Below are 56469 nucleotides of genomic sequence, written 5' to 3'. Positions count from 1 at the left end.
AACGTCTTCGCCGAGCCCGTCGTCGAGAAATTCATCCGCAGCGCCTGCCTGGCACCGCGCGGCGAAGGGCACGTCATCGACATTCATGCGCTGGAATGCGACGATGAGGTGATCGCGATCTTCGCCGGCGTTGCCGACGGCCAGCGCTTCTCGATGATGTTCAACACCTACACGATGTCGGAGCACGCCCGCTACAGCCCGGGCCTGATCCTGGTGCGCTACATCATCGACCGCTACGGCGAGCGCGGCTACCGCTCCCTCGACCTCGGCATCGGATCGGACGACTACAAGCGCATGTTCTGCAAGGATGACGAGGACATCTTCGACAGCTTCGTGCCCCTGACCCCGCGCGGCAGGCTCGCGGCCGCGGCAATGTCCTCGATCAGCCACGGCAAGCGCCTGGTGAAGCAGAACCAGATGCTGTTCGACCTGGCCCGACGGCTAAGGCAGGCGTTCGGTTAGCGACGAATTGTCGTAGGGTGGGCAAAGCGAAGCGTGCCCACGTTCTGCGTGCGATCGGAGAGAGATGGTGGGCACGGCCAAGCGCGCCTTTGCCCACTCTACGATTCCGAAGTCGCGGAGACGTCCACCCTCTCCCGCCAAGGAGAGGTAAGATCACTTATGCCGCCACCACGCGCGCAGTTTGACCGGCGTTCGATGGCTGCACGGGCCGGCTCAACATCGTCACCTCGCTGAAGCCGACCGCTTTGAGCTGTTCGCACATGAGCGTGCGCGCATCAGCCTCCATCGACGCGTCGGGGACCACGACAGCGCGGGCATTCGTCGTCAAGAGTTCCGCCGGCAATTCGGAAGCGCCACCGGCGTCGAGCAGCACGTAATCGTAAGCGCGCAGCAACGCATCGATTGCGAGCGTCACCCGCGGCGACTGGAGCAGGCTTTGGTCGAAGCCTGGACGACCGGCCAGGACGAGATGCAGCCGCGAGAATTTGTCGCGCGTAATGATCTGCGCGAACGAGGCCTGCCCCTGCATCAGTTCGGCGAGACCGGGCGACACCGGATCGACCGACACCGCGGCGATCGTCAGCGAGGATGCGGCGAGATCGACCACGACGACGCGCGCCTCGCGTGCCAGATGCCGTGCGAGCGTCAGCGCCGACAGCGTGATCGCCTCGCCCGATGCGGTGCCGAGCACGGTGACCTTCTTCGCAGCTGCACCGGCAGCCCTCAGGCTCTCGGCCAGTTGTCCGATTTCGGCCAATTCGCTGACGTCGGCATCATCAGTCATCTCCGGCTGGAGCGGTGCCGCAACCGTCTCCACCGGATCGACAACAGGCTCGCGACGAACCGGAGCGGGGGCGAGCGTCGCGACGGCGCGCGGCGCGGTCTGGCGCAGCAACTCGCCGGTGACGACAACACCAGAGGACAGCAGCAGCGTCGCGAGCGTCGCGATCAGTACGATCGGAAGCTTCTTCGGATAGGCCGGCGTATTCGAGACAATGCCACGCGAGATGATGCGGCCCTCGGTCGGCGCGGTGTCGATGGTTTCGCGGGTATTGGCCTCGCGATATTTGGCAAGATAGGTCTCGAGCAGGTCGCGCTGCGCCTTGGCCTCGCGCTCGAGCGCCCGCAACTGAACGTCCTGGCCGTTGGTCGAGGTCGCCTGCTTCTTGAGCTGCTCGAGGCTCGTGGTCAGGCCGTCGACCCGGCCGCCGGCGATCCGCGCATCGTTTTCAAGCGAGCGCGAGATTTTTGCCGCCTCGTCGCGGATCTGACCATCGAGATCGCTCAGCTGCGCTTTCAGTTCCTTGATGCGCGGATGATTGCCGAGCAGCGTGGACGACTGCTCGGCAAGCTGGGCGCGCAGCGTTACACGCTGTTCCGACAAGCGCCGCATCAGCTCGGAGTTCACGACCTCGGACGCCTCGATCGGCTTGCCGCTCTGGAGCATCTCGCGGATCAGCCGCGCCTTGGACTCGGCGTCGGCCCTCAGCGCGCGCGCATTGTTGAGCTGGGTGTTGACCTCGCCCATCTGCTGGTTCGACAGCGTGGTGTTGTTGGTACCGACGAACAGTGACGATTTGGATCGAAAGTCCTCGACCTTGGCTTCGGCCTCGGAGACCTTTTTGCGCAGGTTCTCGATCTCGCCCGCCAGCCACTGGCTGGCGTTGCGCGCCTGGTCCTGTCGCGCATTCTGCTGGAGCACGAGATAGCCGTCGGCGATCGAATTGGCGACGCGCGCGGCGAGCTCGGGATCCTGCGACTGGAATTCGACGACGATCACGCGCGACTTGTCGACGGCGTAGGCCTGAAGGCGATCATAATACGCATCGAGCACGCGCTCTTCCGGTGTCATCGAGAACGGGTCGCGGCCGACGCCGACCAGCGCCGCGAGCGATTTCAGCGGCGAGATGCCTTGCAAGACCGGGTCGAATTCCGGCCGTTCGGCCAGCTTGTTCTTCTTGATGATCTCGCGCGCGAGATCGCGCGACAGCACAAGCTGCACCTGGCTGGTGACGGCCTCGGGGTCGAGTGCCTGCCGCTCCTCCGTGCTGCGATCGCTGCTCGGCCGCAGGAAGACGTTCTCGCGGCCGTCGATCAGGATGCGCGATTCGGATTTGTAGCGCGGCGTGATGAGATTGACGATCGCGACGGAGGCGACGAGGGCCAACACCGTCGGCACGATGACCCAGCCGCGCTTGCGCGCGAGCGCGCCGCCGAGCGCATGCAGATCGACGTCACCGGATTCGGCTGGCGCCTGCCTTGCAACGATCGGCGCCGGCTTGGCTTCGACCCGGGGCTTGGTGTTCGAAACGGCTCGCTCGATGACGGCCTTGTCCTTGCCGGCACGCCAGAACGCTAAACGCATCGAACACTCCCGCAGGGCAAGCCACTCGTGTACCTCAATGAGCCCGATTACACTCCATTAAGGTTGCCGCTGGGTTAATCCCGACCTCTGGCATGCAACGCAGAAGCGTTCGTCACCGTTTGTTAACCACGAGAGGTCCTTAATCGCATCGATATTTCGAGAAACTTTGTCCAGTTTCGCGCGCTGGTTTTGATCATGCCTCCCTCTCCTGACCGGCCGCTTCGCATTCTGCACGCCGTACGCGCGCCCGTCGGAGGCATCTTCCGGCACATCCTCGACGTCGCCAACGGTCAGGTCGACCGCGGCCATCACGTCGGGATTCTCGCCGACAGCCTCACCGGTGGCGAGCGCGCGGACAAGGCGCTGGCCGAACTTGCGCCGCGGTTGAAGCTCGGCGTGCATCGGATGGCGATCCGCCGGGAACCCTCGGTGGAGGATTTTCTGGTTTGGTTGCGCATGCGCCGCCTGATTGCCGCGCTCAAGCCCGACGTCTTGCACGGCCACGGCGCCAAGGCCGGCGCTTTCGTTCGCGCGCGGCGCCGCGCTGACGACACCATTCGCATCTACACGCCCCATGGCGGCTCGCTGCACTATCCGCTCAACACCTTGAAGGGGGAATTTTACGCGCGCCTCGAACGCTCGCTGATGGACGCGACGGATCTGTTCCTGTTCGAGAGCGCTTTTGCGCGCGACACCTACCAGCGCATCGTCGGTACGCCCAAGGGCGTGGTGCATTGCGTCTTCAACGGCGTGACGCCGGAAGAGTTCGAACCCGTCGCTATCGCCGATGACGCTACCGACCTCTGCTATGTCGGCGAGTTCAGGCACATCAAGGGCGCGGACCTCCTGGTCGACGCGGTGGCGCGGCTGCGCGAGAGCGGCAGGCAAGTCACGCTGACGCTTGGCGGCGACGGTGAGGAGACCGCGGCGCTGAAGGCGCAGGTCGAGCGGCTCGGCCTGAAGGAGGCGATCCGCTTCATCGGCCACGTCAAGGCGCGTTACGGCTTTTCCAAGGGGCGACTGCTGGTCGTCCCCTCGCGCGGCGATTCCATGCCCTATGTTGTCATCGAGGCCGGTGCGGCCGGCATTCCCATGATCGCAGCGCGCGTCGGCGGCATCCCGGAGATTTTCGGGCCCGACAGTCCGGCGCTGTTCGCCGCCAGCAACGCCGAAGCCATGGCTGAGGCGATCGCGGCCGCGCTGGACGACGCGCAGGCCACCGCGCAGCGCGCATCGATCTTGCGCGAGCGCATCTCGGCGCATTTCTCCCAGCAGGCGATGGTCGAAGGTGTGCTCGCGGGCTACCGCGATGCATTTGCCAATCATTAACCACCCTTAAGCCGGCTTTAGAGAATCTTCCGATTTGTCCGATAATCGACGTGCCAGGGGATTGGAAGCCCGGGGCGCCAAGCCGTGCCGCGAGTTTTTGGAATGGACGTAGACGCCCGTGGAACCGCTCAACGCACGCTCGATGCTCGATGCCGCGACCAGCGCCGCGGCCCGGCCTGCCGGGACTAATTTCGTGGAACGCCGCCGCCGGCTCACGCCGGCTGCGCTCGAGATCGTCAATCAGAAAGTCGCCCGCGCCTATTCGCCGATCGTGATTGCCGGCGTCGTGCGCGCCATCGACTTCGTGCTGCTCATCGTGGTGGGCATCGCCGTCTATGTCGGCTACGTCATGCCGCACAACGGCTTCAGCTGGGTCTATCCGTTAGAGATCGTCGCTGTCGCAGTCGCAGCCGTGGTCTGCTTCCAGGCCGCGGACATCTACCAGGTGCAGCTGTTCCGCGGCCAACTCCGGCAGATGACCCGGATGATCTCGTCCTGGTCGTTCGTCTTCCTGCTGTTCATCGGCGTCTCCTTCTTCGCCAAGTTCGGCAGCGAGGTCTCGCGGCTATGGCTCGCCGCCTTCTATTTCCTTGGCCTCGCCGCGCTGATCGCCCAGCGCCTCATCCTTCGTTCGCTGGTGCGCAGCTGGGCGCGCCAGGGCCGGCTCGATCGCCGCACCATCATCGTCGGCTCCGACAGCAACGGCGAGCAGCTGGTCGAGGCGCTGAAGGCACAGGAGGATTCCGACATCCACGTGCTCGGCGTGTTCGATGACCGCAACGACAGCCGCGCGCTCGATACCTGCGCCGGCGCGCGCAAGCTCGGCAAGGTCGACGACATCGTCGAATTCGCCCGGCGCACCCGCGTCGATCTCGTGTTGTTCGCGCTGCCCATTTCGGCGGAGACGCGCATCCTGGAGATGCTGAGGAAGCTCTGGGTGTTGCCGGTCGACATCCGTCTCTCCGCGCACACCAACAAGCTGCGCTTCCGGCCCCGTTCCTATTCCTATCTCGGCGAGGTGCCGACGCTCGACGTGTTCGAGGCACCAATCACCGATTGGGATCTGGTGATGAAATGGCTGTTCGACCGCGTCGTCGGCAGCCTCGCATTGCTTGCGGCCCTTCCCGTGATGGCGCTGGTGGCGCTGGCGGTGAAGCTCGACAGCCCCGGTCCCGTCCTGTTCCGCCAGAAGCGGTTCGGCTTCAACAATGAGCGCATCGACGTCTATAAATTCCGCTCGATGTATCACCACCAGGCCGACCCGACGGCCTCGAAGGTCGTGACCAAGAACGATCCGCGCGTCACCCGCGTCGGCCGCTTCATCCGCAAAACCAGCCTCGACGAGCTGCCGCAGCTCTTCAACGTGGTGTTTTCGGGCAATCTTTCCCTGGTCGGCCCGCGTCCACACGCGGTGCAGGGCAAGCTTCAGAGCCGGCTGTTCGACGAGGCCGTCGACGGCTATTTTGCCCGCCACCGCGTCAAGCCCGGCATCACCGGCTGGGCTCAGATCAACGGCTGGCGCGGCGAGATCGACAATGAAGAGAAGATCCAGAAGCGCGTCGAGTTCGACCTCTACTACATCGAGAACTGGTCGGTGCTGTTCGACCTCGTCATTCTGCTGAAAACGCCGCTCTCGCTGCTGACCAAGAACGAGAACGCGTATTGAGTTTCCGTCATGCCCCGGCTTGACCGGGGCATCCAGTACGCCGAGGCGCCAGCCGTTTTCCGCAACAGGCGCCGCAGAGTACTGGATCGCCCGGTCAAGCCGGGCGATGACAGCGGTATTTGTGGCGTGAGATTTGCGTGAGCGAGTGATGGCGTATGCGGCAACTGCCGGTGGAATGAACGTAGCCGCACCGGCTGCGCCCGGCGTGCTTGCCCTCCAGCGCGCGCTGGTCTGGCTGGTCGGCGCCTCGGGCGCAATCGTCTTCATCGAGCCGAGCCCTTACGAGATCGCGACGCTGCTCGCCACCGTCGCCTTCTTTGCCACCGGCCTGCGCCTGCGGCTCGTGCTGATGCCGCTGGTGCTGGCCCTGGTGCTGCTCAATGTCGGCTACACCGTCGGCGCGATCCCGCTGCTCGACCAGTCGGAGGTCGCAAGCTGGATCGCGACCTCCTGGTACATGGCCGTCACCGTGGTGTTCTTTGCCATGGTCATTTCCGAGGACACGGCGGCGCGGCTCGACATGCTGCGCCGTGGCCTCGTGGTCGGCGCGATGATCGCCTCGCTCTCGGCTATATCAGGCTATTTCAACCTGGTCCCCGGCGGCCACGATCTGTTGACGCTCTACGAGCGCGCTCGCGGCACGTTCAAGGACCCGAACGTGCTTGGCGCGTTCCTGATCCTGCCGGCGCTGTTTGCACTTCAGAGCGTGGTCTCGGACAAGCTCGCCAAGGCGTTCCGCAACGCCATCGCCTTCGCCATTATGTCGCTGGCGATCCTGCTCGCCTTTTCCCGCGCCGCCTGGGGCGGGCTGATCCTGACCTCGGCCTTCATGCTGGCACTGATGGTGCTGACCAGCCGCAGCAATGCCGAGCGCTCACGCATCATCGTCATGGCGATCGTCGCGGTCGTGCTGGGCCTGGCGCTGATCGCGGTGCTGCTGTCGTTCGATTCCGTCGCCGAGATGTTCAAGCAGCGCGCGAGCTTCGACCAGAGCTATGACGAGGGCCGCTTCGGCCGGTTCGGCCGCCACATCCTCGGTGCGGAGATGGCGCTCGACCTGCCGTTCGGCATCGGCCCCCTGCAATTCCACCGCTACTTCCCCGAAGACACCCACAACTCCTACCTGAACGCCTTCATGTCCGGCGGCTGGCTCTCCGGCGTCTGCTATCCGGCGCTGGTCTTCACCACCGTCATCACTGGCTTGCGCCACATCTTCGTCCGCGTGCCCTGGCAGCGCGCTTACCTCGCGGTGTTCTCCGCCTTCGTCGGCACCGTCGGCGAAAGTTTCGTGATCGACACCGACCACTGGCGCCATTTCTGGATGATGCTGGGCGCGATGTGGGGCATGATCGCGGCCGCACAGGCCTACAAGGTCAGGTCCGGCGAGGATGCTTCTTCAGCTTGAGATCGGGCCGCTGCTCCGGCGGCGTATCAAGCAGGCCCTTCAATGCTGCGGTCGCTGCGACCACGCCCTCGTAGCCCTCATTGGCAAAACGCAGCAGCAGGCGCAGCTCCTCGTCGGTATAGGCGCTGAAGACCTTCTCCATCGCCTGCTGCATCGGCACATAGAGCTGGCCGATCCTCTTCGCGGTCTCGGGCACGACGGCGATGAAAACCTTGCGACGATCGGCCTCGTCACGCTCGCGTCGCACGAACCCTGCCTTCTCGAGCCGATCGACCACGCCGGTGATGGCGCCCGTCGTGAGCCCCGTCACCTCGGCAAGCCTGCCCGCGGTCACGCGCCCCTCGAGATAGAGAATGTCCATGCATTCGAGGTCGGAATTGGCGATTCCGGCCACGTTCGCAACGGCTTGCCCATAGAGCACGCCCTGCGCGGACGACCGTCGCATCGCCTCTTCCAATTCTCCCAGCAACGCCGCGCGCGCCTTTGCCCTTGACAAGGCCCACCTCATATCTTAGCCGATATATATCTTAGCCACTAAGAGATTTAGTGACCTTAATTTCTCCTAGCACCACGGAAACCTCGGGAGCAAGCCAATGCCTCACCGTCCCCGCAAGGCCCTCATCATCGGCGCCGGCATTGCCGGGCCCGTCGCTGCGATCCTGCTGCGCCGCGCCGGCATCGAATCCGCGGTCTACGAAGCCTGGCCCTACTCCAAGGGCATCGGCGGCGGCCTCCAGATCGCGCCGAACGGCATGCATGTCATGGACGAGATCGGGCTTGCCGGCGAGCTGATCAGCCGCGGCTCGATCGCGGAATCCTTCGACTTCTATTCGCAAGACGGCCGACGGCTCGGCTCGATCAACCGCGACATGGCGCGGCGGTTCGGCCAACCCGCCGTGAACGTCTGCCGCGCCTCGCTGAACGAGATGCTGATCGACAAGGCCTGGTGCACGTGCGCTTCGCTCTATTTCGACAAGCGCCTGATCAAGATCGAGGATCGCGGCGACCAGCCCATCATCGCCTATTTCGCCGACGGCACCACCGCGGAGGGCGATTTTCTGATCGGCGCCGACGGCGTGCATTCGATCACGCGGCGCCAGGTTGTGCCTGATGGTCCCAAACCCTTCAACACCGGACTGATCGGCTTCGGTGGCTTCGTCCCTCATTCGGCCCTCGGCGGCAGGGCGATCGGCGGGCGTGTCGAGACCACGTTCGGACAGAGCGGCTTCTTCGGCTACGGCTATTGCAGCCCGGATCCCAAGGACGGCGCAATGTGGTGGAGCACGCAGCCCGCGCACGGCATGGATGCCGCGATGTTTCGCGCGCTCGACGCACAGGCGCTGAAGCAGCATCTGCGCGGCTTCCATCAGGGCTGGCACGATCCGATCCCTGGGATCATCGAGGCGGCCGAGAACATTGTGGTCACCGACACGTTCGACGTCGCAACCTTGCCGACCTGGTCACGCAAGCGATCGCTGCTGATCGGCGACGCCGCCCATGCAACCAGCCCGCATGCCGGACAGGGCGCCTCGCTCGCGCTGGAAGATGCGATGCGGCTCGCCCGGCTGATGCAGGAGGGTCAGGAGTTGACGGCGACCTTCCAGGCCTTCGAAGCCGAACGTCGGCCGCGCGCGGAAAAGATCGTCGCCATCGCCCGGCGCAACGGCAACAACAAACGCGAGTTCAGCGCCGCCGGCGCGTGGCTGAGAAATCAGATGATCAAACTTCTGTTGCCACTGGGCTCGAAGGGCATGGATTTCATGTACGCCTATGACGCGAGGGCAGCGTAGAGACAATTTCAGTGCCGTAGGGTGGGCAAAGCGCAGCGTGCCCACCACCGAGAGATGGTGGGCACGGCGCGATGCGCCTTTGCCCACCCTACGAGAGCCGGGCTAGCTCTCCACCTCAAACCTCAGCCCTGCGTGCTCCTGCAGCCGCCTGATCAGCTTGCGCTGCATCGCCGCGCCCGGTGTCCAGAGGCCGGCCGGAACGTCAGGCGCATCGCGCAGCAGGCAGACCGCGCATTCCGAGATCATCCTGGCCGTCGACGCGTAGCCGGGATCGAGGTCGCCCTTGACCGCCGCGCGAACCTGGCGGCCATCGGGCGCGATCGCGATATAGAGCAGATCGTAATGACCGTTGTCGCGCTCTTCCTTCGACGGTCCCTCGCCGGGCTTGAGCGCTTCGGGCCCGGTCTTTTCGCTGTTGGCGGCCATGACGCGCTTGGCGTTGGCCTGCCCTTCGTCCCCCGGACCCGTCAGCACCATCTCGTCGTAGACAAAGTCCCTGCCGTACGGAAATCCCATCAGCATGTTGGAGCGATGGACGTTGCGTGTGTTCAGCGTCGCCATCGCGAACGGGGCGGACCAGGATTGCAGATCCTCCTCGAAAACAGGCCGGTTGCCACGCGGCTGCTTCGGCCCTTCGAAGCCGGGCGTAAATGCGAAAGGATCCTTGAGGATCGACACCAGGCTGAGATCCTGCGCAACCGCTTCGAAGGTGACCCTTGCGCTCGCGGAGGTGCCGCCGGAGAACTTCCAGCTGAGGTCGCGGACGCGCCCTTTGACGCGCGGCGCCGGCGCACCGAACACGCGCCTTGCTTCCTCCTGCACGAAGAACGCGCCGAGCTCGAACGGCATGGAATCGAAGCCGCAGGAGAACATGATGCGCGCACCGCTCGCTTTGGCGGCCGCCTCGTGCCGGTCGATCATCTGCTTGAGCCAGATCGGCTCGCCGCAGAGATCCATGTAGTCGGTGCCCGAGGCGACGCAGGCGGCAAGCAGATCGGCCCCATAAAGCTGATAGGGACCGACCGTGGTGACGATGAGCTTCGCCTGATCGACCATCGCCCGCAACGACGCCGGATCGGCCACGTCCGCGACGATCAGCGGCGTGTCAGTGGGCGCGCCGATCGTATCGCGAACGGAGGCAAGCTTGTCCCTGCTGCGCCCCGCGAGCGCCCATGTCGGCGCGCCGTCACCCACGTAATGCGCAGCGAGATACTCGGCCACAAGCCGGCCGGTGTATCCGGTCGCACCGTAGACGACGATGTCGAACTTCGCGGACACGGACCTTAAGCTTCCACCTCAAACCTCAGCCCTGCATGCTCCTGCAGCCGCCTGATCAGCTTGTGCTGCATCGCTGCGCCCGGTGTCCAGAAGCCGGATGCGACGTCAGTCGCGTCACGCAGCATGCAGATCGCGCATTCGGAGATCATCTTCGAGGTCGAGCCATAGCCGGGATCTCGGTCGCCGGTCACACCGGCGCGAACCATGCGGCCGTCGGGCGCGATCGCGACATAAAGCAAATTGAAGAGCCCGTTCTCGCGCTCCTCCTTCGATGGCCCCTCGCCCGGCTTCGGCGCGCTCGGGCCGGTCTTCTCGGCGTTCGCCGCCATCACGCGCTTGGCGTTGGCCTCGCCCTTCTCGCCGGGACCGGTCAGGACCATCTCGTCATAGACGAAGTCCTGGCCGTAGGGAAAGCCCATCAGCATGTTGGAGCGATGGACGTTGCGGGTGTTGATCAGCGCCATCATGAACGGCGCGGCCCAGGAGTTCAGATCCTCCTCGATCAGCGGCTTGTTGCCCCTCGGCTGCTTCGGACCGGTGAAGCCAGGCGTCAATGCGAACGGATCGTTCAGGATCGCGACGAGGCTGATGTCCTTGGCGACAGCATCGAAGGTCGCCTTGGCGCTCGCGGCAGTGCCGCCCGAGAGCGTGCCGCGCATGTCGCGCACGCGGCCTTTCACGCGCGGGGCCGGAGCGCCGAACACGCGCTTGGCCTCTTCCTGCACGAAGAACGTACCGAGCTCGAACGGCACGGAGTCGAAGCCGCAGGAGAACACGATGCGCGCGCCGCTCGCCTTCGCAGCCGCCTCGTATTTGTCAATCATCTGCCGCATCCAGATCGGCTCGCCGCAGAGATCGAAATAGTCCGTACCCGTGGCGACGCAGGTCGCCAGCAGCGCCTCGCCGTAGAGCTGATACGGGCCAACCGACGTGATGACAGATCTCGTCTGCTCCGCCATCGCCTTCAGCGAGGCAGCATCGGACGCATCCGCAACGATCAGTGGCGTGTCGGCGGGCGCGCCGATCGCATCGCGCACGGATTTCAGCTTGTCGAGGCTGCGTCCAGCCATCGCCCATTTGAGCTGCTTGTCGTTCTTGTAATGCGCCGCCAAATATTCGGCCACGAGCTGGCCGGTGAAACCGGTCGCGCCGTAGACGACGATGTCGAATTTCGCAGAGCTCATGACTGGCCTTTACTTCTTTGCGTAGCTCACGCCCATGCCGGCGCGGACGTCGCTTTGAATTCCATAGGGCGGGATCGGATAGCGCAGACCGTTTTTGGCCAGCGCCTTCATGCCTTCGATTGCCTTGGCGAGATGATGCGGCTTCAGCGCCATCAGCATCTCCTCATCAGGCACGCCGCCATAGCGCCGTTCGGCATAGCATGGCAAGGACAGGCTGGGCTCGCCTGATTTCAGCGCCCGCCCCCAGGAATCCGCGCACGCAGTCTCCCCGACCACCCCCCATTCGAACTTCTTGTAGCCGGTATATTGCAGCCCGTTGATCAGGATGATCATCTGGCCGGGCGTGGCGTAGACGAGGCAGATGTCGGGCGGATCGAGCCGGCCGCTTGCGAGCGGGCTGACCGCGAGCGCCTGATACTGACCGAACGGGACCACGTCCAGTGCCTCCTGGCGCTTGCGCGCATCCTCCGCGGTGCCATGCCAGACCCCGACATAGTTTTCGCCGGCGAGCCATTTCTCGTCCTGAGGGCTAAGGCCGATCACCGCGCGGCACTGGTTGCCGACGAGATCGTCGCCGGTGATGCCCACGGTCCAGCCGAGCCGCGAGGCCATGCTGACGATCTGGTCGGTGGTGTGGATCGCAGTCGGCCGCCGGATCTTCGGGATCGCTTCCATGTCTTCGGCACGCGCGAACAGCTTCATGCCGATCACCGTGGTCTTCAGCCGCAACAGATTGTTGAGATCGGCGACGAGACCGGCAAGATCGATCCTGTCTGCACTCTGCTGTTGCATTGGAAGCCTCCCGACGGGTCGTTTGCGTTTCTGCGCTCTGTTCTAGTCCTTCGCAGGTCCCGGAAGCAACTCGCTGGTCCGGCCCATGAGGCGGTAGGCCAGAAGGCCGATCCATTCGCGCACCGCCACATCGGTGCGGCCGAGACCGTCCGCGCTGATATTGGTGAAAGAAAACAAATCGTCGGGCCCGCCCATCCGCCAGTCGACGGGATAGGCCTCGACGTCAAATCCGGCCTTGCGGAAAATGCCCATCGAACGCGGCATGTGAAAAGCCGAAGTGACCAGCAGCCAACGCTCGCCTGGCTTCGGCTGCACCAGGCGCTTCGTGAAGATCGCGTTCTCGTAAGTGTTGCGCGAGTTCCGCTCCACGACCAGGCGCTCTTTCGGAATGCCGATGCCCTCGAGGATCGGCACCGAATAGTCGGCCTCTCTGGCGTCGGTCGAGACCAGGTTCGCTGAGCCTCCCGTGAAGACGATACGCGCCTTCGGATAACGGCGTGCGAGCTCGGCCTGCGCCAACAAGCGATCGGCCGCATGCGCGACCACCGGGGTGCGATGCGCCGCCGACAGATCGGTATCGACGGAGCCGCCCAGCACGATGATGCCGTCGGGCGCGCCGCGCGATGGATCCCACGGCGGAAAGCGCGATTCCAGCGGATAGAGCAGGAGATTGCCGAGCGGCGAAAATGCCGCGAGCGCGAGCAGGACCAGCGTGGACACGGCCAGCTTGCGGCCGAACCGGGCAAAGCGCGTTGCCATCAGCACGACCGCGATGATCCCGAGCTCGACCAGAAGATTGAGCGGCAGCACCGCGGCCCCAAGCGTCTTGGAAAGAACGAAGAACAGAAGAAACCTCGCTGAAATGATCGTAGCTGTGCCACGCGGGCTTGACCCGCCCGCTTGTCTTCAGAAATCTTCTTGGAAGAGGATCGATTGCCGGGTCAAGCCCGGCCATTGCAAGTTCTCAAGCGCTTTCGAATGACAACGACTGGACCCCGCAAATGACCCATCACCACCTGCATGCGAGCGCCGAAACCTGCCATTGGGGCTTCTTCGAAGCCAGCCTCAAGCCCGTCCTCACTGTCGCAAGCGGCGACGAGGTCACGGTCGACACCATCAGCGGCGGGCCCGAAGTGATCCCGGACCGCAGCCGGTTTCACGTTCCGCCCGAGATGGCCGAGGTGCATGCGAAATCCGATCGGATGGTGCCAGGTCACATTCTCACCGGGCCGATCGCCGTCGGCGGTGCCGAACCCGGCGACGTCCTCCAGGTCGATATCCTGGACGTCAAGCTTCGGCAGGATTGGGGCTGGAATCTGATCAAGCCGCTCGCCGGCACCCTGCCCGACGATTTCCACGAGACCCGACTTCTCAACATCCCGCTGGACCGGGCGCGGATGGTCGGCCGTATGCCTTGGGGCCTCGACCTGCCCCTGAAGCCGTTTTTCGGCGTGATGGGCGTTTCGCCGCCCGCCGGCTGGGGCCGCATCTCCTCGCTCGTCCCGCGCGCCATGGGCGGCAACCTCGACAACAAGGAGCTCGGCGCCGGCGCGACGCTCTATCTGCCGGTGTTCGTCCCGGGTGCGATGTTCTCCTGCGGCGACGGCCATGGCGTGCAGGGCGACGGCGAGGTCTGCGTCACCGCGATCGAGACCGCGCTCTCGGGCCGTTTCCGGCTGACACTGCGCAAGGATTTGCGGTTCACCTATCCGCGCGCGGAGACGCCGACCCACTACATCACCATGGCGATGGACCCCGACCTCGACCAATGCGCGGTCCGCGCGCTGCGCGACATGATCGCGCTGCTCGGCGAAACGCGAAACCTCTCGCGCGAGGACGCCTACACGCTGTGCAGCCTCGCGGCCGATCTGCGGGTGACCCAGACCGTCAACGGCTCCAAGGGCATCCATTGCATGATCGAAAAAGCGATCGTGCACGGCTGAGCCCGGCCGCAACCTCCTGCCCTGCCGACACCATGCGCTGCCCGGCAACCCGTGCGGTGCGCTGGCGCTCGTCAATTTTTCTGAGCGATTCCAATACGCTGCGCCACCGATAAAGCCCGGATTTGACTTCCACCCTCGAACCTAAATAGAGTCTTAATCGTTACTTTTATGTACCCGAGTAAGAGGCTAGCGTTCGGGCCATGGCCACCGAAAAAGCCGAGACTGACCGCATTCCCGTAACCTTGGCGCTCTCGACCATCACCTATCTGGAAAAACTGGTGAGACAGGGCACCCACGGCACCAGCGTTCCCGGCGTCGCACGGACATTGATCGAGGAGGGCATCCGTCTCGCCATCAAGGACGGGCTTTTGTCGATCCGCGACAATGGCAGGACGTGAACGCGCGACGAGCGTGAAGCGGACGGATCTCGAGCTGCTGATGGCCGGATGTCGCAACCTGGGACCGTTACAAATGCCTGTGCTCTCTCCGACCTGGACCGTTGAACGAATTGAACTGCTGAAGCAACACTTCGAGGCTGGCCTGTCCTGCCGCGAGATCGCGGCCGACATCGGGGTCAGCCGCAACGCCGTGATCGGCAAGCTGTCGCGCCTCAATCTCACGCGCGGCCGCACGCTCGACGAGCGCAGGCTGCAGGACCGAACGCCCGTCCCGCGCCCGCCCAAAGCGGTGCCTCGCCTGCAATTTGAAATGCTCGCCACGATCTACGGCGAAGCAGACGCGGCAGGGGTGACCGGGCCGATCGACGACGCCAACCGTTGCTCATTGATGGAGCTCGATGCGAATCGCTGCCGCTGGCCGATCTCCACGCCCGGCGCGGCGGATTTCTGCTTCTGCGGCAACGCCGCGCACGAGGGCCAGCCTTATTGCATCGGCCACAGCCGCCTCGCCTACCGTCCGAACTCCCGCGCCCGCGTCATGCGCGGCTGAGGCGAGTCCTACCCTCTCCCCACAACAAAAAACCTCCGGCAGGGCACTACCGGAGGTTTCTGGAGGCTTAGCGTGAAGCTAAGAGCCGTGACTTTCGAAATCGGCTGAGAGCTATATAGCTTAGTAACTCAGGTAAGTAAATAAGATTGGTGACGCTTGAATCGCATAGCTCGTCTTCGCCGTCCGCGCAGGTGATTTCTGATTTTTGAAATCAGCCTTGACCAAGAAAAAAGCCCCGGCGGTCGCCCGCCGAGGCTCTCCGATCGATTGACGCGATCGATGATCAGAAGTTGCGCTGGGCGCGCAGCATCATGGTGAACGAGTCCTGGTCCTTCAGCTCGTACACAGCGGCCGGCTTGGCGGCGCTGGCAATCGCCGGAGCGTTGACGAAACCAGAGTACTTCTGGTCCAGGCGCGACCAGCTCAGGTCAGCCGTGAACGCCAGGTTCTTGACCGGAGTCCACACGGTGTTCACACCGACGACACCGAAGTTGAAGTCGGGGTTACAGGTCGAACCGGCCACGGCGATGGTAGCGAAGTTGGCGCAGATCATGGACTTGCCCGCCGAGCCGTAGCTCAGCGAACCATAACCACCATAGACGGCGCTCGCCCAATTCGGGCTCCAGTTGTGGGTATAACCACCGCGGACGCCCCAGGTCTTCACGGTATCGATGCCGGTACCGGTTCCGAAGACGCCGTCAGCAAGACCGGCAAAGCCGATGCTCTGATACGCCGAGCTGCTGCCGCCGAACATGAAGAAGGCTTGCGGGAACAGGCTCTGGAAGTTGTAGCGGGTCGCACCATCCGTATAGACGGCCTGCAGGTTGATCACGTCACCCGCACCGGTCGGGATGTTCTTGATCGACAACGAACCCTGCACAGCCCAACCCCACTTGTCGCTGGGATGACCGCTGGTTTCCGTCGCGCCGTAATAGGCCGCATGCATGTCATGCGCCGCGACCGAGATCTGAGCCAGACCCCAGGCCTGGTCGACACGGACCGCACCGGTGATGTCGGGTGAACGTGTTCCACCCCAATCGTTGGCGCCATAGACGCCGGTCACGAACTGGGCGGCCGTGCCCGACGAGACGTTCCAGAGATTCGACTGGCCGTTCGACGCCGTCGTCTCTTCCTCCAACGCGATCGAACCGGTGATGCCCTGGCCGAAGTCAGCCGTGTAGGCAACCTGGTTGATGCCGTTGACGTGGTTGGAGCCGCCCGGAAGGGTGTCGGGGCCACCCGCCACATAGCTCTGCCACGGGGCATCGAAGATCGAGACGGTGCGACCGAAGGTGAAGCCGGCAAACTGGATGAACGCGTGGTAGAGGCCGAGCGCAGCCGAGCTGGACGAGATCGCCGACGGGTTGCTGCCGGTGACGTCGGACGAACTATAGGTGAAGACCATGTCGGCATAGGTTCGCACGACGCCGTATTCGGTCGCGGTGCGCGTATCGACGTTGAGGTCCATACGAGCGCGGGCGAGATAGTAGTTGGTCAGACGGTTGTTCGACCCACCGTTCGCAGAGCTGGTGCTCTTGTTGAAATCATAGTCGCCACCACCGCCGAGAACAGCGTCAGCGCGGACGTAACCACCGAACTTGATGCAGGTGTCGGTGCCCGGCATGTAGTAGAAACCCGCACCGTACAGCGAGCAGATCTTCACGTATTCGACTGCCTTGGCCTTGACCGGAAGATCAGCCGCCTGAGCTCCACCGACGGCGATCAGACCCGCCGCAGTGCCGAGCAAAAGGCTCTTCACCACTTTCATTTAAAACCTCCAAGTTGCTCATTTTACGGAGATCGGACCGCATGGCCCCCCACATCCCCGTCTCTTCATCAAATCCGCTCGGCCGCTTCGCGCTTTCGGACGCACCCGCGAAAGACGCGAGGGACGTGAGCGAACCACCTGCAACGGGACGATCGAGAACCCCCCACCGTCACGGATCAATATGCCTGCGCCGTTCCGTTAATCAAAATAGTTTATTAGATCAGCTTTGTTGTTTCACTAACCCTGTGTCTGCGGCGCAACACCGCCCCAGGGCCAAAATGCTGACCGGCTCATATTTGTAGTTTCCGTGACACAATTACCCTGCTCTGCACTTGCGTCAGGGCAGACTTGCGTGGACTATGCGGCCGCGAAGACTGGCGAGAATGAATCAGTTTGCGGGAGTGACGCGGTGTCAGCGACGAGGAAAGAAGGGGCGCGCCTCCGCTCCGCCGGCAATCTCGATATCATCAGGCGATTTACCTGGGAGATATCCTCGATCAACATGTACCTGGAGGAGCTGCGTCAGTTCTGGGCCAGGACGCTCGGCATCAGCGGACCGCAATGGCTGATCCTGATGGCGATTTCCGACCTCGACAAGAACGACGGCGTGCCCATCAACGTGGTCTCCAAGCTGCTTCACGTCGACCCGTCCTTCGTCACCACCCAGTCCAAGCTTCTCGAGAAAAAGGGCCTGCTGCGTCGCCGCCCCTCGCCAACGGATGCCCGCGTGGTGCGGCTGTCGCTGGTCGAGAAAACGCAGAAACACATCGCGAGCCTCAACGAGCAGTACAAGACGATTCGCGAATTCGTCTTCCAGGAATTCGACGAGAACGAGCTGACGGAATTCACCGCCAAACTCGCGACGCTGAAGAGCCGGCTCGAGAAGGCCTGCGTCAGGATCTCCCTGGACCTTTAAGGCTTCTCGGCCTGAAGGCCGCTCAGATCCGCTTCCCGGCGGCCCCGAGCTGGGATTCGAGCCAGTCGAAGATGTATTCGTTGGCAAGGCTCGGATTGTCGGCATGTGCCTGTGCCGCGCCGGTCTCCGCTGCGGTGAACACCTTCAGCACGATGTCCGAGCTACCGAGGCGGGATTTCTGCACGATCTGCTGCGCACGATCGGCCTCGAGCCAGCCGTCCTCGCCCAGCGTGATCAGCACCGGGCATTCGGCGCTTGACGCCATCAGCGGCGCATGCGGCACCGGAACGATGCTGAGGTCCCTCATGGCAAAACGGCTGGCAAAGAACGACCGCTCGTGCAGATCCCACAGACCGCCATCGCAGACGGCCGCGGCAAATCGCGGCTCCTGCAACACCGCGCGCGCGACGAACGACGAGCCCCACCCGTCGGCCACGATCGCAACGCGATCGAAATCGACATCGCTGCGCAGCTCCAAATAATCCATGGCGCTGGTGATCGAGCTCTCGATGTCCCGACGCTGCAGCAGCACGTCCACGTAATCGTCGCGCTCGACGCCGAGCAGATCGAGGGCCAGCATCGCAAATCCGCGCTCGCGCGCATGCGGCGCAAGCTTGACCAGGAATTCCTCCTTGCGATGCCCGGGCTCACCGATGCAAATCACGGTCGGAGCGCGGCCGTTCGCCGCGGGCGCGGGCAGGAAATAGCCCTGCAATGAATGCCCTTCCCCCCAGGGGATTGTCACGACCTCGCCGGCGGGCCCGCGCGCCGCGAGGAAACGGCGGGCGCATTCCTGCATCGCGAGCACCGCGACCCAGCGGCGCTCGTCGGCGGGATCGAGCGGCATCGCGGCTGCACCGTAATAATTCATCGCGCGCAGCCAATTGCGTTGCGCGGTGACCCTGTGGCCTTCGGCGAAGGCCGCCTCGGCACGATGCCTGTTGGCCTGGGCCAGCTTCTTCCACTCGCGATGCCAGGACTGTTCGTCGCCGTGCTTGAGCCGCCGTGCGATCATCAAGCATTCGGCGATGGTGGCGCCACCCTCTTGTGCCGCGGTCAGCAAGCGGGTGAACTCAGCGGAGATATCTTCTCTCTCCGGGCAGAGGATGAAGTCGTCGGAGAGGCATGCGGGTATCATCGGAGCGACGCTCTGTCGTGGCATTACTCCTGATTCACTAAACTATTTTGGTTCCCCGACCAAGCAGCGCTGCGCCGAATGAGACCTATTCAAGATCACCATCGCTTGAACGCGGGAATATCCTTGCATGCGTGACTTTCGGTCTCGCCATGACGTCGTCAGGATGAGCAAGGGGCGCCGGCAAATGTCCGTCTTCTGCTGCTCGGCAAGTTCATCGCGAAAACGCTTCAGATGATCCTCGATCGAGACGTCGGCGACATGGGTGGTTACGCGCAGGCCCTGCGGCAGCTTCTCAACCTCGCAAAGCCGCTTGGTCTCGGCCATCGCAGCTTCCGAGACGTCGCACATCGCGACGTTGCAGCCTTCGGCCACGAGCTGCCGCGCGAGCTCCCGGCCCATGCCCGTGCCGCCACCGGTGATGACGGCGATCTTTCCAGCAAATTCCTTCATGGGACTTTCGGCCCTCCCCTTTGTTTTTCTTCTGTTGACCTTCCAGCGATGCACGGAGCCGGCGCGAACTGTAGCAGCGCCTTGGGCGCGCTGTCACGGATCGCGCGACGCCGCCGGCGGCGCGTGCCGCAGCATGAGCCACACGTCATCGTGGTCTCACCGAAGATGGTTCGTTCGTCGCTCATTGGCACCGCAACCGCGGTCAGTTGATGAAACGGTTGCACCTTATTGAGCCCGGGGCCGCGTCTGCCAGATCGGCACGCCGTCGACTGGTGGGGTTCGCGCGCCGCCGAAGTGCTTATTCCGCAGCTTGAAAATGACCGTTGCCGCGGTCGTGTCTGGTGGTGACGCGTGGCGTCACGAATCAGCGCGTTTCTCCCCTGATTCCTTTGGGTTCCCCGTATTTGTCCGGCTTCGATTAAGGGACAAATTTTTTACAATCCGAATCGTCAAATGGGGCATTGGGGCGAGCAGGCCCAGCCAGCGTGTCGTTTCCGACACAGGCTGTGGCACTCGGCTTGCATCCTCCTCGTGGTCGAAACTGCCGATGAGGTGACTGGAATGTTCATAACCGTCGTTGCCGTGCTCTGCCGGCTTGGCGCTGCTGCCTCGGGCAGCTGTGTCGAGGAAATCGTGACCGACAGCAACATGACGCCCGACATGTCGATGATGGCATGTGCGGTCGGTGCGCAGGCCCCGCTTGCAAAATGGATGGACGAGCATCCGATCTATCGCGCAAATTGGCGCCTTGAGCGCTACAAATGCGTGCCGGGTCACTACGAGATCAAGGGCCGCGCCTAAGGCCCCGCAAAACCGCTGATATCGAGGAGACGCCCGCGGAGCCGCATTGTCCCTCCATGCGGGCACCACCGACGCAAGGTCTCACGCGAGGCCGCGCGCAGCGTGACATCGGTCACGCTCTTTCCTTAAGCCACCGCCCCCAAAATCATCGCACGCGCCCGCCGGCCCTCCGGCGTCGGCATCAGCGCGTAATTGTGCGGCTGGTCACGCCACAGATGCAACTCGACCGGCACACCAGCTGCCCGTGCTCGTACCGCGAGATCGACGCTGTCGGGGTAGAGCAGATCGCGCGTGCCCGAAAAGATCGTCATCGGCGCCAGCGCGCGGAACGCGCCATTGAGCGGGCTGACGAAGGGATGGCCGACATCGAGCTCGCCGGCATAGAGCCGCGCGGCCTCGATCATGCCAGGAATATCCTGGATCGGATCGCGCACGGCGATCTCCGCTTGCTCGGGGCGGCCGAGCGAGGCGTCGGCGGCCGGCGAGATCAGCATCAGCCGGTTCGGCTGGCGATGGCCGCGGTCGCGCAACCATTGGCACGCTGCAAGCGCAAGACCCGCCCCGGCCGAATTGCCCACCACCGTGACCTTTGCCTCCCCCGCATCCTCCAGCAGCATCCGCAACAGCTCGGCGGTTGCAGGCACGACATCCTTCGCAGTGGCGCGCGGCGCCAGCGGATAAATCGGTACGACGCAGACGACGTCCGCCTCGCGTGTCATCTGGCCGACAAAGCGCCAATGCGCCGGCACGATCTCGTTGATGTAGCCGCCGCCATGCAGGAACATGACGAAATTGCAGCCCTCATGTCCCGACGACGGCGCGGTATAATAGACCGGCCATCCGCCCATCTTGGTCAGCATCGCATCGACGCCGCGCCCCAAGCCCGTCGGCTCGAACGATGCAGGCTCCAGCGCGAGCTTCTGCACATGGGCCTGCACGGCCTCCGCGGAGGCGAGCTGCTGCTTGTAGGGAAGCTGCCGCAGCAGCAGGTTGAACAGCCGGCTCTGCAGGCTCGGCGCGGGATCGCGGCCGGCCGGCGGACTGAACCCGCAACCCACCGGGCAAAACTGCAAGGCCGACACGATCCTGGCAACGCTCATGGCCACATCCCATCTGGCTCGTCCGAGGCGGCGACAAAGAGGCTTGCTGACCCGCCGCCCCTCGGCAATATAATGCGAGCATTCACTCGCTTTTCCTACTCGCATTCAGATCACAAGCCCGTGGGCCGCAAGCCGCCGACGAAACCCCGAAAAAGCGCTACGCAGCAGCGATCCCGCGCCACGGTCGATGCGCTGGTCGAGGCGACCGCTCGCATTCTGGTCAAGGACGGTTTCGAGAAGACCAGCACCAACCGCATCGCCGAAATCGCCGGCGTCAGCATCGGCTCGCTCTATCAATATTTCCCGAGCAAGGAGGCGCTCGTCGCCGCCGTGATCGATCGTCACAACGAGGAGATCATGGCGATCGTCCGTGCAGCGCTCATCGAGGTTGCCGATATGCCGATCGAGAAAGCCGTGCGCCGCCTCGTCACCGTTGCGATCGAAGCGCACCGCATCAACCCCAAACTGCATCGCGTGCTCGCCGAGCAGATCCCGCGCGCGGGCAAGCTCGACGTCGAAGCCTTCAACCGCGAGGTCCACACCCTCATGCGCGCCTATCTCGACAACCACCGCAAGGAGATGCGCAGGATCGACCTCGATATCGCGACCTTCATCTGCGTCAGCACCATCGAAGCCGTCGCGCACAACACGGTGCTGAACCAGGCCGAGACGCTGCCGGACCGGATCGTGCGGACGCTGGTGGATGAGACGACGCGGATGGTGGTGGGATATCTGCGGCTCCCGCCTAGCTAGATCAGCCCCGGCGCCGGACGTCATTGAACCGAGGCCGCGATCGATTCGCGGGCGACCGGGACGGCACGCCGCACCCCGTTACCGAACTGTCGCGATTCAAGAACCCGTGCGCATGCCACGCAAGGGATTGAATCCCGCGCGAAAGGTAATTACCTGATAAAATCAGATGATTAAGTCACCAGAATGGAAGGCGATCGCCATCGCGGCGACGGTTGCGGGCATCTCGATGTCGCTTTTGGCCGTCGACGCAGCGCTGGACCTGAACGTCGGTGGGCTGACCAAACGCCTGGAGAGTGCGCAAGCTTCCATCGTGGACACGATGGGGCAATATCAGCTCGCGTTCGCCGTTCCGACCTGGGCTCTTGGCAAGCCTGCTGCGGACCAGCCGTGTCCGCGCGACCGATGCCGATGACCAACCGCTGACGTCGGATTGTTCGGAGCACAGGAGATCGCTTGCCGATCCCGCGATCGCGCAAGCATTTTGGCCCTTCTCTGAAGAAAATGGTCGGAGCGAGAGGATTTGAACCTCCGACCCCTAGTCTCCCAGACTAGTGCGCTAACCGGGCTGCGCCACGCTCCGAACGTCGTTCCATTAGCTAGGATCGGCGCGATGCGCAAGGCGAGCCGCAGCATTTTGGTGTCGTCGCCCAAAGCCCCGGAACTGCCCACAAAGCCGAGGAAAAGCCTGTCAGCCGTCCTTCAGCGCCTGATCCAGCATGTCCCGGCAGGCCACGAGGTCGGCGAGCACCCGACCCAGCCGTTCCCGGTCCAGCGCGCTGGGCCCCGCCGGCGCGGCGGGCGTGCCGCCCTTGCGGAAGGTGGTGAGGATTTCCTCGTCGTCGACCTCGGTGAAGCGGAAGTCGATGCCCTCCTCCTCGTCACCCTGATAGTCGTCATCGTCGGCATCGGTGATGCCCTTGATGGGCGGCTCCTCGTCCGGCTCCATCAGGCTGGCGCCGATGGCGTCCTCGATCGCCCCGAACGAGACTGCGGCTGCGCCGTCGGCCAGGCCCTGCACCGATTTGACACCGTGCTCCTTCAGGATCCGCTGCACCCCGCGAATGGTGTAGCCCTCGCCGTAAAGCAGGCGGCGGATGCCCTTGAGCAGGTCGACATCGTCTGGGCGATAATAGCGGCGGCCGCCGCTGCGCTTCATCGGCTTGATCTGGGAGAAGCGGGTCTCCCAGAACCGCAGCACGTGCTGCGGAATATCGAGTTCCTGCGCTACTTCGCTGATGGTTCGGAACGCATCCGGCGCCTTGTCCAAATGCCAATCCTTATCCGTTGGGCGGTTACGCCTCGGGTTGAGCCTTGCTGGCATCGCCGTTGGTGCGGTGCTGGGCGTTGATCCGCTGCTTCAGGATCGCCGACGGCTTGAACACCATCACCCGCCGCGGCGAGATCGGCACCTCGGTGCCGGTCTTCGGATTACGGCCGATACGCTGGCCCTTCTTGCGGACCATGAAGGAGCCGAACGAGGACAGCTTCACCGTCTCGCCCTTTTCAAGGCAATCGGTGATCTCCTTCAGCACGAGTTCCACGAAGGCAGACGATTCCGTCCGCGATAGGCCCACCTTCTGGTAGACGGCCTCGCAGAGATCCACACGCGTTACGGTTTTGCTTTGATCGGTCATCGCCCTGCCCCACATCACGGCGAACAATTGTTGTCTGAAATTATGAGCTTACGATACGCCGGTCAACACCGCTCATCAATGCAAACGCATCGATATTAGGCGCAGATTCCGGCAAAACTTTATCTGATGTGGCTTTACCAGCGCACCAGCGCGGAGCCCCAGGTGAAGCCGCCGCCCATGGCTTCCAGGAGAACCATGTCGCCGCGCTTGATGCGGCCATCCTTGCGCGCCACCGCCAGCGCCAGCGGTATTGAGGCTGCCGAGGTGTTGCCGTGGCGGTCGACCGTCAAGACCACCTTCTCCGGCGCGATATGGAGCTTGTGGGCGGAAGCATCGATGATTCGCTTGTTGGCCTGGTGCGGCACGAACCAGTCGATGCTGTCGGCATTGAGCCCGGTTGCCTGGAAGGCGTCGACGATCACGTCGGTGATCATGCCGACCGCATGCTTGAAGACCTCGCGGCCCTCCATGCGCAGGTGACCGACCGTCTGGGTCGAGGACGGCCCGCCGTCGACGAACAGCTTGGCCTTGTGCCGGCCGTCGGAGCGCAGATGCGTCGTCACCACGCCACGGTCGGTGGCAGCCTTGCCCGGCTGCTCCTGCGCCTCCAGCACGACCGCGCCGGCGCCGTCGCCGAACAGCACGCAGGTGCCGCGGTCGTTCCAGTCGAGGATGCGCGAGAAGGTCTCGGCGCCGATCACCAGCGCGCGCTTGTAGGCGCCGGTGCGCAGGAAATTGTCGGCGGTCGCCAGCGCAAATACGAAGCCCGAGCACACCGCCTGCAGGTCGAAGGCCGCGCCGTGGTTGATGCCAAGCGCGTGCTGGACGGCGACGGCCGTTGCGGGGAAGGTGTTGTCAGGCGTCGAGGTCGCGAGCACGATCAGCTCGATCGACTGCGCATCCACGCCGGCATCGGCGAGCGCGGCCTGCGCCGCCTTGATCGCAAGATGCGAGGTGAATTCGCCCTCGGCGGCAATGTGCCGTTCGCGAATACCGGTGCGTTGCACGATCCATTCGTCGGACGTGTCGATACGCGCCGCCAACTGGGCGTTGGTCACCACCTGCTCCGGCAAATAAGAGCCGCAGCCGAGCACGACCGAACGAATCTGAGTCACGAAACAGCCTCCTGCGCGGTCTGCACGGAATTGAGTGCACCACCCTCGCGGTTGAGCATCTGATTGATCTTGTTCAGGAGATCGTAGTGAGCCATCTCATAGCCAACATCGATCGCATAGGCAAAGCCTTCGGCGTTGATTCCGCCGTGGCTCTTGACCACCAGTCCGTTGAGACCCAGCAACACGCCGCCATTCGACTTGTTCGGGTCCATCTTGTCGCGCAGGGCCTGGAAGGCATTGCGGGCAAACAGATAGCCGAGCTTGGCCAGCCAGCTCCGCTGAATCTCGTGACGGAGTAAGTCCGCCATCTGGCGCGCGGTTCCTTCGGCGGCCTTGAGCGCGATATTTCCGCTGTAGCCCTCGGTCACGATCACATCGGCCATGCCCTTGCCGATGCCGTCCCCCTCGACGAAGCCGATATATTCGAGTTCCGGCAGGTCCATCGCGCGCAGCATCTCGGCGGCCTCGCGGATCTCCTCGTGCCCCTTGATCTCCTCGGTCCCGATATTGAGCAGGCCGACCGTAGGGCGCTTCTTGTCGAACACCACGCTCACCATGGCTGCGCCCATCACCGCGAGCGCCACCAGATGGCGCGCATCGCCGCCGATGGTGGCGCCGAGATCGAGCACGACAGTCTGGCCGCGCGTGGTCGGCCATATCGCTGAAATGGCCGGGCGGTCGATGCCAGGCAGCGTGCGCAGATGGAACCGGGCCATCGCCATCAACGCGCCGGTGTTGCCGGCCGAGACCGCGACATCGGCCTCCCCCTTCTTCACCGCATCGATGGCGAGCCACATCGAGGAGGTTTTGCGGCCGCGCCGCAGGGCCTGGCTCGGTTTGTCCGAGCCGCTGACGGCAACGTCGGTGTGAATGATCCTCGAGACGGCCTTGAGCTGCGGATGCCGGTCGAGCTCGGGCTCGATCCTGGCGCGGTCCCCGACCAGCAGGAATTCGGTGTCCCGATGCCTCGCGAGGGAAATGGCTGCGCCTGGAATGACCACGGCAGCGCCGTCGTCGCCCCCCATGGCGTCCAGCGCGATGCGAACCTTGCTTGGCATAAAAGTCCCGGAAAACCTGGTCTGGTACGGTCCTGAACGGACGGGCCGCAAAATGGGTTCGCCATGGACATGGCGACCGGCCAAGCGCCACGCCGCACCCGGACCGGGGCGCGACAATAGCGTTTTGTTATCCCGAAACAACCTCTTGCCCCCAGCCTTTTGGACTAAGGGCGATCTGATCTCGGGCGCTCGAATTCACAGAAATATCATAATAATCAAATGGATGATGCGGACTTTCAAACCGGTCCGGCAAGGACCTCACACGACGCAGGACAGCGGTCTTACGGGGAATGCCCAGCTATTTGCGCTTCTTCTTGCCCTGCTTGTTGTCCTGGAGCGCCTTCAGCGCCGCGAACGGATGGTCCTCGGGATCAGGCGCGGCGACCTCTGCCTCAAACACGGCACCCGGCTTGCGGGGGTATGGATCGATCGCCAGGAACAGCGCATCGGTCGCAATCCGGCCGAGGTCGATGATGCCGTTGACGATCGCCTCGGGCGGATCGGCGACATCAGGCGGCCCCTCGTCGTCCTGCCCTTCCTCGATCAGATCCTCCAGCCGCCGCGTCTCGGCCTCCGGGGCAAAGGTCAGATCGACCTCCTCGTCAATCTCGCTCTCGATCGGATCGAGCGTGACAACGCAGTTCTGACCGATCCGGGCGCGCACCCGGCCCGTGACCTGGACCCGGCCGCCGCTCTTCGGCTCGACGTCGAAATCGGCATGGGCCGACAGAACGTCGCGCAGCCCCGCGACATCGGCCATGGCCTGGCGTTCCGCCGCCGAGGCTTCGAGCTCACGGTGAAGCCCCGTATCGGGAATTTGCGCCACTGTTATGGGTGAACGCCAGGGATCGGGCCCGGACCCGGTCATCGATCGGTTCATGACGTCTCATCCTCCCGAAGCGGCGCGCGAAATTTGAAGGAGCCTTGCAACAGGGCGGAATCGCCGGCCTGGCCGAGATCGGCATCAGCCGCCGCCGCGTAGCCGGCGAGCCGCCGCGCCTGATCCAGCCCTGAGCCATTCAAGATATTCTTGCAGACCGCCTGCGCCAGCGCCTCCGTGCCTGCCTCGATCGCCTGGTCGTAAGCCTGGACCCGGCCGTAAAACGCCTCGCCGAAGGCCCGCATTCGCTTCGGAACGGATTGGTCGCCCACGCCCATCTCGCGCAGATTGTCGTCCATATCCTCGCAAAAGCGGTCGAACAGGGCCTGCGACAACTCCGCACCGCCCTGGACGACAGCCCGCAGCCGCCGCAGCAACAGCCAGAGGTGCAGGAGTAACAGGTCGAAACGGCCGTTAACCGTATCAGGCACGCCCAAGTCCCGGTAAAATATGGGTTCTCGCGCCTGCGTCACGATCATGCCATAGATGGCTTCAATGGTGCCGGCCGGGGCGAGCCGGGGTTTCCTGAAGTGATTGAACGGCCAAAGCATTGTGGTTTCCGCAAGCGGGCGCGCGCGAGTTGCATTCAGACGCCCAGCCCGGTACTTCAGCGCCTCGCGCGACGCAAGGGGACGGAATCAGTTCCGCTATGACGATAACGAACCAGACCAGCCTGCGCGCAACCCGGCGGCGCGGCCTTAACGCATGCTGGCGCGGCCTGCGCATGCTCGCGGCCGTGACCCTGGTTGGCGCCGCGCTCGCAGGCTGCACCGGCGAGCAGTTCCAGAAGGGCTACATCCTGCCGCCGGGTGCGCTCGAGCAGATTCCGATCGGCGCGAGCCAGGACCAGGTGCTGATCGTGATGGGCACCCCCTCCACCGTCGCGACCCTGGACGGCGAGGTGTTCTATTATATCTCGCAGCGCTCGGAGCGCCCCGTCGCCTTCATGAATCAGAAGGTGGTCGACCAGCGCGTGATCGCGATCTATTTCGACAAGAACCGGCGCGTGCGCCGGCTTGCGAATTACGGCCTGCAGGACGGCAAGATCTTCGACTCCATCAGCCGGACCACGCCGACCTCGGGCCAGGAGATGAGCTACCTCACGCCGCTGTTCAAGCTGCTCAGCTTCAACTGAGATCGAGCTGATCTGTCTGCCTGCGGCGTCGTGACGCTCTCCGCACGACGCGCAGCGTCGCCCGCGACTTGCCGTTGCGCACCAGGTTCCCTACGCTCCCAGCAAAACAAGAAGCCGGGAGTGGATTCGTGCCCAAGAGACTTCAGAACAGATTGTTGTCCCGTCGTCGCGTGCTTGCGGGGGCCGCGGGCCTCTCGGCCGCAGCGATCCTGCCGCGATCCAGCCTCGCCGACTGGAAGCCGACCGAGAACGTCCGCATCATCGTGCCGGCCGCGGCCGGCGGCTCGACCGACGTAATGGGCCGGCTCCTGGCTGCGCATCTGCAAACCGCCTGGGGCCAATCGGCCGTGGTGGAAAACCGCTCCGGCGGCGGCGGCACGATCGGGACCGCCGAGGCCGTGCGCGCCAAGCCGGATGGTCACACCATCCTGATCGGCAACCCCGGCCCGAACGCGATCGCCTACAGCATCTTCAAAAACCTCACCTACAAGCCGGACCAGCTCCAGCCGGTCTCCAACATGATCCGGATCCCCAACATCGCGTCGGCGCATCCGAAGACCGGCATCAAGTCGGTTTCTGAGCTGATCGCCTATCTGAAGGCCAATCCGGACAAGCTGAGCTACGCCTCATCAGGCGTCGGCCAGAGCCCCCACCTCACCGGCGCCTGGTTCCTCCAGCTCACCGGGCTGAAGATGACGCACATTCCGTTCCGCGGCGCCGGCCCCGCGCTCCAGGCCGCGCTCGCCGGTGACATCCAGGTCCTGTTCGACAATCTCTATCCGAGCCTGCCGCAGGTGCAGAACGGCACGCTCAACGGCCTCTGCGTCACCACGACAGAACGCAGCGAGCTCGCACCAAACTTGCCGACCATGCGCGAGAGCGCGCCGGAGCTTGCGAATTTCGACGTGTCGTCCTGGTTCGCGGTGTTTCTGCCGAAAGGCGTGCCTGCGCCCGTGCTCGAGGCGCTCAATCTCCAGGTCAAGGCGATGCTGGAGCGCGACGACATCAGGAAGAACATCGCCGCCATGGGGGCGCGCGCCGACTACGGCACGCCGCAGCAGTTCGCGGACTTCGTGGAGGCCGAGACGAAGAAATTCGCCGGCATCATCCAGAAGGAAGGATTGCAAATGGACGTGCAGTGACGCTTCGCTGCGCTCGTAATGACGGGATGAGAGATATCGCCGACCGAACAAAAGCGCCACGGGGTTTTGTCTCGTGTGGTTTGCGCCGCTCAGTGCGCCAACACGCCCCCTCCGACAAAAAGTGAAAAACAACCCCATGCACAGTAGAGGCACCTCGCAGCCTGGCACGGTGTCCATGCGATCAAGCTATTGCCGCGTCGAGGAAATGTGCGGCAAGGTTGGCCAACGCGCAGAAATCGCCCAGCAATTGCAGTTCGAGGTCAGGAAATATTCGTATTTTACGAATTTCCATTGACGCGTCGGGCAAAACAGCGTTCCTGCTTCGCACGGGGCGTGCCGATCGCCACACCGGTGAGCGTCCCGTTTATGTGCATCGGGCCATACAGTTCACCATAGGTATTGCATCCAAACACGCGATGGGCCCGGTACAGTTCGGACATGTCGCGATCGCATTGATGCTCGACGCCCAAGCGCCTCTGAACGGACTCGAAACCGATGTAGAGAGAGACCTCCCCGATTTCTTCCTGGATTTGCGCGAAAAGATCGCTGGTCGGATCGATCGGGTCACGCAGCGTGGCCACTGTAAACACGAGGCCTTTGTCAATGGCGGCGGCGAAATGTAGCGTGCCGTCCGCATCGACCCGGCGTATCGAGCGCGCGTAATACGCATCGCCGATCCGTACGAGCACTGGATGGGATGCAAATGCAGTCACATCGAGTACGCCGCCGGCGAGGCCGGCCATGCGAGAATACTCGGCTGCTGCGGGCTCGGCATTCAATTCGCTGACAGTGCGTCGATCTGGATCAGCCTCCGTTACGACCATCTTTTCCGTGCTGGGCTCGCAAGTGTCGCAAGAGAAGATGAGGAACGGCAGCGACGTCCTAAACACAAGGAGCACCGCCGCATCTGTATGGGCGCGGCCCCCGAAGTAGACCCAGCTACGCTCAAATCGCAGGCCATCTGCGGCCGAGCCGCCAACCAACGGGATATGATCAAGCGAGGCATGCACCGCGGCCAATACGACTTCTTCCCGCTGGCACATGCCATCGATGAGCAAGAGCCCGAAACAGCGCTCGCCATCGGCATTGCCGTCTTGTCGGAAGAAGCGATGCCGAATATCTGGGCCAATAGTGCTGTTGTCTTCGATGCGAAAATCCGAGAGCCCCAGGATGGGGTGAGCAGTCACGTCGAAGTCGGCAGCGCTGAAGGCGAGCGCGACGATGCTGTTTTCATCCCATCCGTTCAGCGCAATCTCGCCGGCGGTCGTGCAACCGAAGACTGGCGTGCCAATGAAGCGGGCTGTCATTTCGGCCGCAAACCGTTGCGGGTCGTAACAAGGCGAAACAAACACGAGAACCGCTGCAAGCCCACTGGCCGGGAGAACGCTTGCCAGTTCCGCCGCCGCACCCGCGGGGGTAGACGCTTTCGTCTCGACCGCTACAACACCAGATGGGCATCGATTGAGCATCGGAGTGAGAAGCCTGACTGCTGAAGCGCGATGAATTCCGATTGAATCATCATCGCGCTTTGGTTCTCTGATTGAGCTTGATCCCTTCGAAAGGCGGCTACGAATGCGACCGTTCAGTTTACTCGTGTGGCAAGCAACTCGTGCAGGTTAGCGTCGAGCTGTGCGAGCATCTGCGGATCGGTGCCGAATAGACCCAGGTGCCCGTCGATGCTGGCCAGCGGGCGGAACTCGCTTCCCGGAATGAGCCGCTGCTCGGCCTCGCAATCGGCCGGCGGGAAGAACATGTCGTGACTGATCGGCATCACAAATGTCTTCGCCTTTATACGCCCGAGAGCAGCAGCAAGGTCGCCCTCGGCGTTGCGACTGACGTCGCCGCGCTGCCACTTCCACGCCATGGACAGCAGATTGTTCGGGTCCATCGGCGCGAAGTATCCGGTCATAAAGGTGTCGACAAAGGCCTCCACGGTTTCGAAACCCAGCGCCTTGTGCCTGTTGGCGCGGAAGAAGTCGGTGCTCCAACCCATCACGGTCCAGAGCTTCGCCTGTCGCTTGAGGCCCGCGGCAACGTCGGCCGGCGAGTCGTAGCGTCCTTCGCGGAAGCCCGGATCGGTCGTGATTGCCTCATTCAGTGTCTCTGCGAAGAGGAAGTCGTGCTCGGTATTCTTCGCCGTACCGGCGATCGGCGCCGCGCGCTTGACGAATTCCGGATAGCGCACGGCCCACTCGTAGGTCTGCTGCGCGCCCATCGAGCCGCCGACCACGAGTGCCAGGCTCTTAAGCCCGAAGTTTTCGGTCAACAGCCGATGCTGGGCGCGAACGTCGTCGGCGATGCGGATCTTTGGGAAATTTGGTCCAGCCATCGCCCCACTGGCGTTGTGCGGCGATGTCGACAATCCGCTGCCGATCTGGTTGACCACGATGATGAAGTACTTCGCAGGATCGAGCGCCCGGCCCGCGCCGATATAGGCCTGCTCCATGATCTTGCTCGTGCCCGAATACCAGGTGGGAACGAGAATGGCGTTATCCTTCGCAGCGTTGAGCGCGCCGTGTGTAGCGACGGCGAGTTTGCAGTTGGGAATGGTGCCGCCATCCTCGAGCGGCAGGTCGCCGATGTCGATCATCTCGTAGGGGCCGTGGCCTTCAGGCCCGTAATAGGGATTGTTGCTCATTTGAATTTTCCTTCGGACTGGAGTCAGTTCATCGCGAGACCGGGATAGCCGTTGGCGGCCAGCTCGTCGCATTGTCTGTTGTAGTTGCCGACGCCTCCGATATAGGACAACAGCCGGCGCGGCTTGCCGTCGACGTTGGAGCCCATGTACCAAGAGTCGGTTTTGATCACGAGCGTCGCGGCAGCGGTGTCGTCATGGTGCTTCACCCAATTGTCCTCGAACTCCCGCGTGGCCTCGATGGTTTGCTTGCCTTGCGTTCGCGCGTAGCCGATGCAGTCGGTGATCCAGTCAACTTGCTGCTGCAGACAAGTGGTCATGTTGCAGAGTGCCGCTGAAGGTGCGAGCGGCGCGCCTGTCGTAAACAAGTTCGGATAGCCATGGACCTGGAGGCCCATGGCGGTACGAATCTCCTGCTTCCATTGTTCCTTCAGCGAACGACCGTCGCGGCCGCGGAAGTCGATCCGGCTCAGCGCGCCGGATCCGGCGTCGAAACCGACAGCGAGGATAATGACGTCGACTTCGTGAACCTTACCGTCGGAGGTTTGGATACCCTCCGGTACGATGCACTCGATCGGCGTGGACCGGCAGTCGATTGCTTCGACGTTGTCCTGCAGATAGACCTCGAGATAGCCGTTCTCGAGCGGCACGCGATGCGTGCCGAAGCCATAGTCAGAAGGGATCAGGAGGTTGCACAGTTTCGGGTCGTTGCGCAGGCGCTCACGCATCTTGCCCCGTACGAAGTCGGACACGACGGCGCTGACCGATTCGTCGAAGAACATCTCCGGGAAGGTCGCGAGCCACATCGATAGCGAGCCTTCTTTCCAGAACTTTTCCAGCACTTCCGTGCGCTCTCCGGGCGTCAGCTCCGCCCAGGGACGGTTCTCGAAGTCGTAATGGAAGCCGGCGAAGGTCGAACGGACGCGCTTCTTCAGGTCGTGGAATTGACTGGCCCAAACGTCCCATTCGGCCTGGCTGTATCGCGGATTTTTCATCGGCACCACGTATTGCGGCGTCCGCACGAAGATCTTCATTTCGGCCACGTCTGAGGCGATGGTCTGGATGACCTGGATGCCGGTCGCACCGGTGCCGACCACCGCGACGCGCTTACCTTTGAGATCGACGCCGGCCTTCGGCCATCGTCCCGTATGGTGGATCTCACCTCGGAACGTCGACTGGCCGGGAAAGCGGTCGACGAGCGGGGCCGAGAGCATGCCGCAACAGGCGAGGACGTACTGAGTGTCGATCTTCTCGCCAGCGTCCGTCGTGACCGTCCAGCGGCCGTCCTTCTCGCGATAGTGCGCTGAGGCGATGCGGCTGTTGAATTGAATGTCCTTTTTCAAGTCGAGGTGATCCGCGACGAAGTTCAGCCAGCGTTCGGTCTCCGGCTGCGCGGGAAATCGTTCGCTCGGCTTCCAGGCCCTGTACAGATCTTCGGAGAACCAATATTGGTAGACCTCGACCTGGGAGTCGAAGCGCGCCCCCGGATAGCGATTCCAGTACCAGGTGCCCCCCACCCCCGATGCCGTATCGTAGGCGCGGACGTTCAGTCCCATTTCGCGCAGGCGATACAACTGATAGAGACCGGCGATACCGGCGCCAATGACCAGCGCGTCCAACCGCGTTGTCGGTGCGTCCGCACGCGACGCATGTGTCGGCTCCAACAAGGTGCCCATAACGTTTCCCCTCTTTTGTATCGGCCGCTTGAGCGACCGAATGACCATTCGGCGTGGGGAGGAACGTTAGAAGCGACGTGCAGCCTCGTCTTGAATGAACCGGTGAGTCTGTTGAAGGATCAGGTGAAGGAGCGCTAGCGAGAGCTGTCGTCCCTCAGGGCGGCCGGCGTCCGCCCCAGCCGTGCGCGCATGACGCGTGTCAAATGGGCCTGATCGGCGAAGCCACATTCCGACGCGATCGCCTTCAGCGGCAATCGACCAAGAGCCAGCATCTGCTGCGCTTTTTCGAGCCGGCGATCGACGACGTATTGGTGGGGGCTACTCTGAAACGAGGCGCGAAAGCGTTTCCCGAACGTCCATACGCCCATCGAGGCGACTTCGGCGAGTTCCTCGAGCGAGAGCGCCTGATCGATTCGGGCCTCGATGTAGTCGACGATGCGCTTGCGTGTTGCCGGCGGCAGCTCGCCCCTGCCCGACTTGTCGACAAACTGAACCGATGCAAAGTTGCGAAGCAGATTGACGACAAGCTGCGTGCTCAACGCGTCGACGTATAACGCACCGCCGATGCCCTTGCCGCCGGCTTCGCGAGATATGGCCTCGACGACTTCGGTCACGATCGAGCTTTGCGTGCGCAATATGTCGTGTAGCCGCACCGCAGCGATCGGTCGCTCGAGGACGTCGGCAGCCACGCGGGAAACCACGGCGTCCGAGAGATAAACATGCGAGACCTCAATCTGCTCGGTCCAGTGCCAGTGTGAGGCCTGCGAGCGCGTCAACAGCGAAACATCCCCCGGGTGACACTCAGTCCGGGTCCAGCGCCCCTCGAAACGCCGCTCCATCATAGTGCTGCCGCGCTTGTAAGAGACGATCATGAAATCGGCCATCGCGGGCACTGGGACGTCGAGACCACGATAGCGGTAAGTCCGCAGCTCAACACCCTTCCAGCCTTGACCGGTACTGCAGCGCAGCAGCTCGCCCGGTACCCACCGCGGAAGTTCTTCCGGTCGAATGAGCAGTGCCATGGGATTTTTCCATCGTCGCGGACTGACGGGCACCTGTACGAACTATTGTCAACAGCGGGTTTGTACGTGTCAAGCCGCCCTGAATGGGCGTGGCGCGCGCTCGCTGTATCCTCTGCACCGGGCGAGCCAACTTCAACGGCATGTGCACAAGCAGTTGCGGCAGATCCTTCCGGTTTTGGAAAGCAGCAATAGGCAGGAGACCTGCAGGCTTGAAACGCGACCAGGATATTGAGGTGACGGTGCTGGACTGTACCGCAATTCCCGTAATTCCGGCTTCATCCAGAAGGAGGGATTGCAGATAGACGTGCGGTACTCGGGTGGTCAACGCTGTGCCGCACCTCCGACCTGTTTCCGGTCAGGTCTTAGGCAGGCTCGGCCGACGGCTGCTGCACCAGAGCGGCAATCGCCGAAATCGAGTCCAGGCGCGTCAGGTCGAAACCGATGTCGGAGAAATTGATCCCGTAATCGGTCTCGATGCTCATGATCAGCTCGACCGCGTCGAGGGAATCGAGACGCCCGCTGGTGAACAGCAGATCGTCGTCACTGAGCGGCGACATATCGCCCTTCATGATGAGGCGCTGCGTGATGTAGTGCCGCATCCGCGATCTGACTTCAGGGCGCTCTGTCGTGGTCATGTCGTGACTCCCAGGAGATAGAACAGGAATTCGGCGCGTTGCCAGAGCGAGTGCTCACGGTCCAACGGTGCATCAAAGATGTGGATGAGACAGAAGAAGCCGGAGACCCACAGGCAAGGCAGCAAGCGGCCGCGCAGCCACCCTCTCGGGGCCGGCTGCGGTACGCGGCGCATCTGCGAGAGCCCCACGCTGACAGCCAGGACGAACGTGTAGAACGCGTGGGATTGTTCGCCGACCACGGCGCGCCAAAGCCCCATCTCACCGACGAAGTGAATGTCGCGAATGAAATGGAACAGCAAATTGCCGATGCAGGCCGCAGCAAAGGTGGCGAAGAACATGCGAAGCCGGCGATGGCCGCGGAAACAGCGCACGAAGGTCGGGTAGAAGAAGTGATCGACCAGCAATTCCTTGTAGTAGAAGTAATAGCGGTTCCAGAACTCGGCGAGCGTCGCCGACTGCAGGGGACGATAGGTGTTGCGCAACAGCCGAAAGCCGGCAAGCCGCGCCGTTGCGACGATGACGCCGCCGAACACGGTCATGCTCAGCAGGTCGTCGACAAAAAAGACCACAACGCTTGCCCACCCCACCAGGCGTGGCTGCGGATGACCGGCGAGATATTGCAGCAGATTGTCGTCGAACATCGGAAGCCGCAACTGACCCTGGACGAGTTCGCCGAAGCAGATCTTGCCGATCGCCAGGATCAGGACCCAGGCCGCAAGCTTGACGCCCTTGAGCTGCGTGACCGCGAGCTCCTCCGGCGTCTTGGCCTCGAAACGACGAAGATAGGACAGTCCTTTCCCGAATGGGGTCAGCGTTGCTCCCCAGAAGGGATGAAAGACGCCGAGGTGCTGCCACACCGGAACTCGCTCCTTGGCCGCGTCGACCAGACCGTAGGCGAGGAACCACAGATATGGCTGGAACGTCATCAGGAACGACCAGAGCAGAACACGCGGCGTGCCGGCCGTGAAACTGGCCTGCGTTACGACAACAAGCGCCAGGAAAGCGACCAACAGGCCGAGCGTCGGGCGGCGGAGCACGATGGCTCCCGCCCCCTGCATGGCCAGCAATACGGAGAACAGCGCGAACGTTACGGCCACCATGGCCGCCGACACCAATGGCTGATCGATCCGGTCCGCGACGCCTTCGTCGATTGCGAGCCGGGCGAGAAACGTGCGGTCGACCAGGAAGCCGCTGCGCCAAAGCAGGAGCAAGGTCGCGAGAAAAATCAGGAGGCGCCGGTATCGCCCGGCGTAGGCGCAGGCCAGCGCCAGACCGGCGGCCGAGAAGTCGATGCCGATCTGCCAGAACAGCAGCGCCAGCAGCCCGACCCCGCAGCAAAGCAACACGCGTCCATGCGCTTCCTGCACACCCGCCACAAGCGTCGGGTCACGATCGATTTGAGGGATCAGCCGCCACGACGGCTTCGCGAGCACACCCGTGGCCGCACCATCATAGGGCTGGCTCTCGACGCTCATCGGACAACGCGCGTGGACGCTGCGGGCTGTGGCATCTACGAGGCCCTTGCGACGGCTTCACCAAGCAGTGACGCCACCGAACGCCGGTCTGCCTTGCCATTGGCGTTGACGGGAATGTGTTCCAGCCAGATGAACCTGCCCGGCACCATGTAGGCGGGAAGATGCGCGGCGCAGTGCTGGCGCAGCTCGCTCTCCGGCAGTCTTGCACCCGCATAGGCAGCCAGCAGCCGGCTTGCACCGCCGGCATCCTGAAGCACCACGGCGAGCGCGCGCGTGACGCCCTTGCACGCGACGAGGGCGTGATCGATCTCCTCGAGCTCGACCCGGTAGCCCCGAAGCTTGACCTGATTGTCGGCCCGGCCACGAAAGCGGAGCACACCGGATCCAGCCTCGGCCTCGACGAGATCTCCGCTGCGATAAAGGATCGATCGGTAGCCCTCGATCAAAGGATCCTGACGGAAGCGGCGGGCCGTCTCTTGCGGATTGTTGATGTAGCCAAGCGCAACGCCCGGACCTCCCAGCCACAGCTCGCCCGCGGTGCCCGCGGGAACGGGCTTCATGTCTTCGTCCAGAATCCGGTAGCTGAAATTGGGGTTGAGCTTCCCGAGGGGAGCCAACCCGTCGGAGGTATCGAAGGTGGATTCGACGATCTCGAAACCGCTACAGATGCAGCTGGTTTCCGTGGGGCCGTAGCAATTGATCAGCTTCGCCTTGCCGGCAAACGCGTCATAGAACCGGCGAAGCCGCGCCAGCGGAAATCCCTCGCCGCCGAACATGAACCGGCTGACGCTTGGCAGCCAATCGGGACTCAGCAGGTGCATGGAGTCCAGGAACATGAACAGCGTCGGCACGGCGAAGAAGAACGTGCACTGATGCTTCGTGATCTCCGACACCAGCGCCGCGGGCGGACGTCCCTTCAGCGCGTCGAGCGCAACGATCGCCGCGCCGTTGAGCAATCCGGCGTAGATATCGAAGACCGAATTATCGAAGTAGATCGGATTGACGTTCGTCAGCCGGTCGCCGGGTCCGATGCCAAGATCGTGCTTCGCCCAATCGATCAGGTGCAGCACTCCTTGATGGGGGATGACCACGCCCTTCGGTTCACCGGTCGACCCCGACGTGAACATCACGTAGGCGGGATCAACCCCGGTGATCACAGCGGTTAGCGGCAGGTTCGAATCGTCAAGGCGCGACACAACATCGCGCAGGGCCGCGCGCGCATCGGCATCGCCGATCAATGCGCGGCTGCCAACTCCCTCGCGCACGCTGACGATCAGCGCCGGGCGGCATCGCTCCAGCATCAGTCGGGCGCGCTCCGCGGGAGCGGCCGGATCCAGGAACGCGTACGGCGCTCCGATCTTGATGCAAGCCATGGCGAGCGCATAAGCTTCGACCATCTTCGGCAGCTCGAGACAGACGACGGCGCCCTTGTCCACGCCCTGCGATGTCAGCCATCGCGCCAGCCGGTTTGCGAACTTGTTGAGCTCGGCAAAGGTGAGGCTGTCGCCTTCGCAGATCAGGGCGACGGCCTCCGGCGAGGCCGCGGCAACCGCTTCGAAATGCAGCGCCAGATTATGGGCGACCATCGCTATGCCTCGACCCGCTCATGGTTGGCAGCATCATCAGGCACGATCGACGGCGCCGGCATGATGGCGGCAAAATCGCGCTGGCTCAGTGCAATCACGGCCGCAGGCAATGTCTCCTGGCGGAATTGCCCTCGCAACGCATCGCTGAGCTCCATGCCGAGTTGCTGGAGGAACGCCGCGGCCATCGGGTCGGTCGCCAACGCCCTCCCCGCCCTGATCCAGGGTTCCGTTTGCGGGGCGAGGTCACGGCTCTTGCCGCGCGCAGAAGCAGCCTCGGGATCGACGCGCAGCACCGCATCGTACCGATACCGGGTCAGCTCGTAGCTCGATCCGCGCTTGAGCTGGATCTCGGCTCCCGAAATCTGCGGGATGAATTCGGGGATGCCTTTGAAGTACTCGGGGTGGATCACCAGTTCGCGATCCTGGGCGATCGCCAGCATGATCTTGCGCTCCAGCGATGCCGGGGTGACACCCGACGGGGCTTTTGCGGATTGGACCTCACGGTGAAAGACCGGCAAGAGCTCGAGGTTGCGAACATCACCGACGAAGATGTGGCCACCAGGAGCCACCAGCTTGACGGCCTGCTCCAGGACCCTGTGCAGATATTCGATGCCGGGGAAGTACTGCACGACGGAGTTGATCACCACCGCATCGAACGATTGCGGCGACAAGCCGCTGCTGTCAGTGGCCTCCCGCTCGAGAAATTTGACATGCCGAAGCTCGGCCTTCGACTGCGCGAACGCGCGCAATCGGTGAACAGCGACCGGTGAGAGATCGGTCCCGCAATACACCTCACACCCAGGCGCGAGCCTTTCGACGAGCAACCCAACCCCGCACCCGACCTCCAATATCCGCCTCGCACCGAGAGAGCGAATACGCTCGATCGTGCAATCCAGCCAATCGATCATCTCGGTTTCGGGAATGGGCTTGTTGGTGAAATTGCTGGTCCAGCCCACGAACGACGGCGCGACACTGTCAGGGCCATGGCGGTACACCTGATCGAAAGCCCGACGCCATTGCGTCACCCTGCGATCGGTTTCGGCCTGAAGGTGTTTCGACTTGCCTGCGCTCAGGCGGTCAGGAGCAACGGCCGCGAACGCGACCTTGAAGGGGCGGCCATCGGCGCTCTCCTCGGCGCAGATGACAGCATCCGTCACGTCCGGATGCGCCGTCAGTGCACGCTCAATCTCGTTCATTGGGGGTGCACGCAACCGAACCTCCTCTTGCAGCCAGCCGCCAGGGCAACGAGCGCCGGAACATGTTGAGAGCGCATCGCGCCGTAGACGGGATGAGAGGACCCAAACGTGCGTGCTACGGAAATTCGCTAAAATGCCGCCAAAGCCTCGCAAGATTCTAGAATGCAGCGGGTTAAGCAACCTTAAAGACGAGAGCTCTGGAACCGGCCGCTTAACGGGCGGACGCCTGGCCCCTCGCCCCAAAACAAAACCCCCGCAGCCTGCGCCGCGGGGGTCACCGTCTTCAGGCCAGTTTCGTGGTTCAGTGCGCCAGGATCGCCAGCAGCAGGAGGGCCACGATGTTGGTGATCTTGATCATCGGGTTCACCGCGGGACCCGCGGTGTCCTTGTAGGGATCGCCGACGGTGTCGCCGGTCACGGCCGACTTGTGGGCATCAGAGCCCTTGCCGCCGAAGTGGCCGTCCTCGATGTACTTCTTGGCGTTGTCCCAGGCGCCGCCGCCCGAGGTCATCGAGATCGCCACGAACAGGCCCGTCACGATCACGCCGAGCAGCATGGCGCCGACGGCCGAGAATGCCGCCGACTTGCCGGCGGGGCCGCCGCCCGCGATCGCGTAAATCACGAAGTAGACGACGATCGGCGACAGCACCGGCAGCAGCGAGGGGATGATCATTTCCTTGATCGCCGCGCGCGTCAGCAGGTCGACCGCCTTGCCGTAGTCGGGCTTGTCGGTGCCCTGCATGATGCCGGGCTTCTCGCGGAACTGGCGCCGCACCTCCTCGACGATCGCGCCGGCCGCACGCCCCACAGCGGTCATGCCCATTGCGCCGAACAGATACGGCAGCAGGCCGCCGAACAACAGGCCGACCACGACGTAAGGATTGTTCAGCGAGAAGTCCGGATTGACACCGGCGAAATAGGTGTGGTGCGCGCTGTCTGCAACGAAGAACTTGAGGTCCTGGTTGTAGGCCGCGAACAGGACGAGAGCGCCAAGACCGGCGGAGCCGATCGCGTAGCCCTTCGTCACCGCCTTGGTCGTGTTGCCGACCGCATCGAGCGCATCGGTCGACTTGCGCACCTCCTTCGGCAGGCCCGCCATCTCGGCGATGCCGCCGGCGTTGTCGGTCACCGGACCGAACGCATCGAGCGCGACGATCATGCCGGCCAGTGCCAGCATGGTGGCGGTCGCGATCGCGATGCCGAACAAGCCGGCGAGGCTATAGGTGACCAGGATGCCGGCGATGATGACGATCGCGGGCAGCGCGGTCGCTTCCATCGAGACGGCGAGGCCCTGGATCACGTTGGTGCCGTGACCGGTCACCGAGGCCTGGGCGATCGACTTCACCGGACGATAGTCCGTGCCGGTGTAGTATTCGGTGATCCAGATGATCAGCGCGGTGACGACGAGGCCAACCACGCCGCATTCGAACAGCGCCATGCCGGTGTAGTCGACGCCCTCGAGCTTGCCGAAGCCGATCAAATAATAGATCACCACGGCGATGCCGATCAGCGACAGGATGCCGGTTGCGATCAGGCCCTTGTACAGCGCTCCCATGATCGACTGGCTCGGCCCGAGCTTGACGAAGAACGTGCCGATGATCGAGGTGATGATGCAGATGCCGCCGATGGCGAGCGGCAGCGTCATCATGTTGGCGAGGATCGGCGTCTTGGCGAAGAAGATCGCAGCCAGCACCATGGTGGCGACCGCGGTCACCGCATAGGTCTCGAACAGGTCGGCCGCCATGCCGGCGCAGTCGCCGACATTGTCGCCGACATTGTCGGCGATGGTCGCCGGATTGCGCGGATCATCCTCCGGGATGCCCGCTTCGACCTTGCCGACGAGATCGCCGCCGACGTCGGCACCCTTGGTGAAGATGCCGCCGCCGAGACGGGCGAAGATCGAGATCAGCGAGGCGCCGAAGCCGAGCGCCACCATGGCGTCGACCACGGTGCGGCTGTCGGGCGCGAGCTTCAGCGAATGGGTCAGGAAGCCGAAATACAGGGTCACGCCGAGCAGTGCGAGACCGGCCACCAGAAGTCCGGTGATCGCGCCCGCCTTGAAGGCGAGCTCGAGGCCGCCGGCGAGCGACGTCGTCGCGGCCTGGGCGGTACGCACATTGGCGCGGACCGAGACGTTCATGCCGATGAAGCCGGCGGCTCCCGACAGGATGGCGCCGATGGCAAAACCGATCGCGACATAAAGGCCGAGGAAATAGGCGAGCAGCACGAAGATGACGATGCCGACGATGCCGATCGTGGTGTACTGGCGCCGGAGATAGGCCTGTGCGCCTTCACGCACGGCTCCCGCGATCTCCTGCATGCGCGGCGACCCCGCATCCGCACTCAACACCGAAGACGTCGCCCAAATCGCGTAGACGACGGAAAGCACTCCGCAGAGCACTATCAACCATAATGCTGTCATTTGATTTTTGCCTCAGATCCTTGATGTACGACCCCCGGCGCCTTTTGTTGTCCGTCGTGCGGTGCGGCGCCTTGATTTTGAACAAAGCCGCCCGCAGGCGGCTTTAGTCGGCCACAACCTTGCCAAAATCAAATTGAGGGTGCAACGCCGTATAGGTGCGAAAAAGCCGATCTCGGCAAGTATTTAGACCTAGTCCCGAGCGCCAGGCCGGCAGCTCCGATGCAGCCGGCCGCTACGTTTGGCAGGCTTGGCCTAAGCTGCCGCCCCCACGGGATGCCGGGATGAAGACGCCAATTCCCACGTCTGCCCGTCAGCACTTGTGCGTCGGTTGAAGATTTTGACCTCGTAGACGCTGTCGCTCGCGCCGGCCTCCAGCGTCACCGAGCTGACCTGGTCGAGCGTGAGGACACCGAGCGGCACTTCCTGATCGGGCAGGATCAGCGTCGCCTGCTCGCCGACGAACACGATCACAAGATGGCCTTTCGCCATGTTGCTCTTCGCCAGCACGCGCAACTGGCTGTGATAAGGCTGCCGCGTCCAAGCCGATGGCAGGTCGGGATCGACCACGACCTGGATGTTGTTGGTCTTGGGGTGCACCGTCAGCACCATCTTCGCCTGGTCGGGCTTCCAGTGCATGGGCAGCGCCGGCGTGGTCTTCCAGAGACAATCGAACGCCGCGCACTCGCCTGGCCTGCTGTCATGGATGGCGCAGCCGAGGGTAGGCTCGCAATGTGAGCACCACGTGCCGGCAGGCTTGCCGAACGCGACAACGTTGTAGACCTTGCAGCAAAGCGTGCAGCTTCCGCACGCGCGCTCCTGAGCAGCCGGCGCCGCGCCCGCCCCCGAAATGACCGCCGTCATCGAAACATATCCATCAGCCGCCCATCTCTCGGCGCTGATACATCCGCAGGCTTTCGCGGGGATTGCGGGAGGCCGGCCTTACGCGGCCGATCTCCCGGGGTAGCGGGACGTGGATCCGACCTCGATCGTTTGGCCGTCCGGCATCCGAATCAAGCCCGTCCGTTGCGGTTGCCGATATTACCCTGATATCGCGAAAAACGGACAGCCTGCGCTCGTATCCCGGCGAACCACGGGCCTGTCCGGGCCTAGAAATGGCTGTAGGACAATCGCCGCAGCGTGATCTCGCGGCCTTGTGCGTCGATCCATTGCGGCGCCCCCTGGCCGGCAAGGATGGTACCGATCATCGTGACCTGGACCCCGGCCTGCTCAGCCGCCCGCGAGAAGGCTGCGCTGCGTCCTTCCGGAACCGCGCACAGGATCTCATAGTCGTCGCCTCCCGACACCAGCTTCTCGAACCCGACCGCGGAGACCGCGATGGCGGCGGCCGGCGACGCCGGGACCTGGTGCGCATTGACCACGGCACTCACACCAGAGGCGGTACAGAGCTTGGCAAGATCGCCTGCCAGACCATCGGACACGTCCATTGCCGCGCTCGCATAGTCGCGCACGATGCTCGCCAGCGCATTGCGCGGCCGTGGAACGCGATAGCGATCGACCAGATAGTCCCGGGCAGCCGGGTCCGTCAGCGCAGCGGCGGCCACACCGCCCGTGAGCACATCGAGGCCGAGGGCGGCATCGCCGATCGTCCCTGTCACAAAGATAAGGTCACCCGGACTTGCGCCGGTGCGTCCAACCATCCGCCCTTTCGGCACGCGACCGAAGGCGGTGATCGAGATCATCTGCGGTCCCGGCGTCGACACCGTGTCGCCGCCGAGCAGCGGACACGCAAAGCTCTTGGCGTCCTCGCCGAGAGCATCCGCGAACGGTCTCAGCCAGGCATCCTCCTTGCTGCGCAGCGCCAGCGTCAGCACGAAACCAGCAGGTGAAGCGCCCTTGGCGGCAAGATCGGACAGGTTCACCCGCAGCGCCTTGCGCGCGATGGTATCAGGGGGATCGGTGGCAAGATAATGCACACCTTCGACCACGGCGTCGGTGGTGACGACGAGGTCGTCGCCGGATGCGGACAGGATCGCTGCGTCATCGACCAGGGCGAGTGCACCCGGATCAGTCGCCAGCGGCTTGAAATAGCGCGCGATGAGGGAGTCTTCGGCGGAAGGTTTGTGCGACGTGGTCATCGCGTCACCCCCACACACAACTGTCATCGCCCGGCTTGACCGGGCGATCCAGTATTCCAGAGACGGTCATGTGAAATCGATAGGCCGCGGCGTACTGGATGCCCCGCCTTCGCGGGGCATGACACCGGAATATGGGGCAGCAGCATCGCATCAATTCACCGCCCTACGCCCGTCCTACCCCCGCCCGAACTCATCACCGCGAAACTGACGGCCGATCTGGTCGAGCACGGCATTGACCATGCCGGTCTCCTCGCGGTCGACGAAGGCGTTGGCGACGTCGACATATTCGGACACCACGACACGGCCCGGCACGTCCTTGCGATGCTGCAGCTCATAGGCCCCTGCCCGCAGCACCGCGCGCAGGATCGCCTCGATCCGCTTCAATGGCCAGCCCTTCGACAGCGCCTCGTCGATCAAGGGATCGAGCTTCTTCTGGTCGCGCACGACGCCGGAAACGACGTCGCGGAAGAATGCGGCTTCGGCCGGCAGATAAGTGTCACCTTCGACCTCGTTGCCGAGCCAGTGGCTCTCGAACTCGGCAAAGATGTCGTTGATGCCGGCGCCGGCGATGTCCATCTGGTACAGCGCCTGAACGGCCGCGAGCCGCGCCGCGCCGCGCCGGTTGGCTTTCTTCTCGGCGGGCGCACCCGGTTTCCTGATGTCAGCCGTTTTCTTAGGATCAGACATGGCTCAGGCCCGCGCTAGGCGGCGCTTGATGCGCAGCATCGCAAGCGCCGCGCGTGCGGCATCGCCGCCCTTGTTGAGCTCGCTGGCGCGCGCCCGCGCCCAGGCCTGCTCCTCGTTGTTGACGGTGAGGATGCCGTTGCCGAGCGGCAGTTTTCGCGAAACCGCCAGATCCATCAGCGCGCGAGAGGATTCCTGCGAGACGATCTCGAAATGAATGGTGTCGCCGCGGATCACGCAGCCGAGCGCGATCACCGCGTCATAGGGCTTGCCGTTCGCCGCAGCCGCGTCGACTGCGATGGCGACCGCGGCCGGAATCTCCAGCGCGCCGGGAACCGTGATGATGTCATGGGTCAGCCCCGCCGCCTTCAGCTCCGCGACCGCGCCGTCCAGGAGCGCGTCCTGGAGATCGTCATAGAACCGTGCCTCGACGACAAGCGCCCGTGCGCCGGAAATGTCGGTCTGGTCCTTCAGGGGTGCGCGCCGCGCGTCAGCCATCGTTCAATCCGTTCTACTGGGGTCGGCGCGTTATGTAGTCACCGCGACCGCGTAAGCCAAGTTTTAAAGCGCAAATCCGGCTTCGCCGGTCACTTCATTTCCGTCAGCCGCGCCGCGTAGCGGGCCATCAAATCGACCTCGATATTGACTTCAGCGCCCACCTTCCAGCCGCCGATCGTCGTGACTTCGAGCGTATGCGGAATGATCAGCACCGAAAAGGTCGTATCCTCAACCGTATTGACCGTCAGCGAGACGCCGTCGAGCGTGATCGAACCTTTGGTGGCGATGAAACGCGCCAGCTCCCGCGTCGTCGAGAGCTCGAACCGCGCCATGTCGGGCAGGTCTTCGCGGCTGATGATGGTCGCAATCCCGTCGGCATGGCCGGCGACGATGTGGCCGCCGAGCTCGTCACCGATCTTGAGCGCACGCTCGAGATTGAGCTTGGTGCCGAGCTTCCAATGCTTCGCCGTCGTCAGCGCCAGCGTCTCGGCGGCAGCATCGACGTCGAACCAGGTTTTGCCGTCGGCGACACCGGAAGCGACCACGGTAAGGCAGACGCCGTTGTTGGCGATCGAGGCGCCATCGGCGATGGTGGTCTGGTCGTAGCTGCAGGCGATGCGCAGGCGGTGCAATTGCCCCTGCGCCACGGGCTTGAAGCTGACGATCTCGCCGATATCGGTGACAATGCCGGTGAACATGCTAGGCGCGCTCGTAGATGGTGAGAGTATCGGGGCCGAAGGTCTCGCTAGCATGAACCTTGTAGGCCTGCGACTGCGTGATTTTCGACAGGGGCAATGCATCGAGCGCATCGACCCCGCCCGCGCCCACCTCTTCCGCTCCGCGGAACAGCCAGATCTCGTCGACGAGGTCGGCGGACACGAAAGAGGCCGCAACGCGGCTGCCGCCCTCGACCATCAGCCGTGTGATGCCTTTCTCGGCGAGCGCGCGCAGCACGGCTGGAAGGTCGAGCCCGATTGCACCATTCGGCGGCATGCGCAGGATCTGTGCACCGGCAGCGCCAAGGCGGGTCGCGGCGGCCGCTTCGGCAAGCTCGGAAGCAATCACCCAGAGCGGCGTTTCGCGCGCAGAACGAACAAGCTGGCTGGAGGCGGGAATTCGCAAATTCTGGTCGAGGACGACGAGCACCGGAGAACGCGCTTCCATATCAGGCAGGCGGCAATTGAGCTGCGGATCATCCGCCAGCACCGTGCCGATGCCGACCAGGATGGCATCGCTCTGCGCGCGCAGAAGATGCACGCGATTGCGCACGGCTTCGCCCGTGATCGCGAGCGGCTTGCCGCCTTCAGCGCCAATCTTGCCGTCAGGCGAGACCGCGAGCTTCAGGATCACGTGCGGACGCTTGTCCCTGATACGGCGGAAATGACCGGCATGGTCGAACGCCGCCTCCGCCGCGCATAGGCCGACATCCACGGTGACCCCGGCGGCGCGCAGGCGCCCATGGCCCTGCCCCGCCACTTCAGGATTGGGATCCTCGATCGCCGCCACCACGCGCTTGATGCCGGCCGCGATCACCGCATCGGCACACGGCGGTGACTTGCCGAAATGCGAACAGGGCTCGAGCGTGACGTAGAGCGTTGCGCCGCGCGCCGCCTCGCCTGCACGCCGGAGCGCCTCACGCTCCGCATGCGGCCGTCCACCTGGTTGCGTCCAGCCGCGACCGATAATGACGCCATCCTTGACGATAACCGCGCCCACGGCGGGATTGGGCCAAGTGCGTCCCTGCCCGCGCCGGCCGAGCGCCAGCGCCAATTGCATGAAGCGGCGATCGGAATCCTTGGATTCGCGGATCCTCGCGGCGAACTGATCTTCCAGGATGCGGAAGATCATTTGCGGATCGCGGCGAGCCGCGCTTCCTCCTCACCGGAGAGCTCGCCGAGCACGTCGGCGAAATCCTTGGCCTCGCGGAAATTACGGTAGACGGAGGCAAAGCGCACATAGGCGACGTCGTCGAGCGTGCGCAGATGCTCCATCACGGTCTCGCCGATCACCTCGGACGAGATCTCGGCTTCGCCCCCGGTCTCGAGCTCGCGCACGATGGTGGAGACCATCTTCTCCACCCTTTCAGGCTCGACCGGCCGCTTGCGCAAGGAGATCGACACCGAGCGCATCAGCTTGTCGCGGTCGAACGGCACGCGGCGGCCGTTGCGCTTGATCACCGTGAGCTCGCGCAGCTGCACGCGCTCGAAGGTGGTGAAGCGGAAATTGCAGGCGATGCACACGCGCCGCCTGCGGATGACGGAAGAATCCTCGGTCGGACGCGAGTCCTTTACCTGCGTATCGAGACTGTTGCAGTTCGGGCAGCGCATCCGAGTACCTTGATCCCTAGAGCATGATCCGGAAAAGTGTGAAGCGGTTTTCCGGAAAGATCATGCTCAAACAAAGAGCTAAAGCGCGGTGATGATTCAACCCAATCTCATCGCGCTTTAGACTTGGCCTCTTATTGATAGATCGGGAACCGATCCGTGAGCGCCTTGACCCGTTCCTTGATCGCGGCCTCGACCAGCGGCGCCTTGCCGTCGTCGGACTGCGCGATCGCGTTGAGGACCTCGGCGATCATGCCGCCGACCTGCTGGAATTCGGCGACGCCGAAGCCGCGGGTCGTCGCTGCGGGCGTGCCGAGACGCAGGCCGGAGGTCACGAACGGCTTTTCGGGGTCGAACGGAATGCCGTTTTTGTTGCAGGTGATGGCGGCGCGAACCAGCGCCTTCTCCGAGACGTTGCCCTTCAGGCCCTTCGGCCGGAGGTCAACCAGCATCAGATGGTTATCGGTGCCGCCGGAGACAATGTCGAAGCCGTGGCTCTTCATCGCCGCGGCCAGCGCCTTGGCGTTCTCGACGACGTTCTTCGCATAGACCTTGAAGTCCGGACGCAACGCTTCGCCGAAGGCAACCGCCTTCGCCGCGATCACATGCATCAAGGGGCCGCCCTGCAGACCCGGGAAGATCGCCGAGTTGAGCTTCTTGGCGAGCACTTCGTCGTTCGAGAGGATCAGGCCGCCGCGCGGACCGCGCAGCGATTTGTGCGTCGTCGTCGTGGTGACGTGCGCATACGGCACCGGCGAAGCATGCACGCCGCCGGCGACGAGACCGGCGAAGTGCGCCATGTCCACGAGCAGGTAAGCGCCGACGCTGTCGGCGATCTCGCGGAAGCGCTTGAAGTCCCAGGCGCGCGAATAGGCCGAGCCGCCGGCGATGATCAGCTTCGGCTTGACCTCTTCGGCCTGCCTCGCGACCGCGTCCATGTCGATGATCTGGTCCTCGCGGCGCACGGTGTAATGCGACGCCTTGAACCACTTGCCGCTCATGTTGACGGGCGAGCCGTGGGTGAGATGGCCACCGGCCGCAAGGTCGAGACCCATGAAGGTGTCGCCGGGCTGGAGCAGCGCCAGGAACACGGCCTGGTTCATCTGGCTGCCCGAGTTCGGCTGCACATTGGCGAAATTGGCGCCGAACAGCTTCTTGGCGCGATCGATCGCGAGGTTCTCGGCGACGTCGACCCACTCACAACCGCCATAGTAACGTGCGCCCGGATAACCCTCTGCATACTTGTTGGTCATCACCGAACCCTGCGCTTCCAGCACGGCCCGGCTGACGATGTTCTCGGAGGCGATCAGCTCGACTTCATGGCGCTGCCGGCCGAGCTCGCCCTTGATGGCGGCGGCGATTTCCGGGTCGGCCTGCTCGAGCGAGGCGGTGAAAAACGAAGCGGGCGCAGAGGTTTTGGCGGAGGCAGAGGTCATCGGCGAATATCTCCACCGCCGCAGCCTGTTGGTAAGGGCTACGGTCGGTCCTGTGTGGCGGTTGGAAGCACGCGCGATCTACCACATCGCCCGCCCCCGGCCAAGCATTTGCGGGTCGGGCGTCGGAATTATGCAAGATATGGTGGAGATGGCTGACCTGGAGGCCCGCAAGCTTACGGGACTGCGTCGGCGTGGAGATGGAGACTGGCCGGTTTAGGCGGCCCAATCCCCAACCGAAGCCGGCAAGTCGCCGCCGCGGGGGTCAAGCTGACCGGACTTGCCGCCATTCAGGCCGTCCCGTCTACAGCCCGGTATACCCAGCCTTCACGGGGTCCACGCTGCCATCGAGCTGGCGCAGGTAGGTCAGGCCGCAGACGGTCAATCTGTGGGTGTCCTTCTCGCCGGCTTCCATCAGGGTATTGAGGTAGTTTGTCACCTTTTCCCGCGCCTCTGCGCTTGCCGCCGCCGTCCGGTTGGCGAGCAGGTCATAGGTCTGCATGATGCGGTCGATGGCAGCTTCCATGGCACCCTCTGGTTCATCGATGTTTTTGGAGTCTTGATCAGGCAACCGCGCGAGCCTCGGACTGGGTCTCGAAATGCGTGATCGCCTTGTTGGCGAGCCTGATCTTGTTGACTTCGCCGTGCTGGAGCAGCTTGACGATGATCTCGAGCAGGCGGTCGTTGGTCGCGAGCGTGTCGGGGATTGCACCGGAGCGGCGAAGGTAATTCGCGGCGATGGCGTAGGCATCGCTCACGAGTTCGTTCATAGCCTGAAGCCCGCGCTCGACCAGCATCGCATCCTCCGATCCGGAGAGACAACTGCGACGCGAGAATCCGGTTCCGCCCCTGATGGCTTTTTTTCGCAACTGCGAAGAGAGGGCAAAACGCGCCGGTCCGGGCAAGCCGGGCCGACGCGCTTGGGGAAGTCAGGCACGTTGGGAGGCCTGCCGGTCTTGTTGCGGGCCGGCTTGGCCTTGATCCCTTCTGGAACTCAGAGGCGATACAGGATCTGGTCGGTCCAGAACCGCTCGAGGCGGTGCAGCGACTTGTTGAGGGTCGAGAACTCCTCGCCCGAGATGCCGCCGACCTGTTCAACGGTCTTGACGTGCTTCTGGTAGAGGCTGTCGACGATGCGGCGGACTTCCTGGCCCTGCGGCGTCAGGCGGATGCGCACGGAGCGTCGATCAACGCGCGAGCGCTGATGATCGAGGAAGCCGAGCTCGACGAGCTTCTTCAGGTTGTAGGAGACGTTGGAGCCGAGATAGTAACCGCGCGTGCGCAGCTCGCCTGCGGTCAGCTCCTTATCGCCGATGTTATAGAGCAGGAGCGCCTGCACGGAATTGATATCGGCGCGGCCACGACGATCGAACTCGTCCTTGATCACGTCGAGGAGCCGGCGATGCAGCCGCTCCACCAGAGTCAAAGCTTCCAGATAGAGCGACTGCACCGAACCCTGCGGGCCGGAAACGCGCTCTGCGGTATCTGCCGCAGTTGCGACGGCTTTCATCATGACACTTCCCCTGTTGTCGTTTTTGTCGACACTTATTCGACGCAACTTGTGTTCCGTCTGATAGGTCCAACTTAAGGGGGGCGTTTGAAGATCGGCTTAAATAAGAGAATAAAGAGATCATGAATTTAAGACAGTGAATTGCGGATTAAGCCTGTGCCACAAGCACTTTTCGCAACCGTCTGTTGACCGTGGCAAGGTCCTGTTCACCCTCCGTCCGGCCCCGTTGTCGCATTCCAGAACAGCCCCGCCCCAATTCGAAACGCTCGCGTAAGAGCTGTGGCTGAAAGCGCTAGGTCAATGAAAACTTACCTCGAATTTGAGGCAACCAGCGGTCAACCAAGTCACCACGACTCGGCAAATGCCACTCGCGTGTCCCGGACGCGCGCAGCGAAGATCCGGGACCCAGAAGTTACAAGCGAGATCGCAGAGACATGGGCCCCGGCTCTGCAATGCATCACGCCGCAAATGCGGAGCGCTGCATTGCGTCCGGGGCACGAGTTTGCAGCGCTACGGCGGCCGTTCGCGCGCGGCCATCCAGGCGAGCGCGAGATAGGCGGCGAGCATGAAGGCCTCGACGCCGACGACGATCAGGCTGCCGCCATAGATCCCCGGGAACATCAGCTCGATCACCGCCATCGAGACCACGGTGGTCAGCCACACCACCGCGCCCCAGGGCGTGGCGAGCCACAGGCCGACGGCGGCGACGAGCTCGATCACGGCGAAGTAGATGGTCGAGGCCTGCCAGGCCATCGACTGGTTCTCGAATGCCTCGTCCTCGCCACCGACAAAGCCGGTCACCTGCGCCCAGTGATAGAGGCCCTTGAGGATCGACAGCAGCGCCATCACCCGCAGGAACAGCACCAGCCGGCGCGTCCAGACATTGTCGTCGGACTCAGCTCGCTCCGACGAGATCGCAGCCACCGACATCGCGCTGTCTCGGGCGTTGTCTCTGACGGCATCCCTGGCATTGGTACTATCGCGGGTGGATATGTCGGACATGGCCCCCCTTCTGGCTGTTTCGCCCCGCAAAATCAATCGGCTGCCATCACATTGCGGGAGGTCAAGCCGCGGTGACGGGAACCATGCGAACTGGTATAAGAATAATTCCAGCCGGAGGAAGAGTGTAATGGCGATCAAATACGGACGTCCGATCGAACTGCGCGAGGTTTCGCGCCGGGATGGCACGACCGCCTCCCCTGCCCTCGATCTGACCGTCCGCCCGCGCCGCAACCGCAAGGCCGAATGGGCCCGGCGCATGGTGCGCGAGAATGTGCTCACCACAGACGATCTGATCTGGCCGCTATTCCTGATCGACGGCAACAACAAGCGCGAGCCCATCGCCTCGATGCCCGGCGTCGATCGCCTCAGCGTCGATCAGGCTGTGCGCGAAGCCGAACGCGCGATGAAGCTCACCATTCCCTGCATCGCGCTGTTTCCCTACACCGACCCGTCCCTGCGCGATGAGCAAGGCTCGGAAGCGACCAATCCGAACAATCTGGTCTGCCAGGCGGTGCGCGCAATCAAGAAGGAATTCCCTGAGATCGGCGTCCTTTGCGACGTCGCGCTCGATCCCTTCACCAGCCACGGCCATGACGGCCTGATCTCCGACGGCAAGATTTTGAACGACGAGACGGTCGCGGTGCTGGTGCGCCAGGCACTGGTGCAGGCCGAAGCCGGCTGCGACATCATCGCGCCCTCCGACATGATGGATGGCCGCGTCGCCGCGATCCGGGAGGGGCTCGATCGCTCAGGCCTGCTCGACGTGCAGATCATGGCCTATGCGGCCAAGTACGCCTCCGCCTTCTATGGCCCGTTCCGGGATGCCATCGGCTCGGCCAAAACGCTTGTAGGCGACAAGCGCACCTATCAGATGGACAGCGCCAACACCGACGAAGCGCTGCGCGAGGTCGAGCTCGACATCTCCGAAGGCGCCGACATGGTGATGGTGAAGCCCGGCATGCCCTATCTCGACGTGATCCGCCGCGTGAAAGACACGTTCGCGATGCCGACCTTCGCCTATCAGGTCTCCGGCGAATACGCGATGATATCAGCCGCCGCGAACAACGGCTGGCTCGACGGCGACCGCGCCATGATGGAGAGCCTGCTCGCCTTCAAGCGCGCCGGCGCCGACGGCGTGCTCAGCTATTTTGCGCCGAAGGCGGCAGAGAAGCTGCGCGCGCTGGGGTAGCTCTCGTAGTGCCGTAGGGTGGGCAAAGCGAAAGCGTGCCCACCATTCGTTAGCGATCGCGACAAATCGTGGGCACGGCGCTGACGCGCCTTTGCCCACCCTACAGCACCGTTTGCGCGGTTGGCCGGGGCCCGCACAACGGACGTAGCGCGTCGCGTTGCTCCCGCGACAACACCGTCACTGCATAGATCGGCTCGGGCGGCTCCCGCTTAAAGAACGGATGCGGCCATGTCTTCCCACGCACCTTCCACGCAAGCACCTTGCCGATAGCGCGCAGGATGAGAGAGAGATTAATTCCAGTTGAGCCCACCGGCGGCTCGCCCACCGCATACTTGCCGAGAATGGCGCCGACCGGCGGGCCGGCGGCATCGTCAACGGCCGACGTGCCTCCCTCGAACGCCTGCGCGATGATGCCGACAAAGGGAATGGTCGGCGAGACCGTGTTGCCGACCGGTGTGTTGCAGCAGCTTGCATACCACCGGTAGAGGCCGTTCTGGCTCAGTCGCACCCCCGCGATCCGGTCCTGTCCCTGCACAAAGGAGAGCGTCGACGGCGCGACCTGGACAATGTCGCTGCCGCCTTTCCTATTCAACAGATCGGCGCGGCCGAGCTGGTGGGCGAAGGCCTGGCAGTCGTCGCAGTAGCAGATCACACGATTGACCGTCCTGGGCGACACGTCCGTTACCACGGCGCGGACGTCGCCGCAGCGGCAACGCAATTCGATCTGACCACCCATGAAAATGATCCTGTCCGGGGCCGGAATTGCACCCTCGCCCCTGCAGCATGATGCAAAACATGAAACGCGCAAGCGTCGCCGGCCGCCGAATCGCCCGAATATTTTGCTGGGTTGACCGGCCGACAGCCTTGGCGTGTGGCCGGATGGTGCCCATGTGCTGCGGGGTGAGAGATCCGAAACCGGAAGGGAAGCTCATGTCTTACTCGGGTTCGCCAGATGACAGCGGCGTCTGGCGCAATGACGGCGGGGCGCAGCCGCACGCCTACGATCCCTATCTGCATCCGGAACTGTTCCGCGGCGTTGCGACTCGGCGAGTGTTCGCGTTCCTGATCGACATGATCGTGATCTCCGTTCCCGTCATCCTCGGCTACATCTTCATCGCCGTGTTCGGCGTGGTGACGCTGGGCATCGGCTGGGCGCTGTTCTGGCTGGCCTGGCCGGCCTCCGTGATCTGGGCCATCGTCTATTACGGCGCCAGCATCGGTGGGCCCTCGTCGGCGACGGTCGGGATGCGGATCATGGACCTGGAGCTGCGCACTTGGTACGGCGCGCCGGGCTACTTTGTCCTCGGCGCCACCCACGCCGTGCTGTTCTGGGTCTCGGTCTCGTTCCTGTCGCCCTTCGTGGTGCTTGTCGGCCTCTTCAACAGCCGCCGGCGCCTGCTGCACGATTTCGTGCTGGGAACGGTCGTGATCAACAATTCCGTTCGCGCGCCCGTATCCCAGAGCGCACGGACCTGGTGAGGTCATGATGGTCAAGGACCTGCTAACCTAGATCCGCTAGACTGACTGATCTGACCAGCCGAGCAGACCGATTGACCGGGAGCTTTCGTAGCGCGATGCTGATACCCAGTTCGGAGGCCCACGACGTCCCTTGACCCAGCATTCGCGCGACACCCCACAATTTTACCTCACGGCGCCGTCCCCCTGCCCGTATCTGCCGGGCCGGCATGAGCGCAAGGTGTTCACGCACCTCGTGGGGGAACGCGCCGGCGACCTCAACGATCTCCTGACCCATGGCGGGTTCCGCCGCAGCCAGTCGATCGCGTACCGGCCGGCCTGCGACCAGTGCCGGGCCTGCGTCTCGGTCCGGGTCGTCGCCAACGAGTTCCGCCCGTCCCGCAATTTCCGCAAAGTGATGGCGCGCAACGCCGACATCATCGGCGAGCAGCGCAGCGCGGTGCCGACCTCAGAGCAATATTCGGTGTTCCGCGCCTATCTCGATGCCCGCCATCGCCATGGCGGCATGGCCGACATGACCGTGCTCGACTACGCCATGATGGTCGAGGACAGCCATGTCGAGACCCGCATCATCGAGTACCGCAAGCGCGGCCCCGACAGCGGCCTCACCGGCCGCGGCGAGGAGCTGATCGCGGTCGCACTCACCGACGTGCTCAGCGACGGCCTGTCGATGGTCTATTCGTTCTTCGAGCCGAGCCAGGTGTCCCGCTCGATGGGCACCTTCATGATCCTCGACCACATCGCCCGCGCGCGCCGACAAGGCCTGCCTTACGTCTATCTCGGCTATTGGATCGAGGGCTCCAAGAAGATGGACTACAAGGCCCGCTTCCTGCCGCAGCAGCGCCTCGCCCCCTCAGGCTGGCTGCGCATCGATGCGCAGGGCGATACGGCCTCCGAGCCGCAGGATTAGCTGCTTCACACTCTCTGTCATGCCCCGGCTTGACCGGGGCATCCAGTACGCCGCAGCCTCTCGTTTCAATCGCAACCGTCTCTGGAATACTGGGTCGCGCGGTCGAGCCGGGCGACGACAGCGGTGGGTGTCCTCACCCCAACAGCGTATCCGCCAGCAACTTCACGTTCAAAACCACGATCACGCCTGCGACGATCCACGCGGTCACAGCGACTGACGCCGGTATCGCGAACTGCCCCATCTTGCGGCGGTCGGAGACGAAGCGAACCAGCGGGATGACCGCGAAGGGAAGCTGCATCGAGAGCACGACCTGGCTGAACACCAGCAGATCCGCCGTGCCGCGCTCACCATAGATCGCCGTGACGATGATCACCGGAACGATGGCGATGCCGCGCGTGACGAGGCGCCGCGCCCAGCTCGGCAGACGCAAATCGAGAAAGCCTTCCATCACGATCTGGCCGGCCAGCGTCGCGGTGACGGTTGAATTCAGGCCCGAGGCCAGCAGCGCCACCGCGAACAATGTCGAGGCGATGCCGAGGCCGAGCAGCGGCGACAGCAGCTCGAAGGCCTGGCCGATCTCGGCGACGTCGGAATGGCCGCTGGTATGGAACGTCGCGGCCGCGACGACGAGGATCGCAGCGTTGATGAACAGCGCCAGCATCAGCGCGATGGTGGAATCCGTCGTCGCCCATTTGATGGCATCGCGGCGTCCCTCGTCGTTGCGCGCATAGGCGCGCGTCTGCACGATCGAGGAATGCAGATAGAGATTATGCGGCATCACGGTCGCGCCGATGATGCCGATCGCGATGTAGAGCATCTCGGGATTGGTGAAGATCTCGCGCTTCGGCGCAAAGCCGCGCAGCACCTCGGCAACCGGCGGCGCCGCAGCGACGATCTGAACCGCGAAGCAGACCGCGATCACCGCAAGCAGCGCCATCACGAAGGCTTCGAGGAAGCGGAAGCCACGGTTCATCAGGACCAGCAGCAGGAACGCGTCGAGGGCTGCGATCAGCGCGCCGCCGACCAGGGGAATGCCGAACAGAAGTTTCAGCGCGATCGCGGTGCCGATCACCTCGGCAAGATCGCAGGCGATGATCGCCGCTTCACAGGCGAGCCAGAGCAAGAAGTTCACCGCGGGCGAATAGGTGGCGCGGCAGGCCTGCGCCAGATCACGGTCGGTGACGATACCGAGCCGTGCCGCCAGCGACTGCAGCAGGATCGCCATCAGGTTCGAGAGCAGGATGACCGAGAGCAGCGTGTAGCCGAACCTTGACCCACCGGCGAGGTCGGTCGCCCAATTGCCGGGGTCCATGTAGCCGACCGAGACCATGTAGCCCGGGCCGACAAAGGCGAGCAACCGCCGCCACCATGCCCCGGCCGCGGGGATCGCGACGGTGGCATTCACCTCGGCGAGGCTCTTGGTGGCCGGCGCATCGGTGCGCCAGCCGGCGGCATCCTGGGGCAGGTCCTGGGTCAGATCGGGCGATCGGGCATCCATGCGGTCAGAATACCGGAGTCGATTCTTATTGCAACTCATTTGCAACTGCATCTAGGCGCATTGGTTCCCACCGCCCGCCCGGGCTTTGCCCGCTCCTGTCGGGAAGCGGGTGGGTTTGACCGTTCCCGGAAGCGAATACTGGCGGCATCA

General features: G+C 63.6%; 55 protein-coding genes, 1 tRNA gene and 1 pseudogene (1 of these 57 running past the window's edge). 17 read left to right on the top strand and 40 right to left on the bottom strand.

Annotated features, from left to right (window positions below; all coding sequences use genetic code 11):
• Positions 1-462, top strand: partial view of a GNAT family N-acetyltransferase gene (locus tag XH80_RS22865; protein ID WP_271600502.1) — the 3' portion only. It extends 720 nt beyond the left edge of the window; the window shows 462 of its 1182 coding nt (coding positions 721-1182); its start codon lies beyond the left edge, outside the window; the stop codon is at positions 460-462.
• Between the two features lie 157 nt (positions 463-619).
• Here XH80_RS22865 and XH80_RS22860 read toward each other — a convergent pair whose 3' ends face one another.
• On the bottom strand, positions 620-2827 hold the full coding sequence (locus XH80_RS22860; RefSeq protein WP_271600501.1) for a GumC family protein: 2208 nt from the start codon (positions 2825-2827) through the stop codon (positions 620-622).
• Positions 2828-3022: 195 nt separating this feature from the next.
• Here XH80_RS22860 and XH80_RS22855 point away from each other — a divergent pair, with 195 nt between their 5' ends.
• From XH80_RS22855 to XH80_RS22845, 3 genes are all read left to right on the top strand, one after another.
• Positions 3023-4156 (top strand): glycosyltransferase family 4 protein, encoded by a 1134-nt coding sequence (locus XH80_RS22855; RefSeq protein ID WP_271600500.1) that lies wholly within the window; start codon positions 3023-3025, stop codon positions 4154-4156.
• 118 nt (positions 4157-4274) lie between these two features.
• Positions 4275-5822, top strand: a complete 1548-nt coding sequence (locus XH80_RS22850) for an undecaprenyl-phosphate glucose phosphotransferase (protein WP_271600499.1) — start codon at positions 4275-4277, stop codon at positions 5820-5822.
• Positions 5823-5970: 148 nt separating this feature from the next.
• On the top strand, positions 5971-7227 hold the full coding sequence (locus tag XH80_RS22845; protein WP_271600498.1) for an O-antigen ligase family protein: 1257 nt from the start codon (positions 5971-5973) through the stop codon (positions 7225-7227).
• On the opposite strand, the gene XH80_RS22840 is transcribed toward XH80_RS22845, so the two are convergent.
• Positions 7196-7672, bottom strand: coding sequence for a MarR family transcriptional regulator (locus tag XH80_RS22840; RefSeq protein ID WP_271600497.1), 477 nt, complete (start codon positions 7670-7672; stop codon positions 7196-7198). The two genes, XH80_RS22845 and XH80_RS22840, sit on opposite strands and share 32 nt — an antisense overlap.
• Before the next feature lie 148 nt (positions 7673-7820).
• Here XH80_RS22840 and XH80_RS22835 point away from each other — a divergent pair, with 148 nt between their 5' ends.
• Complete coding sequence (locus tag XH80_RS22835) at positions 7821-9017, top strand: FAD-dependent monooxygenase (protein ID WP_271600496.1); 1197 nt, start codon at positions 7821-7823, stop codon at positions 9015-9017.
• A gap of 102 nt (positions 9018-9119) precedes the next feature.
• On the opposite strand, the gene XH80_RS22830 is transcribed toward XH80_RS22835, so the two are convergent.
• The 4 genes from XH80_RS22830 to XH80_RS22815 are packed head-to-tail and all read right to left on the bottom strand — an operon-like array spanning position 9120 to position 13081.
• Positions 9120-10295: a saccharopine dehydrogenase family protein gene (locus XH80_RS22830; RefSeq protein WP_271600495.1), complete on the bottom strand. Its 1176-nt coding sequence runs from the start codon at positions 10293-10295 to the stop codon at positions 9120-9122.
• A gap of 5 nt (positions 10296-10300) precedes the next feature.
• Entirely contained in the window at positions 10301-11479 is a 1179-nt protein-coding gene (locus XH80_RS22825) for a saccharopine dehydrogenase family protein (RefSeq protein WP_271600494.1), read from the bottom strand.
• A 9-nt stretch (positions 11480-11488) separates the two neighbouring features.
• Positions 11489-12271: a DUF169 domain-containing protein gene (locus XH80_RS22820; RefSeq protein WP_057756320.1), complete on the bottom strand. Its 783-nt coding sequence runs from the start codon at positions 12269-12271 to the stop codon at positions 11489-11491.
• 42 nt (positions 12272-12313) lie between these two features.
• On the bottom strand, positions 12314-13081 hold the full coding sequence (locus XH80_RS22815) for a YdcF family protein (RefSeq protein WP_271600493.1): 768 nt from the start codon (positions 13079-13081) through the stop codon (positions 12314-12316).
• 191 nt (positions 13082-13272) lie between these two features.
• Here XH80_RS22815 and XH80_RS22810 point away from each other — a divergent pair, with 191 nt between their 5' ends.
• The 3 genes from XH80_RS22810 (at position 13273) to XH80_RS22800 (ending at position 15162) form a co-directional block, all read left to right on the top strand.
• Entirely contained in the window at positions 13273-14214 is a 942-nt protein-coding gene (locus XH80_RS22810; protein WP_271600492.1) for an acetamidase/formamidase family protein, read from the top strand.
• 200 nt (positions 14215-14414) lie between these two features.
• Complete coding sequence (locus XH80_RS22805; protein ID WP_007603456.1) at positions 14415-14612, top strand: hypothetical protein; 198 nt, start codon at positions 14415-14417, stop codon at positions 14610-14612.
• Positions 14613-14685: 73 nt separating this feature from the next.
• Complete coding sequence (locus XH80_RS22800) at positions 14686-15162, top strand: GcrA family cell cycle regulator (protein ID WP_271600583.1); 477 nt, start codon at positions 14686-14688, stop codon at positions 15160-15162.
• A gap of 283 nt (positions 15163-15445) precedes the next feature.
• Here XH80_RS22800 and XH80_RS22795 read toward each other — a convergent pair whose 3' ends face one another.
• On the bottom strand, positions 15446-16930 hold the full coding sequence (locus XH80_RS22795) for a porin (protein WP_271600491.1): 1485 nt from the start codon (positions 16928-16930) through the stop codon (positions 15446-15448).
• A 409-nt stretch (positions 16931-17339) separates the two neighbouring features.
• Between XH80_RS22795 and XH80_RS22790 the strand changes: the two genes are divergently transcribed.
• On the top strand, positions 17340-17846 hold the full coding sequence (locus tag XH80_RS22790; RefSeq protein WP_271600490.1) for a MarR family winged helix-turn-helix transcriptional regulator: 507 nt from the start codon (positions 17340-17342) through the stop codon (positions 17844-17846).
• Positions 17847-17868: 22 nt separating this feature from the next.
• Here XH80_RS22790 and XH80_RS22785 read toward each other — a convergent pair whose 3' ends face one another.
• Together XH80_RS22785 and XH80_RS22780 are read right to left on the bottom strand one after the other, a co-directional pair.
• Complete coding sequence (locus XH80_RS22785; protein WP_271600489.1) at positions 17869-18984, bottom strand: alpha/beta hydrolase family protein; 1116 nt, start codon at positions 18982-18984, stop codon at positions 17869-17871.
• 186 nt (positions 18985-19170) lie between these two features.
• Positions 19171-19434, bottom strand: a pseudogene (locus XH80_RS22780) (SDR family NAD(P)-dependent oxidoreductase); the annotation flags it as partial.
• Positions 19435-19995: 561 nt separating this feature from the next.
• Between XH80_RS22780 and XH80_RS22775 the strand changes: the two are divergent.
• Positions 19996-20235, top strand: a complete 240-nt coding sequence (locus XH80_RS22775) for a hypothetical protein (RefSeq protein WP_057756768.1) — start codon at positions 19996-19998, stop codon at positions 20233-20235.
• 125 nt (positions 20236-20360) lie between these two features.
• On the opposite strand, the gene XH80_RS22770 is transcribed toward XH80_RS22775, so the two are convergent.
• A complete protein-coding gene (locus XH80_RS22770) occupies positions 20361-21335 on the bottom strand; it encodes an alpha/beta hydrolase fold domain-containing protein (RefSeq protein WP_271600488.1) in 975 nt (324 codons plus the stop codon).
• A 120-nt stretch (positions 21336-21455) separates the two neighbouring features.
• Here XH80_RS22770 and XH80_RS22765 point away from each other — a divergent pair, with 120 nt between their 5' ends.
• Positions 21456-22088, top strand: coding sequence for a TetR/AcrR family transcriptional regulator (locus tag XH80_RS22765; protein ID WP_271600487.1), 633 nt, complete (start codon positions 21456-21458; stop codon positions 22086-22088).
• A gap of 166 nt (positions 22089-22254) precedes the next feature.
• Positions 22255-22500 carry a hypothetical protein gene (locus XH80_RS22760; protein ID WP_271600486.1) on the top strand — a complete coding sequence of 82 codons (246 nt, stop codon included), beginning with the start codon at positions 22255-22257 and terminating at the stop codon, positions 22498-22500.
• 90 nt (positions 22501-22590) lie between these two features.
• Here XH80_RS22760 and XH80_RS22755 read toward each other — a convergent pair.
• The 7 genes from XH80_RS22755 to XH80_RS22725 all read right to left on the bottom strand — a co-directional run bounded on the left by XH80_RS22755 (position 22591) and on the right by XH80_RS22725 (position 27326).
• Positions 22591-22668: transfer RNA gene (locus XH80_RS22755), tRNA-Pro, on the bottom strand.
• A 108-nt stretch (positions 22669-22776) separates the two neighbouring features.
• Complete coding sequence (locus XH80_RS22750; protein WP_271600485.1) at positions 22777-23355, bottom strand: MerR family transcriptional regulator; 579 nt, start codon at positions 23353-23355, stop codon at positions 22777-22779.
• A 25-nt stretch (positions 23356-23380) separates the two neighbouring features.
• A complete protein-coding gene (locus tag XH80_RS22745; RefSeq protein ID WP_018456841.1) occupies positions 23381-23722 on the bottom strand; it encodes an integration host factor subunit alpha in 342 nt (113 codons plus the stop codon).
• A 134-nt stretch (positions 23723-23856) separates the two neighbouring features.
• On the bottom strand, positions 23857-24837 hold the full coding sequence (locus XH80_RS22740) for a beta-ketoacyl-ACP synthase III (RefSeq protein ID WP_271600484.1): 981 nt from the start codon (positions 24835-24837) through the stop codon (positions 23857-23859).
• Positions 24834-25895, bottom strand: a complete 1062-nt coding sequence (gene plsX, locus XH80_RS22735; protein ID WP_271600483.1) for a phosphate acyltransferase PlsX — start codon at positions 25893-25895, stop codon at positions 24834-24836. The genes XH80_RS22740 and plsX overlap by 4 nt, the downstream gene beginning before the upstream one ends.
• Before the next feature lie 298 nt (positions 25896-26193).
• The gene (locus XH80_RS22730) at positions 26194-26775 is read right to left on the bottom strand and encodes a YceD family protein (RefSeq protein WP_271600482.1); all 582 of its coding nucleotides are present in this window, start codon (positions 26773-26775) and stop codon (positions 26194-26196) included.
• Positions 26772-27326, bottom strand: coding sequence for a ubiquinol-cytochrome C chaperone family protein (locus XH80_RS22725; RefSeq protein ID WP_271600481.1), 555 nt, complete (start codon positions 27324-27326; stop codon positions 26772-26774). The genes XH80_RS22730 and XH80_RS22725 overlap by 4 nt, the downstream gene beginning before the upstream one ends.
• A 98-nt stretch (positions 27327-27424) precedes the next feature.
• On the opposite strand from XH80_RS22725, the gene XH80_RS22720 reads away from it, so the two are divergent.
• Both XH80_RS22720 and XH80_RS22715 read left to right on the top strand, forming a co-directional pair.
• Entirely contained in the window at positions 27425-27910 is a 486-nt protein-coding gene (locus XH80_RS22720; protein ID WP_220005319.1) for an outer membrane protein assembly factor BamE, read from the top strand.
• A 128-nt stretch (positions 27911-28038) separates the two neighbouring features.
• Positions 28039-29052 carry a Bug family tripartite tricarboxylate transporter substrate binding protein gene (locus XH80_RS22715; protein ID WP_271600480.1) on the top strand — a complete coding sequence of 338 codons (1014 nt, stop codon included), beginning with the start codon at positions 28039-28041 and terminating at the stop codon, positions 29050-29052.
• Between the two features lie 278 nt (positions 29053-29330).
• Here the strand turns inward: XH80_RS22715 and XH80_RS22710 are convergent, their stop codons facing one another.
• The 21 genes from XH80_RS22710 to XH80_RS22610 all read right to left on the bottom strand — a co-directional run bounded on the left by XH80_RS22710 (position 29331) and on the right by XH80_RS22610 (position 51246).
• On the bottom strand, positions 29331-30521 hold the full coding sequence (locus XH80_RS22710) for an FIST N-terminal domain-containing protein (RefSeq protein ID WP_271600479.1): 1191 nt from the start codon (positions 30519-30521) through the stop codon (positions 29331-29333).
• Positions 30522-30634: 113 nt separating this feature from the next.
• Positions 30635-31690: an alpha/beta fold hydrolase gene (locus XH80_RS22705; RefSeq protein WP_271600582.1), complete on the bottom strand. Its 1056-nt coding sequence runs from the start codon at positions 31688-31690 to the stop codon at positions 30635-30637.
• Positions 31691-31713: 23 nt separating this feature from the next.
• Positions 31714-33363 carry a flavin-containing monooxygenase gene (locus XH80_RS22700; RefSeq protein WP_271600478.1) on the bottom strand — a complete coding sequence of 550 codons (1650 nt, stop codon included), beginning with the start codon at positions 33361-33363 and terminating at the stop codon, positions 31714-31716.
• A gap of 134 nt (positions 33364-33497) precedes the next feature.
• Positions 33498-34385 carry a helix-turn-helix domain-containing protein gene (locus XH80_RS22695; protein WP_271600477.1) on the bottom strand — a complete coding sequence of 296 codons (888 nt, stop codon included), beginning with the start codon at positions 34383-34385 and terminating at the stop codon, positions 33498-33500.
• 362 nt (positions 34386-34747) lie between these two features.
• A complete protein-coding gene (locus XH80_RS22690; protein ID WP_271600476.1) occupies positions 34748-35020 on the bottom strand; it encodes an acyl carrier protein in 273 nt (90 codons plus the stop codon).
• The gene (locus XH80_RS22685) at positions 35017-36495 is read right to left on the bottom strand and encodes a hypothetical protein (RefSeq protein ID WP_271600475.1); all 1479 of its coding nucleotides are present in this window, start codon (positions 36493-36495) and stop codon (positions 35017-35019) included. The genes XH80_RS22690 and XH80_RS22685 overlap by 4 nt, the downstream gene beginning before the upstream one ends.
• Before the next feature lie 35 nt (positions 36496-36530).
• Entirely contained in the window at positions 36531-38081 is a 1551-nt protein-coding gene (locus XH80_RS22680) for an amino acid adenylation domain-containing protein (protein WP_271600474.1), read from the bottom strand.
• A 2-nt stretch (positions 38082-38083) separates the two neighbouring features.
• The gene (locus XH80_RS22675) at positions 38084-39430 is read right to left on the bottom strand and encodes a class I SAM-dependent methyltransferase (protein WP_271600473.1); all 1347 of its coding nucleotides are present in this window, start codon (positions 39428-39430) and stop codon (positions 38084-38086) included.
• Between the two features lie 148 nt (positions 39431-39578).
• A complete protein-coding gene (locus XH80_RS22670) occupies positions 39579-41699 on the bottom strand; it encodes a sodium-translocating pyrophosphatase (protein ID WP_271600472.1) in 2121 nt (706 codons plus the stop codon).
• A gap of 252 nt (positions 41700-41951) precedes the next feature.
• Positions 41952-42560, bottom strand: coding sequence for a hypothetical protein (locus XH80_RS22665; RefSeq protein WP_271600471.1), 609 nt, complete (start codon positions 42558-42560; stop codon positions 41952-41954).
• A 245-nt stretch (positions 42561-42805) separates the two neighbouring features.
• Positions 42806-43795 (bottom strand): thiamine-phosphate kinase, encoded by a 990-nt coding sequence (thiL, locus tag XH80_RS22660; RefSeq protein ID WP_271600470.1) that lies wholly within the window; start codon positions 43793-43795, stop codon positions 42806-42808.
• A 174-nt stretch (positions 43796-43969) separates the two neighbouring features.
• The gene (gene nusB / locus XH80_RS22655) at positions 43970-44482 is read right to left on the bottom strand and encodes a transcription antitermination factor NusB (RefSeq protein WP_271600469.1); all 513 of its coding nucleotides are present in this window, start codon (positions 44480-44482) and stop codon (positions 43970-43972) included.
• Between the two features lie 3 nt (positions 44483-44485).
• On the bottom strand, positions 44486-44977 hold the full coding sequence (ribH, locus tag XH80_RS22650; RefSeq protein ID WP_220005306.1) for a 6,7-dimethyl-8-ribityllumazine synthase: 492 nt from the start codon (positions 44975-44977) through the stop codon (positions 44486-44488).
• 89 nt (positions 44978-45066) lie between these two features.
• Positions 45067-45675: a riboflavin synthase gene (locus XH80_RS22645; RefSeq protein WP_271600468.1), complete on the bottom strand. Its 609-nt coding sequence runs from the start codon at positions 45673-45675 to the stop codon at positions 45067-45069.
• A 1-nt stretch (position 45676) separates the two neighbouring features.
• Complete coding sequence (gene ribD / locus XH80_RS22640) at positions 45677-46825, bottom strand: bifunctional diaminohydroxyphosphoribosylaminopyrimidine deaminase/5-amino-6-(5-phosphoribosylamino)uracil reductase RibD (RefSeq protein WP_271600467.1); 1149 nt, start codon at positions 46823-46825, stop codon at positions 45677-45679.
• Positions 46822-47304, bottom strand: a complete 483-nt coding sequence (nrdR, locus tag XH80_RS22635; protein ID WP_057756398.1) for a transcriptional regulator NrdR — start codon at positions 47302-47304, stop codon at positions 46822-46824. The genes ribD and nrdR overlap by 4 nt, the downstream gene beginning before the upstream one ends.
• Positions 47305-47435: 131 nt before the next feature.
• Positions 47436-48737 (bottom strand): serine hydroxymethyltransferase, encoded by a 1302-nt coding sequence (gene glyA / locus XH80_RS22630; protein WP_057756400.1) that lies wholly within the window; start codon positions 48735-48737, stop codon positions 47436-47438.
• A 301-nt stretch (positions 48738-49038) separates the two neighbouring features.
• Positions 49039-49260 (bottom strand): hypothetical protein, encoded by a 222-nt coding sequence (locus XH80_RS22625; RefSeq protein ID WP_057756403.1) that lies wholly within the window; start codon positions 49258-49260, stop codon positions 49039-49041.
• Between the two features lie 37 nt (positions 49261-49297).
• Positions 49298-49531: a hypothetical protein gene (locus tag XH80_RS22620; RefSeq protein WP_271600466.1), complete on the bottom strand. Its 234-nt coding sequence runs from the start codon at positions 49529-49531 to the stop codon at positions 49298-49300.
• A 197-nt stretch (positions 49532-49728) separates the two neighbouring features.
• A complete protein-coding gene (ldtR, locus tag XH80_RS22615) occupies positions 49729-50247 on the bottom strand; it encodes a transcriptional regulator LdtR (RefSeq protein ID WP_027529973.1) in 519 nt (172 codons plus the stop codon).
• 507 nt (positions 50248-50754) lie between these two features.
• A complete protein-coding gene (locus tag XH80_RS22610; RefSeq protein WP_057756408.1) occupies positions 50755-51246 on the bottom strand; it encodes a DUF6163 family protein in 492 nt (163 codons plus the stop codon).
• A gap of 127 nt (positions 51247-51373) precedes the next feature.
• Here XH80_RS22610 and hemB point away from each other — a divergent pair, with 127 nt between their 5' ends.
• Positions 51374-52435, top strand: a complete 1062-nt coding sequence (gene hemB / locus XH80_RS22605) for a porphobilinogen synthase (RefSeq protein WP_271600465.1) — start codon at positions 51374-51376, stop codon at positions 52433-52435.
• Between the two features lie 100 nt (positions 52436-52535).
• Here the strand turns inward: hemB and XH80_RS22600 are convergent, their stop codons facing one another.
• Positions 52536-53171, bottom strand: coding sequence for a DUF6151 family protein (locus tag XH80_RS22600; protein ID WP_271600464.1), 636 nt, complete (start codon positions 53169-53171; stop codon positions 52536-52538).
• 194 nt (positions 53172-53365) lie between these two features.
• On the opposite strand from XH80_RS22600, the gene XH80_RS22595 reads away from it, so the two are divergent.
• Positions 53366-53914: an RDD family protein gene (locus XH80_RS22595; RefSeq protein ID WP_271600463.1), complete on the top strand. Its 549-nt coding sequence runs from the start codon at positions 53366-53368 to the stop codon at positions 53912-53914.
• A 130-nt stretch (positions 53915-54044) separates the two neighbouring features.
• Entirely contained in the window at positions 54045-54821 is a 777-nt protein-coding gene (locus XH80_RS22590) for an arginyltransferase (RefSeq protein ID WP_057756417.1), read from the top strand.
• A 133-nt stretch (positions 54822-54954) separates the two neighbouring features.
• Here XH80_RS22590 and XH80_RS22585 read toward each other — a convergent pair whose 3' ends face one another.
• Positions 54955-56319, bottom strand: coding sequence for an Nramp family divalent metal transporter (locus tag XH80_RS22585; RefSeq protein WP_271600462.1), 1365 nt, complete (start codon positions 56317-56319; stop codon positions 54955-54957).
• Between the last annotated feature and the right edge of the window lie 150 nt (positions 56320-56469).

This window comes from Bradyrhizobium sp. CCBAU 45384, from assembly GCF_028128665.1.
Taxonomy (GTDB): Bacteria; Pseudomonadota; Alphaproteobacteria; order Rhizobiales; family Xanthobacteraceae; genus Bradyrhizobium; species Bradyrhizobium manausense.
Note: the sequence above shows the minus strand (reverse complement) of the source record. Positions and strands in the feature narration are given on the sequence as shown.

What these genes read in the sequence shown, in the direction of transcription:
- XH80_RS22860 (WP_271600501.1), bottom strand. Translation starts at nt 2,827, where the DNA reads ATGCGTTTAGCGTTCTGGCGTGCCGGCAAGGACAAGGCCGTCATCGAG.
- XH80_RS22855 (WP_271600500.1), top strand. Translation starts at nt 3,023, where the DNA reads ATGCCTCCCTCTCCTGACCGGCCGCTTCGCATTCTGCACGCCGTACGC.
- XH80_RS22845 (WP_271600498.1), top strand. Translation starts at nt 5,971, where the DNA reads ATGGCGTATGCGGCAACTGCCGGTGGAATGAACGTAGCCGCACCGGCT.
- XH80_RS22840 (WP_271600497.1), bottom strand. Translation starts at nt 7,672, where the DNA reads ATGCGACGGTCGTCCGCGCAGGGCGTGCTCTATGGGCAAGCCGTTGCG.
- XH80_RS22835 (WP_271600496.1), top strand. Translation starts at nt 7,821, where the DNA reads ATGCCTCACCGTCCCCGCAAGGCCCTCATCATCGGCGCCGGCATTGCC.
- XH80_RS22825 (WP_271600494.1), bottom strand. Translation starts at nt 11,479, where the DNA reads ATGAGCTCTGCGAAATTCGACATCGTCGTCTACGGCGCGACCGGTTTC.
- XH80_RS22820 (WP_057756320.1), bottom strand. Translation starts at nt 12,271, where the DNA reads ATGCAACAGCAGAGTGCAGACAGGATCGATCTTGCCGGTCTCGTCGCC.
- XH80_RS22810 (WP_271600492.1), top strand. Translation starts at nt 13,273, where the DNA reads ATGACCCATCACCACCTGCATGCGAGCGCCGAAACCTGCCATTGGGGC.
- XH80_RS22805 (WP_007603456.1), top strand. Translation starts at nt 14,415, where the DNA reads ATGGCCACCGAAAAAGCCGAGACTGACCGCATTCCCGTAACCTTGGCG.
- XH80_RS22800 (WP_271600583.1), top strand. Translation starts at nt 14,686, where the DNA reads ATGCCTGTGCTCTCTCCGACCTGGACCGTTGAACGAATTGAACTGCTG.
- XH80_RS22795 (WP_271600491.1), bottom strand. Translation starts at nt 16,930, where the DNA reads ATGAAAGTGGTGAAGAGCCTTTTGCTCGGCACTGCGGCGGGTCTGATC.
- XH80_RS22785 (WP_271600489.1), bottom strand. Translation starts at nt 18,984, where the DNA reads ATGATACCCGCATGCCTCTCCGACGACTTCATCCTCTGCCCGGAGAGA.
- XH80_RS22775 (WP_057756768.1), top strand. Translation starts at nt 19,996, where the DNA reads ATGTTCATAACCGTCGTTGCCGTGCTCTGCCGGCTTGGCGCTGCTGCC.
- XH80_RS22770 (WP_271600488.1), bottom strand. Translation starts at nt 21,335, where the DNA reads ATGAGCGTTGCCAGGATCGTGTCGGCCTTGCAGTTTTGCCCGGTGGGT.
- XH80_RS22760 (WP_271600486.1), top strand. Translation starts at nt 22,255, where the DNA reads ATGATTAAGTCACCAGAATGGAAGGCGATCGCCATCGCGGCGACGGTT.
- XH80_RS22745 (WP_018456841.1), bottom strand. Translation starts at nt 23,722, where the DNA reads ATGACCGATCAAAGCAAAACCGTAACGCGTGTGGATCTCTGCGAGGCC.
- plsX (WP_271600483.1), bottom strand. Translation starts at nt 25,895, where the DNA reads ATGCCAAGCAAGGTTCGCATCGCGCTGGACGCCATGGGGGGCGACGAC.
- XH80_RS22730 (WP_271600482.1), bottom strand. Translation starts at nt 26,775, where the DNA reads ATGAACCGATCGATGACCGGGTCCGGGCCCGATCCCTGGCGTTCACCC.
- XH80_RS22725 (WP_271600481.1), bottom strand. Translation starts at nt 27,326, where the DNA reads ATGCTTTGGCCGTTCAATCACTTCAGGAAACCCCGGCTCGCCCCGGCC.
- XH80_RS22720 (WP_220005319.1), top strand. Translation starts at nt 27,425, where the DNA reads ATGACGATAACGAACCAGACCAGCCTGCGCGCAACCCGGCGGCGCGGC.
- XH80_RS22710 (WP_271600479.1), bottom strand. Translation starts at nt 30,521, where the DNA reads ATGCTCAATCGATGCCCATCTGGTGTTGTAGCGGTCGAGACGAAAGCG.
- XH80_RS22705 (WP_271600582.1), bottom strand. Translation starts at nt 31,690, where the DNA reads ATGAGCAACAATCCCTATTACGGGCCTGAAGGCCACGGCCCCTACGAG.
- XH80_RS22700 (WP_271600478.1), bottom strand. Translation starts at nt 33,363, where the DNA reads ATGGGCACCTTGTTGGAGCCGACACATGCGTCGCGTGCGGACGCACCG.
- XH80_RS22695 (WP_271600477.1), bottom strand. Translation starts at nt 34,385, where the DNA reads ATGGCACTGCTCATTCGACCGGAAGAACTTCCGCGGTGGGTACCGGGC.
- XH80_RS22690 (WP_271600476.1), bottom strand. Translation starts at nt 35,020, where the DNA reads ATGACCACGACAGAGCGCCCTGAAGTCAGATCGCGGATGCGGCACTAC.
- XH80_RS22685 (WP_271600475.1), bottom strand. Translation starts at nt 36,495, where the DNA reads ATGAGCGTCGAGAGCCAGCCCTATGATGGTGCGGCCACGGGTGTGCTC.
- XH80_RS22680 (WP_271600474.1), bottom strand. Translation starts at nt 38,081, where the DNA reads ATGGTCGCCCATAATCTGGCGCTGCATTTCGAAGCGGTTGCCGCGGCC.
- XH80_RS22670 (WP_271600472.1), bottom strand. Translation starts at nt 41,699, where the DNA reads ATGACAGCATTATGGTTGATAGTGCTCTGCGGAGTGCTTTCCGTCGTC.
- XH80_RS22665 (WP_271600471.1), bottom strand. Translation starts at nt 42,560, where the DNA reads ATGACGGCGGTCATTTCGGGGGCGGGCGCGGCGCCGGCTGCTCAGGAG.
- thiL (WP_271600470.1), bottom strand. Translation starts at nt 43,795, where the DNA reads ATGACCACGTCGCACAAACCTTCCGCCGAAGACTCCCTCATCGCGCGC.
- nusB (WP_271600469.1), bottom strand. Translation starts at nt 44,482, where the DNA reads ATGTCTGATCCTAAGAAAACGGCTGACATCAGGAAACCGGGTGCGCCC.
- ribH (WP_220005306.1), bottom strand. Translation starts at nt 44,977, where the DNA reads ATGGCTGACGCGCGGCGCGCACCCCTGAAGGACCAGACCGACATTTCC.
- XH80_RS22645 (WP_271600468.1), bottom strand. Translation starts at nt 45,675, where the DNA reads ATGTTCACCGGCATTGTCACCGATATCGGCGAGATCGTCAGCTTCAAG.
- ribD (WP_271600467.1), bottom strand. Translation starts at nt 46,825, where the DNA reads ATGATCTTCCGCATCCTGGAAGATCAGTTCGCCGCGAGGATCCGCGAA.
- nrdR (WP_057756398.1), bottom strand. Translation starts at nt 47,304, where the DNA reads ATGCGCTGCCCGAACTGCAACAGTCTCGATACGCAGGTAAAGGACTCG.
- glyA (WP_057756400.1), bottom strand. Translation starts at nt 48,737, where the DNA reads ATGACCTCTGCCTCCGCCAAAACCTCTGCGCCCGCTTCGTTTTTCACC.
- XH80_RS22625 (WP_057756403.1), bottom strand. Translation starts at nt 49,260, where the DNA reads ATGGAAGCTGCCATCGACCGCATCATGCAGACCTATGACCTGCTCGCC.
- XH80_RS22620 (WP_271600466.1), bottom strand. Translation starts at nt 49,531, where the DNA reads ATGCTGGTCGAGCGCGGGCTTCAGGCTATGAACGAACTCGTGAGCGAT.
- ldtR (WP_027529973.1), bottom strand. Translation starts at nt 50,247, where the DNA reads ATGATGAAAGCCGTCGCAACTGCGGCAGATACCGCAGAGCGCGTTTCC.
- XH80_RS22610 (WP_057756408.1), bottom strand. Translation starts at nt 51,246, where the DNA reads ATGTCCGACATATCCACCCGCGATAGTACCAATGCCAGGGATGCCGTC.
- hemB (WP_271600465.1), top strand. Translation starts at nt 51,374, where the DNA reads ATGGCGATCAAATACGGACGTCCGATCGAACTGCGCGAGGTTTCGCGC.
- XH80_RS22600 (WP_271600464.1), bottom strand. Translation starts at nt 53,171, where the DNA reads ATGGGTGGTCAGATCGAATTGCGTTGCCGCTGCGGCGACGTCCGCGCC.
- XH80_RS22595 (WP_271600463.1), top strand. Translation starts at nt 53,366, where the DNA reads ATGTCTTACTCGGGTTCGCCAGATGACAGCGGCGTCTGGCGCAATGAC.
- XH80_RS22585 (WP_271600462.1), bottom strand. Translation starts at nt 56,319, where the DNA reads ATGGATGCCCGATCGCCCGATCTGACCCAGGACCTGCCCCAGGATGCC.